Origin of the sequence: Thiorhodococcus minor (assembly GCF_010820565.1) — a bacterium.
GTDB classification, from domain to species: domain Bacteria; phylum Pseudomonadota; class Gammaproteobacteria; order Chromatiales; family Chromatiaceae; genus Thiorhodococcus; species Thiorhodococcus minor.
This window is the reverse complement of the sequence record NZ_JAAIJQ010000050.1, coordinates 1-41,458: the sequence shown is the minus strand read 5'-3', so window position 1 is coordinate 41,458 and position 41,458 is coordinate 1. Positions and strand designations below refer to the sequence as shown.

Sequence of the window (41,458 nt, the reverse complement as noted above, 5' to 3'; positions counted from 1 at the left end):
CCACGCCTCAATCCCGGCAAGCTCAAGCCCGGATTCCACCCGGCGTACTGCCGGGCGGCTTAAGTCCATGGCATTGGGCGCTGCGATCAGTCAGCGCGTGAATGGTCCCAGTGACCCAAACCGTATCGAAGAGACCACCCTGGTAGGGCTCGCCCGCAGGCATGACGACATAGACGGTCTGGCTCGCCGGTGGCGGCGGCGTATGGATGCAGGCGCCAAAATAGGGCACCAGGAGAAAGCCTGGCATCTCCTGCTCGCCCCATTCGACGGGCACCACGAAGCCAGGCAGCCGCACCCTGCGGCCGTCGATCCCATCGACCAGGGGCGCCTTAGCCCACTCGGCTTTGAGCTGGTCCAGCAGGGCGATGGCGCGCGGGTCCTCGTCGCCCAGCGCGTCGATGCCTTCGGCCTCGAGCTGCTTCAGATAGGACTCAGGGCTCCAGTCCGGCGGCATGAGGACGTCCCAGTTGATGACCTCCGCGTCCGTGAAGGGCTCGGTCGGCTGCCGCGCATCACAGCCGGCCAGCAGGAGCACGACCATGCTCCAAAGCCACAGAGGATGCAGCCGCCGACGCGCGCAGATCTCAGACATCCCGAAGCCGCTCAAAGGGGAACGAAGCTGACGACGGGATTACCCGGGGTCAGCTCGGCGGCGCCTCGCCCAGCCGGCATCACATAGTGGACCAGCACCCGCTGCAGCGCCGGGAAGCCGATGAAAAGTCCGAGCGCGGCGGTGTCGAGCGCCTCGGGGCGTGCGCACGCGAACCCATACTCGGCCGAGATCTCCACACGAGCGGGCGCTTCGGACCCAGCCTTTCCGGGCCTAGCCGAATCCGGCAGATCGGCGTCGACCGACGCCTCGACCAAGCGGCAGGCGGCCTTGGTGTTGAAGCGAACCATGCCGTCGCCCGCCTCCAGGTTCTCGCGCGCCAGCGTCAAGGTCTCGGACTCCAGCCGCGTGCTTGGGGAATGCTCGAATCCGACCAGGGTCGCTGCCGGGGCAAAGAGCCGGACGAGGACCTGCTGCCCTTGGATCTCGAAATCGAGATTCGCGACGCCCTGCACATAGGGCCGCCCCCGGCCTTCGGCGTGGGCACCAAGGGCCGCAACAAGGAGCAGCGGCGCCAAGACGCCGATCGCCCGAAGGATCTTCACACGCATAAGGTGACTCCAATGTCGACGGTTTTGAGCCTAAAGGAGCCACCAGCAGCCAGCTCTAGGCTATGACGGTGCTCCGCTGGCGGCTGGTAGCTGACTGCTCCATTCCGAACGCATTGACAACCGTTGCGCCCTTCGCGCGCTTTGCGGTTCAACAGCTCTCTTCAGGCTCAAGGCTTGGTTCAAGTCAGTGGCGCTTGCGCACGCAGTCCGCGCAGGTCCCGATCAGCTCCACCACGGGACGCTCCGCCCGGAAGCCGCTCGCCGCGGCGACCGACGCGAGACTCTCGGCGACGGCCGCATCCTCCACCTCGGTGACCAGTCCACAATCGGCGCAAATGAGGAACTGACAGGAATGCGGATGCTCCGGGTGCGTGCAGCCGACAAAGGCATGCCGGCTCTCCAACTTGTGCACCAGCCCCTGCTCCAGCAGAAAATCCAGAGCGCGATAGACCGTTGGGGGCGCCAGCGACCGGTTGCCCACACGCATGGCGTCGAGGATCTCATAGGCGCCAAGCGGCCGCTCCGCCGCGCAGAGGATCTCGAGCACCCGTCGCCGCTGCGGGGTCAGGCGCACGCCGCGCTCGTGGCACAAGGCATCCGCACGGCGCAGGGCGAGGTCGATGGGCTTGGCGTCCATTGGCATGACCTCCAGCTAGGCCGCCTTGGCCCGACGGCGGGCCCGATGGCGGACGATCATCTGGCTCGAGAACGCCGAGCAAACATAGACGCCGCCCGCGAGCAGGATCATGGTCGGCCCTGCAGGCAGGTCCGGGCCGAACGACAGCGCCAGACCCAATGAGGTGAAGAGCGCCCCAAGGAGTGTCGCGATCAGCATCATGGCGCCCAGGGAATGGACGTAATGACCGGCGATGGCGGCCGGCAGGGTGAGCAGTGCGATTACCAGGATGAGCCCGACGACCTGGATGAGCAGGACCACGGTGATGGCGACCAGGCACAGCAGGAGCAGGTAGAAGAAGGCGACAGGGACACCGCGCAGCCGCGCCAGCTCCTCGTCGAAGCTGATCGCCAAGAACTGCCGATAGAAGAGCGTAACCGCCGCGACCAGCAAGAGGTCGAGACCGGCCATGAGCCAAAGCTCCTCGGTCGGCACCAGGAGGATGTTGCCGAACAGAAAGCTCATGAGATCCGAGGCATAGCCTGGGGTCTTGGCGATGAAAAGCACGCCGACCGCCATGCCGATGGCCCAGAGCGCGCCGATCATGGTGTCCTCTTGGGTCTTCCAGGCCAGGCGGACCGTACCGATGAGCAGGGCTGAGGCGATGGCGGCCGCCAGGGCACCCGCGAAGGGGTCGAGGCCGAAATAGAGCGCCGCCCCCATGCCGCCCAGCACCGAGTGGGCGATGCCGCCCGCCATGAAGGCGATGCGCTTGACGACGACGAAGGTCCCGATGACACCACAGCCGACGCTCGCCAAGAGCCCCGCGATCAAGGCCGACTGAAGGAAGCCGTATTCGCCGAGGGCTGCAAGGAATTCGCTCATGCCGCTGCTCCGCGCGACAACCGCTGACTCAACAACGACCGAATCCCCGACCCGACGGCAATCACTGAGCCTTGGCAAGCCATGTCAGTGCCCATGCGCAACCTGACGGACATGGCCGCCGTAGAGCTGCTGCACGGTATCGCCGTCGATCTCGAGCGTCCTATGGCAGGCCAGGGTGCGATTGAGGCAAGCCACGCGGCTGACGTACTCCGAGATGAAGGCGATGTCATGAGACACCAGCAGGATGGTCAGGCGCCGGTTGAGCTCGGCCAGCAAGCCGAAGACATCGGTCTCCGCCCGTTGGTCGACATTGGCCGTCGGCTCGTCCAGGATGAGGATCTCGGGCTCGCTCGCCAGCGCCCGGGCCAGCAGCACGCGCTGCAGCTGGCCGCCGGAGAGCGCGCCGATCGGCCGCTTGGCCAGGTCCAGGGCCTCGACTTCCCTCAACGCCCCTGTCGCGGCGGCCCGGTCGGACGTGTCATAGCGCCCCAGCAGCCGCCCCATGCCGAGCCGCCCCATCAAGACCACCTGCTCGACCGAGATCGGAAAGTCGCGCGGAAAGCTCGGAAATTGCGGCACATAGCCGATGCGCCGCACCGCGCGGCGCGGCGACTGCCCCAGGACCCGTATCCGTCCGACCTGCGGCCGCAGCAGCCCCAGCACGAGCTTCAGGAGCGTGCTCTTGCCGCCGGCATTGGGTCCCACCAGCCCGACGAACTCGCCGGACTCGATCGACAGCGTCACCTGCTCGAGCACCAGCGCATCCCCATAAGAGAAGCTGAGGTCCTCGACCTGAATTACGGGCTCAGCCATGCCGCCAATCTAGCCATGTAAGCCTCAGCGCTCATTGTCGTGACGCCCATTCAAAGTTAACCCAACCTCACGCGAGCCGGCCCTCAGCAGCGGCCGAATGCTATATTGTAACGCAAGCCGGAACGACGACCTAGCGGCATCCCCGCAGGCCATCCTCTCGCCCTTCTAGCCCAGCCGGGTCAGGCGGTCGGTGTGAGCGACCGTCCGCAACCAGAAACGCTTAGAATCCAGCCGCAGGAAAGGCCGAGAAGATGGCCGCTTCGCGGGGAGCACTGGTGCCAGGATCGCAACCAACAAGGGAGGCAGGCTGGCGCCGCGCCGGCCGGATACTGCTCCACATCCTGCTCATCGTCTTCGGCTACTCCGGTGATCGCATTCCTCGGCGGCGATTTCGCGGGCGTCGTGCTCGGCGTGCCCGCAATCCCGATGCTCCGCGAGCTCGTCTCCAGACCCAAGAAGCGGGGCACCCTCAGCCTGAGCTGGCCGGATGCCCTGCGCAGGGCCCTCCACGTCGCCGGAGGCGCATCGACCGCGCCCTTCGCCGCCTGGCTGCCGGCCAAGCCGCAGGTTCAGACGCAGATCATGGCGCTCCTCATGTTTCTCCCCATGGTGCTCGCCGGATTGACACAGGGCGCGCGGATCGCGCCGATTTCGCCATGTACTCGGCGAAGACTGGAAGCAAACCGCAGGATTCGAGAGGCAATGCGGCGTCGACCCGATTAGGATGACGGCGATTTCATGACGCGCACGCGAGCCAAGACCTCATGACCTTCACAAGCCAGCTTTACTGGGCCGTCGGCCTGAGCCTCTACGTCCTCTGCATCCTCTTTCTCACCCGGATCCCCTACCAGGCCATGGTCGAGCGCGGCATGGAGCCCATCCGCGCCGTCTACTACAACCGCAAGATCGTCCACATGATGGCCGGGGGCGTGGGATCGCTGATGGTCCCCTTCGTCTTCGCGGACCCCTGGTTCCCGCTGATCTGCGGCCTGCTGCTGACGGCCCTGACCTATCTGGGCCATCTCACTGGCCTGCGCTTCTACTGGTTCCAGACCCCGGAGAACCGCAACGACGTCAAGTTCGCCCTCATGTGGAGCGTCTCGGTGTCCTTCCTCTGGTGGCTGCTGGAGAATCCCTGGCTCGCCATCCTGCCCTCCCTCTACATGGCCTTCGGCGACGGCGTCACCGGCATCGTGCGCAACGCCATCATCCGCAAGCGCTCCAAGAGCCCCATCGGCAACCTCTTCATGCTGCTGCTCTGCGCCCCCATGGGCTGGATCGTCGGCGGCATGGCGACGCCGGCCATCCCTGTCTGGGGGCTCATCTCTGCAGTGGTCGCGACGGTCGTCGAGCGCTACGAATTCGGCCCCATCGACGACAACATCCTCATCACGGTCGCGGCCTCGGGCGTGTTGCTGATTGGGACCTCCTTGGGACCCTTAGGAGTTGTCCATGCATTGTTTCCCGATCCGAGTCTCTGGTGACGCAGCTCCAGCTGCGTCACCCGCGAGACGAAGCTCCGCTTCGCGAGCCTAAAGGTAAGCGCTGCTTTCGACCTGGTGCAGAGGCCGGAAGTGGTCGGCGTCGTGAAGCAGAGCTTCATCGCCGAGGTCACGAAGCAGGAGCTTCATGACCAGAAGAGCGGGAAGCAGTTGATGGACACTTCCTTAGTGTGAGAATTAGGATCCGGGCGGCGGCCCAAGCCTCCATCGGATTCCTCTGTGACATCCATCCGGTGCCTCGAGCCCGGCGGGGGACAGCTCCTTCAAGATGACTCGGCGACTGAGCGAAGTCGTCGAAAGGCCCAAGCCGCATCCGACCCCGAAGGCGGTCAAGCTGATGGCGTATCAATGCAAGGTCGGCAACACCGCAGACGTGTTTTCCACCTTGAGCCCGCCGAGCGATTGCTCCAGCGGCCCGGCCATCGCGCTCAGAGCCGGTCCAGGTGAGAGTGGGTCCGCCATTGAAGCCGAACCAGCCGAACCAGAGGCTGAGCGCGCCCGCCAGCCGCCCAGCCGTTCGATGCCTGGGTGGAGACCCCGTTCCTGCGGCAGGTGCATGGCCTGGCCTCGGGTTGCGGAGGCTAGGTTACCCTGGCTCAACCCGCTTCGAGGCGCCCCGAACGAGGGCAATCACCCGGACCCAAGGGCGCGCTCGGACACGCAGGGATCAAGTGCGCCTGAGCCGACCTCGCAGCAGATCGCGGCGACTGATCGCCGGACTAGCGTCCGGCTGGGGGGCAAGGGGCTTCGGACGGGGCGACTCGGACGGGAGCAGACCCTCCAGGATCTTCGCCGCAGTCGCCACGGCCGTCGCCTGATCGGCGAAAGCACCCATCGGGGAGTAGAGCGAGCACGCCAGGAAGGCCCCCACATCGGCCTCTTCCGAGCCGATCGTCTCCACTTCGGCGCCCGGCAGGGTGAGGGTTTGCTTGATCCCAACGCCACCTGGGCGGTGTGCCGATCCCGGCCCCGGCACCAGGACCAGGTTCATGGTCCAAGGCGTGACCAGAGCCCCGACCCAGTCCCCATCGAAGATCCGGCCTCCGACCACCTCCACCGAGAGACTCGGGTGGAGGATCGGCAGACCCGCCATCCGCTCCCGGTGGATCCGCTCGAAGGCCAGGGTCAGGCGTCGGGCGACGTCCTCGGGGCTCAGATCGGGCGTCGTCACGGGACTGCCGGCGGCGCTCAGCGCACCGCCTCCAGGATCTCGGCCAGGCGATCGGCGCTGTCGTCGATGTCCTCCTGGGCCGCGAGCGCCGCGGAGGGGACGTCGACCACCTCCAGGGTGTTGAGGATGAGCTTGTCGTCGGAGTTGAAGTGCTGCACCCACCAGCAGTTGCGCAGCCCGGTCGCGGAGATGCGGCAGCTGCCGTAGCCGCGCGAGAGGATGGTGACCGGCCCCAGCCCGAGCTTGGCGGTCAAATAGTCGAGGTCGTCGGGCGAATGCGGCAGCAGGGTGAGATTCACCACATGCGCCGGGTCCCCGAAATCCCAGGCCGCGACGCGCTCGTTCAGCTCCGTGAGTATGGATCGGCCGGTGAGGACGCCCTCGGGCAGCTCGCCCTCCGGGCTGACCTCGGTCGCGGCCCCTGTGAAGGCGAGCTCGCGCACGCGGCTCGGGATCTCGGCCACCTCCAGCTCGTCGCTCAGGACCTGCCCGAGCTCGTCGCAGCGCTGAACGCGCCAGATGCCCGCAAGGCGTGTCTCCTGCCCACGCAGGATGGCGTCGCTGGTGAAGAGGATGCTCACCTCGCCCTCGCCCAGGGCCTGCGTCACCAGATGACGGTCGGCATCCGGCAGCTCGAGGAGATCCAGGACGCGCGACGGCTCCAGCACCCGGTAGCTGCGCACCTGCACCAGCAGGCGCTCGAGCAGGCGGATACCCTGGGGGCAGCCCGATACCTCCTCGGGCTCGGGCAGCGACGGCGGCGCATAGGTCTGCATGTCCTTCGGCATGCTCAGATAGCTCAGCTCGGCGCCGTCCTCGTCGACGGGCTGAGAGCCTGGGCCCCTGGTGTGGGCGATCGGCGCGAAAGGCTGCATGCGTGCTCTCCTGAATGATTCGTTTCGTCAACGCGGTGGGAGCCTCGCCCCGGCGCGACCTGCTCCGGCCAGGCTGGAAGCCTCGTCGCGGCGGGGCGCCGCTCCCACAGCGGGCTCAAGGCCCCCGCAGGTGCTCGGGAAGCTGAGGCTCGCGGTCGACGAGATCGGCGAACAGATGGTCGACGGACTCCCCCGCCATGGCCGCCTGCATGGCAGCCAGTGCATCCCGCACGCGCAGGGCTTGGGTCTCGCCCATGACCTCGCGGGCGACGCCGAGGAACACCAGGACCCAGGCGCCCGGCGGCTGCGCGCCGACCAGCTGCATGTCGACGCGCTGGCGCTCGCCGCCGTCGTCGCACCAGGCCCAGACCGGCCCGGACTCGATGACCTGCATGGGCACGCCGATACACATCAGTCCCGCCCTCGCGCCGCCAGCACGCGGGCGTCGCCGATGCGGCAGGCCTCCTCGGCGGAGGGCCGCCCGGACTCGTAGAGGCCCATGCTGAGTGAGGGATGGGGGACATCCTGGACCCGCTGCTCGACAAGATCGCGGACGGGCTGCCACTCCAAGCCGAAGCGGTCGAGGAAGCCTCGCGCGGCCTGGATCGCCGGCACGATCTTGGCCTTGACCTCGGGCCTGAGGCTGCCCCCGAAGTCCTCCAGCTCGAGCGGCTGCACGCCGACGAGCAAGAGGTGATCCGGGTAGTCGCCCATGAGATCGGCCATCGCCAGGACTTCCTGAAAGCCGGTCTGGTGCAGGCTCATCTTCTTGGCACCCATGAACCTGGGCACGGCGTCGCCCTCGACCAGCTTCAGGGTGCCGGGCGCCAGGCCGTAGTCGATGGCATCGAAGACGACCAGGACGTCCGCCCAACGGATGTGATCCACCAGGTAGATCCCCTGGGTGCCGCCATCCAGCACCCGCACATGGGGGCCAAAGTGATAGCGGGCGGCGATCTCCTCGATCACCCGCACGCCGAACCCCTCGTCCGCCCAGAGGACGTTGCCGATGCCCAGGATCAGGACGTTGGGCCCCGCCGTGCTCACGGCTGGGCTCACGGCCGGTCGTCCTTGAACATGCGCCAGCCACTGATCATGGTGCTGATCAGGCTCTGACGCGACATGATGTCCTCGCGGATGGCGGTGTAGACGTGCAGCATGACGAAGACCACGATGACCCACATGCCCCAGTGATGCCACATGCGCACGTCCTGGCTCTGACCCACGAAGGGGATGACCCAGCCGAAGAGATCGTCCTGCCAGCTGCCGAGCCCAGTCTGCTCCGAATAGAGCGCCATCCCGGTGACGATCATCACCAGACCGCCCACGGTGATGATGACCACCATGAACAAGTGCGCGAGCGGGTTGTGGCCGATGTATTTGCGCGGCTCCTTCTCGAGGAAGGCGTACCAGCGCACCTCGTGCACCAGCTCGCTCCAAAAGCGCTTGCGCCAGAACGGCAGGGTGAAGAGCTGGTGAGAGTAGGAGTTCCCGACGATCGCCCAGTAGATGCGGAAGATGAACCCGACCATGAAGAAATAGGCCGCGGCGAAGTGGAAGAACCGGATGTTCCCCATCAGGTAGTGGTCGCTCGCCTCGCCTGGGAGTGTCGGCAAGGGGCTGCCGATCAGGTATCCCGTGATAGCGAGGACGGTGATCGAGAGCGCGTTGACCCAGTGCCAAATCCGCACCGGGGTCTGATAGACATAGACGGCGGTCTGTTTGACCGTTGGCAGATCCGTAAGCATGGGCTCAGCCTCCGGGCTGAAAAATCAAAGGGGAGCTAGCTGCTCGTGGGAGCGGCGCCCTCGCCGCGACGGCATCGGCCTCCAGCGCTGGCGCCAGTCGCGCCGGGGCGGCGCTCCCACACTGATCACTGATCACTGATCACTGATCACTGATCACTGACAACTGACAACTGACGACTTCTACCTGACTTTCACCCGCGTCAGCTCCTCGCCCTCCGGGCTCATGACGTGGGTCGAGCAGGCGAGACAGGGATCGAAGCTGTGCAGGGTGCGCAGGATCTCCAGCGGCTCCTCCGCCTTGGCCACGGGCGTGTTCAGCAGCGCGGCCTCGAAGGCGCCGATGTTGCCGGCCGGATCGCGCGGCGAGCCGTTCCAGGTGGTCGGGACCACGGCCTGGTAGTTGTCGATCTTGCCGTCCTTGACGACCACCCAGTGACCGAGCGCACCGCGCGGCGCCTCCGTGGTGCCCACGCCCTGGGCCTCCTTGGGCCAGGTCTTGGGATCCCACTTCTCGATATTGGCGGTGCTGCTGTCGCCGGCCTTGATGTTGGCCATCAGCTTGTCTTGGAAGTAGCGCATCTTGTGCGCCGCCCAGGAGCCCTCCAGACCGCGCGCGGCGGTGCGGCCCAGCGTGGAAAAGAGCGCCGACACCGGCAGCTGCAGGTCGGTCAGCACCTTCTCGACGGGCTCCTTGAACTCGGGATTGCCTTGGGCGTAGCCGATGACCCAGCGCGCCAGCGGGCCGACCTCCATGGCGTGGCCGCGCCAGCGCGGGGCCTTGATCCAGCTGTACTTGGCGCCCTCGTCGATGGCCTCGATCCGGGTCTTGGTCCCCTTGGTGTTGGGGCCGAGGACGAAATTGGGCTCGGTTACGCCGTCCCAGGGGTGCAGCCCCTTGGACTCGTCCTCGTAGCTGAACCAGGAGTGGGCGACGAACTCCTGAATCTGCTCTGGGTCACGCAGGTCCACGTCGTGGATCTCCGCGAGATTGCCGTTGATGATGGCACCGCGCGGGAGCATCTGATTCGCGGCCGAGTCGTCGTTCGCACGGTCCGGGATGTCGCCGTAGGAGAGGACGGACTGGCTGCTCAAGCCGCCACCATAGGTCCAGTCCTTATAGAAGGAGGCGATGGCCATCAGGTCCGGGATATAGACCTTGTCGATGAACTCGATGGTCCGGTCGATGATGGAGGAGACCAGGTTCAGCCGCTCCATGTTGACCGCACCCACGGCGCCCGTCTCATGCACGTTGATGGCGCAGGGCACGCCGCCCACCAGCCAGTTCGGATGGGGGTTCTTGCCGCCGTAGATCGTATGGATCTTGACGATCTCCTTCTGGAAATCGAGCGCTTCTAGATAGTGCGTGACCGCCATCAGATTGGCCTCCGGCGGCAGCTTGTACGCCGGATTGCCCCAGTAGCCGTTCATGAAGGGGCCGAGCTGACCGGACTCCACGAAGCGCTTGATGCGGTTCTGCACGTCCCGGAAGTAGCCGGGCGAGGACAGCGGCCAGTCCGAGATGGACTGCGCCAGCTCGGAGGTCGCCTTGGGATCCGCCTTGAGCGCGGAGACCACGTCCACCCAGTCCAGCGCGTGCAGGTGATAGAAGTGCACCAGGTGGTCGTGCGCCTGGAGCGTCAGCTGCATGATGTTGCGGATGGCGTTGGCGTTCTCCGGGATCTGGATGCCCAGGGCATCCTCCACGGCGCGCACCGAGGTGAGCGCGTGGGTGCCGGTGCAGACACCGCATATCCTCTCGGTGAAGGCCCAGGCGTCGCGCGGATCGCGCCCACGCAGGATGACCTCCAGGCCGCGCCACATGGTGCCGGTGGAGACGGCATTGCGGATGACGTTGCTCTCGTCGAGGTTGACCTCGCAGCGCATGTGCCCCTCGATGCGGGTCACGGGGTCGACGACAATGCGCTGGCCCGAGGTGTCGAGCGCGAAGCCGTTGGGGGTCTGGACGGTCATGACTTGTCGTTCTCCTCGTGATGCTCACCGGCGCGCTGCTTGATGCGTTGGACGGCGCTCGCGGCGGCGTGCGCGGCCACCGCGGCACCGACCGTGCCTGCAGCCGCGATGCCCACCTTGTCGGCGTTCGCCTCGATCCCGAACACATGTGTGTCGGTGACATGGTCGTAGAAGCTGCCCTTGTCCCAGAATCCGTCCTCGGAGCAGCCGATGCAGCCGTGGCCGGACTGGATGGGGAAGGAGACCCCATTGTTCCAGCGCACGGTCGAGCAGGCGTTGTAGGTCGTCGGCCCCTTGCAGCCCATCTTGTAGAGGCAATAGCCCTTGCGCGCGCCCTCGTCGTCCCAGTCCTCGACGAACTGGCCGGCGTCGAAGTGCGGTCGGCGATAGCATTTGTCGTGGATGCGCTGGCCGTAGAACATCTTCGGCCGGCCCTGACGGTCCAGCTCGGGGATGCGGTCGAAGGTCAGCATGTAGGTAATGACGCCAGTCATGACCTCGGCGATCGGCGGACAGCCCGGCACCTTGATGACCGGCTTGTCGGTGATGACCTCGTGGACAGGCGTCGCCTGGGTCGGATTCGGGTGTGCGGCCTGGACGCAGCCCCAGGAGGCGCAGGAGCCCCAGGAGATGACGGCCTTGCAGTCCGAGGCGACCTCTTTCAGCTGCTCGACGAAGGGCCGGCCGCCGATGATGCAGCTCATGCCGTCCTGATTGAGCGGCGGATTGCCTTCGACCGCCAGGATGTAGTTGCCTTTGTATTTCTCGCGGATCTCGGTGAGGATCGCCTCGGCCTGATGCCCGGCGGAGGCCATGATGACATCGTCGTAATCCAGCGAGATCATCGACAGCACCACGTCCGACACCAGCGGGTGCGCCGAGCGGATGAAGGACTCGGAGCAGCAGGTGCACTCGAGCCCATGGAGCCAAAGCACAGGCGTGCGCGGCTTGGTCTCCATCGCATGGGCGATCTTGCCGGCCAGGGCCGGCTCCAGCCCCAGCGCCGCCGCCGTCAGGCTGCAGAATTTCAGGAAGCTGCGACGGGTGATGCCCTGTCGGCGCATCACCTCGTAGAAGGTCTCTGTCATTGCCATGGTTTATCCCAGTTGGGTGTCTCCCAGTTGAGGATCTAGCCCCGTGATGGATCCAGGTCGGTCATGGACCTAGCCCAGTTGCGGACCTCGCGATCTGACCGGACGCAACGCCGGCGCAATCGAAGCTCAGTGCAGGGGCCTAGCAACGCTCAGGCCAGATTGAATTTCTCACTACAAACAATCGACTAAGCCCAAGGCTGACATCGCAGCGTCATGAAGAGCGCCAAAGGTTCTTCCAGATCGATCACGCAACCGAAAACTTTGTTTGCAGCAGACGAGACTGAAAGGGGGTAGCCAGAGGGTTTCCATGACGGCACAGGGGTTACGTAATCGTACGGATAGCTCTGCTGCCGGGGGTCTACTAGCTTCTCTTCGTAGTCATTTCCTCATTCAGTGGGGACTGACCGATCGCGTCCCGGGCATCCGCTGCCCCTCTCACTGGTGCGCGTTCTGCGTATGCAGTGCGGGGGTGACCAGCAGAAACGGGCCACGCACTCCGGAGTTAGAGCGAGCCTCTGGTAGGAATGCGCCGAGGTGCGCGACGCGCACCCTCGCTGATCCTCGGTCGTAGCAATCCCTATCCACCGTCCGATGTGTCGCCGCGGCAGCGACCGCATCGGCGGTCGGGAGCATGAGAATGACAAAAGGCCTTGGCGAAAGCGTGCTCGACGATCTGCGGATCGAGTGCGAGGCCCTCAGACACCAGCTCATCGAAGCCCATCGGGCCTTGGCCTCCGCCTCCGGGCGCAGCGACATGGTGCTGGGAGATGCCCCTGCCGATCTCCCCGCTCATCCGCGGCCAAGCGCCGAGGACACCACCTACGGGCGGCTGGTCGAGAATATCCTCCAAGGTGTCGCCCTAGTCTCAGCATCCGGCCAAGTCCTACACGCCAATCAGCGTCTCGCCCAACTGATCGGAATCGCCCCCGAGCAGCTGCCTGGGAGCAGCCTACCGGACCATTTGCCGGCCCAGGTCGCCAAGGAGATGTCCACGTGGCTCGATACCGCTGCAGCCGAGCCCGTTCGCGCCAGCCACCGCATCCCGACACGCGATGGCCAGGTCCGGCATCTCCATTTCAGCGTCAACCGAGTGGCACCCGAGACGAATGCCGCGCGCTCCCTGGTCGTCACCGACCTCGATCAGGTGTTCGATCGCCAAGTTACGCAGACCGAGGAGCAGGTCGACGCCACGGCCGATCAGTCGATCGAGCACGCCCGCTCCCACGCCCTCACCCTGCTGAGGAGCGCGTTGGACGCGCACGCCCGCGCCGACGCGATCCAGGATGAGCTGCAGCGTGAGATCCGCGAGCGCGAGCGTGCCCAAGCAGCCTTGGAAGAGGCGGAGCGCCGCCATGAGCGCATCATGGAGACGATCGGCAGCACGCGCTGGCTATCGACCGCGGATTGGGAGACGCTGCTCTTCTTGGATGGCACTCAACCGACGAGCCGCAGAGTCGAGCGGCAGTCACCCAAGACCAGCTTCCTCCCCTTCGGCCTCAACCCCAAGCCCGGCACCTGAGCCACCGCCGGAAACCTCCGCCGCAGTCCAGACCAAGGCCCGCGCCCCGCCAGCTTGAGGTACCATTGCGCACCGCCCGGCGCACGGAGGGATCAGACGGCCAAGCCGCCGCTCCATCGGCCACGGCAAGGTCCGCCCTCCCGCACCAGAGCCCAGATCCAAGGCCGCCCGCCAGCCTCATGACCCAACGCACACGTGCCCCGAGACGCGAGATCTTCGGATGGGCGATGTTCGACTTCGCCAACTCCGCCTACACCACGCTCATCATCACCGTGGTCTTCGGCGATCTCTTCACCCGCGTCATCGTCGGCGACGCGCCGGACTACAAGCTGGGCAATCTGCTGTGGAGCCTCGCCCTGGCGGTCAGCTACCTGATGGTGGTCGTCTGCTCGCCCATCGTCGGCGCCATCATCGACTACAGGGCCGCCAAGAAGCGCTTTCTCTTCGCGAGCTATCTGCTGACGGTCGTCACCACCGCCATGCTCTACTGGGTCGCCCCCGGATACGCCTGGCTCGGCGTGGTGCTGCTGATCCTGTCCAACTTCGCCTTTTCGATCGGCGAATCCTTCATCGCCAGCTTCCTGCCGAGCTTGGGACCGCCGGAGGACCTGGGAAAGATCTCCGGTTTCGGCTGGGCCTTGGGCTACATCGGCGGCATGGCCTCGGCCCTCTTCGTCGTCCTGCTGCTGGGCGAGGTGAGCGCGGAGAACTTCGAGCACATCCGCTGGGTCGGCCCCTGGACCGCCTTCTTCTTCCTGGCCGCCGCCATCCCGACCTTCATCTGGCTGCGCGAGCCCGGCGTGGCGCGCTCCCTGCCGCCAGGAGCCAGCTACGTCCGCTTGGGGCTCGACCGCGTCAGACAGACGCTCACGCATCTCAAGGACCACCGGGATCTCGCCGTGCTGCTGGTCGCCGTCTTCTTCTCCATGAGCGGCATCAGCATCATCATCACCTACGCCTTCATCTATGGGGCACAAGTCATCGGCTGGGACGAGTCCGTGCGCACCCTCATGTTCGTGCTGGTCCAGATCACGGCCGCGGCAGGCGCCTTCGGCTTCGGCTTCGTCCAGGACCGCATCGGCGCGCTGCGCACCTATCTGCTGACGCTCGTGCTCTGGATCCTGGCCATCCTGCTGATCTACCTGACGCCGGCCATCGCCGCGGCCGCACAGACTCGACTTGGACTCGACTGGCAGGCGCAGTACGTCTTCCTGATGGTCGGCTGCGTCGCCGGCACGAGCCTGGGTGCCTGCCAGTCGACCACCCGCACCCTGGTCGGGCTCTTCTCGCCGCTGTCACGCTCGGCGGAGATGTTCGGTTTTTGGGGGCTCTCCATGAAGCTGGCCGGGGTCTTCGGCCTGCTCGCCATCGGGCTGCTCCAGGCGCTCTTCGGACTGCACAAGGCCGTGCTCTTCTGCATCCTGCTCTTCGTTGCGGCGTTCCTGGTCGCGCGCGCCGTGGACGAGACGCGCGGACGCAGGATTGCCGCTGAGCACGACACTGGGGTGAGAGCCTGGTAGGACGGGCCAACTGCCGGGCGACATCCACCAGGCCGCTTCGCAGACACCAACAAAGGGATGCGCGATCAGATTGTTTTCTGAACGACATCTCGGAAGCGAAACCTGGCCATACCGCGAAACCGCCGGCTCGGATAGTATCCACATCACTGCGCAGGCGGTTTCCCCTCATGCCGCCTGGGTTGGCTGAGCGCCCGACGTCGGCATCGCGCCAGTGGTCACATAGCCCCGAATGCGGCTACCTGTCTGCCGACGCCCTTTCCGGGCGAGCCTCGACTCGGCGCTACTGGGTATCGGATTATCCGGCAATCAGGCCAGAAGGCAGGGAGCCGCAGAACCCTCACAAAGGTGCCCAACGATGTCCGCGTCCAAGCATTGGGGAATGATGATTTCCACGGTTGTTCTCTTTGCCGCCACCGCAACGGCGGGGGAGGCCGAGTTCTACCGTTTGCTCGAGATGCTGCTGCAGAACGGCACCCTGACACAGCAGCAGTATGACTCGCTGCGGGGTGCGCTCGATGATGACGGCGTCGCGAGCGAGGCACTGGAAGCCGAGGCTCCGCGGGTCGCGGTTGACACCGCAGGCGGGCTCGAGGTCAGCACGGATGACGGTGCCTTCAGCTTCGGGCTCGGTGGCCGGCTGATGATCGACTCGGCCTTCTATCGCGAGGACACGAACGACCTCGGGGACGGGACCGAGCTGCGCCGCACCAGACTGGAGGCAGAGGGCATGCTCTTCTCCGACTACGCTTACGAGCTCGGGGTCGATTTCGCCGGCAGCGACGCCGACGTCAAGGACGCCTTCATCGAGTATCTCGGCTTGTGGCCGGCAACCATCAGGGTTGGGCAGTTCAAGGAGCCGTTCAGCCTGGAGGAGCTCACCAGCTCCAAGTACATGACGTTCATGGAGCGCGCCCTGCCGAATGCGTTGGCGCCGGGCAGGCATATCGGCATTGGTCTGGGGTCGCGCGGCTCGGGCTGGACGGCGGCTGGCGGAGTCTTCGGCGAGTCGTTCGACGATGATGTGAGCGACGAGGGCGACGAGGGATGGGGCATCACTGGCCGAGTGACCTATGCCCCCTGGCGCGAGGATCGTCGCGCGCTGCATTTCGGGGCGGCGCTCTCGCACCGCGTTCCCGACGAGACCAAGGAAATCGAGCTCGATACGCGCCCGGAGAGCCACATCACCGACGTGCGCTACTTGAACACCGGCCGCATCACGGATGTGAGCCATCTCGATCTGGCCGGCCTGGAAGCCGCATGGGTCGAGGGGCCGTTCTCGCTGCAAGGCGAATACGTCGCCGCGGCCGTCGATCGCGGCGCCGGACAGTCGAATCTAGCCTTCGATGGCTGGTACCTGTACGGCAGTTGGCTTCTCACCGGCGAATCGCGCAACTATAAGCCCAAGGCTGGCAAATTCGGGCGAATCCGCCCCATCGCCCCCGGCGGCGCCTGGGAGTTGGCGCTGCGCTACAGCTCGCTCGATCTCAACGACGACGATGTTGCCGGCGGCCGCGCGGGTCAGATGACCGTCGGCCTCAATTGGTATCTCAACGCCCACACCCGCCTCATGGCGAACTACATCCGTGTCGATAACGATGCCAACGCGGACGATGACGGCGACGTGGCCGGTGATGACGATCCGAGGATCATTCAGCTGCGCGCGCAAATCGATTTCTGAGCGCCACCGGAGAGCTGCCATGCAGGTTCGAAAGCCGCCCCCAACCCTTGGCAGAGACGCCGCGACGCTGCGCGCTCGCGCGCTTCTCGTCCTGCTGGCCGTGATGGCTGCCATGGCCCTCGGCGATGCGTCCGCCGCCGACGAGGCGCGCGATCGCACACTCGTCATCGGCAAAATCAGCACCAACCCGAAGAAGCACTATCTCTACTTGAAGCCGATCGCCGACTACGTTGTAGCGAATATGCACGATCTCGGCATCGACCGGGTCAAGGTGCTGATGGCCCGCGACAACCGACAGATGATTCGATACTTGCGAAGCGGGCGAATCGATTGGGTGACCGAGACGGTGTTTCCAGCGATCGAATTCGAGGAGCAGGCAGGTGCCGAGATCCTGGCACTCAAGTGGAAGAAGGGCGTTCCCACCTATCACAGTGTTTTCTTCACGCGCAAGGAGAGCGGGGTCAAGACCCTGGCGGACCTCGTGGGGCGGGTCATCGCCTTCGAGGATCCGGGGTCGACATCCAGCTTCCTCGTTCCCGCGGCGATCCTGGCGGACGCTGGCCTGCGGCTCGAGCGCTTGGAAACACCGCGAGACGCAGCCTCAGCGGATGCGGTCGGCTATGTGTTCGCGAAGCAGGAGATCAACATGTCCACCTGGGTCCACAAGGGACTGGTCGACGCCGGGGCCTTCGCCAACCAGGATTGGGAGAAGGAAGACCATCTGCCAAGGGCGTTTCGGGCGGCGATGTCGATCTTCCACCGAAGCGAGCCCATCCCGCGCGCCCTTGAAATCGTGCGCAAGGACTTGCGGCCGGATGTCAAGAGACGGCTGAAGCGTCTCCTGCTGACCGCCCACGAGGATCCGGATGCCGCGTCGGCGTTGCAGGCCTATCAGAAGACCACGCGGTTCGAGGAGATCGGGGTCGATGTACGCGCCGGCATCGAAAGGATCCGCAAAATCAAGGAGCGGCTCGAGACGGCGCTCTGATGCCACGGTCACCCCTCCAGGTACGCTACACCCTGACGATTCTGACGCTCGTCACGGTGGCCGTGGTCACCCTAGCCACGGTGCTTTCGGCGCAATCGCGCAACAGCGCGCAGCAGCTGACGGTCTTGACGGCGGTGCAGATGGAGCAACGCTTGATCGCGCAGTTGCAAGATCGCGGCGAGAGCATGGTCAGGCTGCTTGGGGCGAATCTGGTCAATCCGCTCTACGAGTACGACATGCAGAGCATGTACGAGCTCACCAGCACGACCTTGCACTTAGACGAGGTGCTCTATGTCTACATCGTCGGTCCGCGCGGCGAGCTCATCCACGACGGTACCGAAGAGCTCAGGCGTTTCGGAGACCTGCCGGACGACGCCTTGACGACAGCCGCCGTCGCAGCCGAGCGTCTACTGATTCAGCAAGCCTCCGACCATATCGATTTTGCGCTGCCCCTGGCCATCGGCGACGAACGGCTCGGCACCGTGCGCCTCGGGCTGCCGTTGAGCACCATTGCCGGCGACGTCGCCGAGGTACGCGATCGCCTTCGGGCGATCAGTGAAACGGGCGCGCGGCGCAGCCTGATCACGACAGCCTGGACCATGGGCGCGATGCTGATGCTCGCTCTCCTGCTGGCAGTCGTCGTCTCGCGAAACCTGGTCAGACCCATCAAGCAGCTGTCGCAGTGCGCGGAGCGAATCGGTCGGGGCGATGACGTCGAGCCGATGGATATCCGGCGCAACGACGAGCTCGGCGAGCTTAGTCGGGTCTTCAGGCAGATGCACTCGAATCTTCGCGCCAACCGCGAACGCCTGCTCGCGCAGCGGCAGAATCTCGAGGACGAAGTCGCGAAGCGCACCCGCGAGCTGGTTAAATCCAAAGACGCCGCCGAGGAGGCGAGCCGCACGAAGAGCGCCTTCCTGGCGACCATGAGTCACGAGATTCGCACTCCGATGAACGGCGTCCTGGGCATGACGGAACTGCTGCTGGACGCCGATCTCAGTGAGCGTGCCCGGCGCCTGGCGGCAAACGCACATCGCTCCGCGGAGTCGCTCCTCACGGTCATCAACGACATCCTGGACTACTCCAAGATCGAGGCCGGTCGGTTGGAGCTGGTCGAGGAAGACTTCGATCTGCGCGAGCTGCTCGAGGACACGCTGGAGCTGCTGGCCGAGTCCGCCCATCGCAAAGGCTTGGAGCTGATCGCGGACATCCCCCACGACCTGCACGGACAAGTGCGCGGCGATGCGGTGCGCCTACGGCAGGTGCTCGTCAATCTGCTCGGCAATGCCGTCAAGTTCACGGCGCAAGGGGAGGTTCGTCTCGTGGCCTCGGTCAGCGCCGACCCAGCCGGGGGATGCGACGTAAAGCTCAGCGTGATCGATACCGGACCAGGGATCGAGGAGTCGCTGCAAAGCCACATCTTCGATGCGTTCACTCAAGCCGATGCGTCGACGACCCGGCGCCATAGCGGTACCGGACTGGGGCTCGCGATCGTGAAGCAACTGGTGGATCTGATGGGTGGGACGGTCACCCTGCGCAGTGTGATCGGCCAGGGGGCGTGCTTCGATTGTCGAGTCCCGCTGCGCGCTGGCCACGCGCGGGCAACCTCGGACCAGCCCCCCGAGCAGCTCCAGGACCTGCGCGCGCTGATCGTCGACCATCGCGCAGTCAACCGCCGCATCTTCCATGAGCAGCTCCGCGCATGGGGCATGCCCAATGAATGCGTGGGCTCGGCATTCCAGGCGCTGCGGCATCTGCGGCAAGCCGGGGCTTCCGGCGCACCATTTCGGCTGGTCCTGCTGGACCAGGATATGCCGGACGGCGATGGGCTGGAGCTGGTTGCCGCCATCCGCGAGAGCGAAGATGTCCCGCAGCCACGGCTGATCCTGCTCCGTCGCGGGGGAGGGCGGGACCTCGCCGACGTTGCGCCTCGCTACCGCATCGACGGCATCCTTGACAAGCCCGTTCGTCGCGAGCGACTGCGGAGCTGCTTGCTGCGCCTGCGGGGGGAAGCGACGGAAGCCCCGTCGGCCAGCCCCCCGTCGAGCGCTCGGCGCTATCACGCCAGGGTGCTGCTGGCCGAGGACAATCGCGTCAACGAGGAGGTGGCGGTCGGCATGCTCGAAGCCTTGGGGGCAAGCGTTCAGGTGGCGCATACGGGCAAGGAGGCCGTGGAATCCTACGCCGCGGACGCCTGCGACTTGGTTTTCATGGATTGCTACATGCCGGAGATGGATGGCTTCTCGGCAGCGACGGCAATCCGAGGGACCGAGGAGCGCGAGCGGCGCCAACGGGTGCCCATCATTGCCCTCACGGCCGACCGACGGGAAGGGACACCACAGCGCTGCATCGCCGCGGGCATGGACGACTACTTGAGCAAGCCGTTCAAACGCAAGACATTGCGGACGATGCTCCGCAACTGGCTGCCGGCCGCCGAGGACACCCCGGAAGCGACCGAGGCTCTCCAGCATCCTCACGAGCGCGCCGCCGAGCCAGACGCCATGGGCCTGCTCGATGAGAGCCTGATCCGGCAGTTGCGCGATGCCGGCGCGGGCAGCGGAAGAGACATCCTCGGCAACGCGATCGCCGCATATCTGCAGACTGCGCCGGACGATCTCGGCGTGCTGCGGCAGGCCGCGGCGCGGCAAGATTCCGAGACGGTTCGGCGGATCGCACACAGTCTCAAGTCGGCCAGCATGAATCTCGGCGCCACGGCCTTCGCCGAGCTGTGCGCGGCCGCCGAGGCCGCTGCACGGGATGGGCGGCTGGAGGAGGCGCATCGGCGAATCCACGCGATGGGCGATGCCTTGCCGGCGGTGTTGCGTGCGCTGCGCGAGCAACCCACCTTGGTCCTCCCGAAGCCGCTCCCGATTCCCTTTCAGGGTGCGGGCGAAGGGCAGACGATCCTGCTCGTGGACGACGATGCCAGGTTTCGGAGCACGGCCGGCGAGGCGCTCACGGCTGAGAGGTTCGCGATCAAGGAGGCGGCCAACGGCGCGGAAGCCATTGCCGCCTGTCGCGAGAACGCCCCCGAGCTCGTTCTGCTCGATTATCTCATGCCGGACATGGACGGGTTCGAGACCTGCCGCCAACTGCGCTTACTTCCTTCGATGAAGCATGTCCCGATCCTCATGGTCACCGGCACCGACGATCTGTTTGCGGTCCGCTCGGCATTCACGGCCGGGGCCAATGGCTTCGAGATCAAGCCGCTCAACTATCCCGTCACTGCCCAACGCATTGGCTTTCAGCTGCGCGCGGCGGCCGACGCGCGCGCCCTGCGCGAGCTGACACGGCAGCTTGCAGCCACCCAGCACATGGCGAGACTGGGCTACTGGCGCTGGGACGAGCGGCGCGACCTGCTGGTGCTCTCCGAGCAGCTCGCCGAGATCTGCGGCCTGGGCTACAGGCAAACCGAAATCACGCTCGCGCAGTATCTCGAGCATGTGCACCCCGAGGATCGGAACGATCTGCGCCAGCAGATGGAGGCGTTCGACGACGAAACCGCAATTGCGGTTTCGGACTATCGTCTGCTCGATCCCGACGGCAGGGTCACCTTCATCCATCAAGAGATCGGGCGAGCGGAGGATGAGACGGCCATCCTGCTGGGCACGGTTCAGGACGTCACGCGTCAGCGCGAAAGCCAGGAGCGGATCCGCCAGCTCGCCTACGAGGATACCTTGACCGGTCTGGCCAGCCGGGCGTACCTCCAACTGCATCTCGAGAACCGCGTGAAGGCGCATCGGCGGCATGCAGCACCTTTCGCCTTGTTCTACCTCGACCTGGACGCCTTCAAAGACGTCAATGACAGTCTTGGACACGACGCTGGCGATCGACTCCTGCAGATCGTGGCCCAACGGCTCAAGGACGAGCTTCGTGCATCGGACTTCGCCGCCCGGCTCGGTGGAGACGAATTCTGCGTCCTGCTCGATGGTTGGGGTGATGATGTGGTTCTGGGGAGCGCCGCCGAGCGCTACTTGCGCGCGATCAACGAGCCCGTCGATTTGGTGGGGAGGCTGCACCAGCCGCGCGCCAGTCTCGGTATCGCGCGATTCCCCGCCGACGCCTATGCGCCGCAGGCTTTGCTCAAGGCAGCGGACAGTGCCATGTATGTCGCCAAGAGCTCCGGCAAGCATCGCTACGCCTTCTATGCACCGAAGCTCACCGCTCAGGCCGGAAAACGGCTGCAATTGGAGAACGACCTGCGCACTGCGATCGAGGACGGCCAGCTCGAGCTGCTATACCTGCCAAAGGTCGATCTCCAAGACGGCCGCCTGAGCGGCGTCGAGGCCCTTGTCCGTTGGCGGCATCCGGAGCACGGCCTATTGGCAGCCGACGAATTCATCGAGACAGCCGAACGCATTCGCATCATCGAGCGGCTTGATCGATGGGTGCTGACCACCGCTTGCCGGCAGCTTGCGGAATGGCGACGCCAAGGCCTGCCCGATTTCGAGCTTGCGGTCAATATCTCGCCCACCCATTTCCAGAATCCGGAGCTGCTGCCCTTCGTCGTCGCGTCAGCTCGAGACAACGGGCTCTCGCCGACCGATCTCGAGCTCGAGCTGACAGAGCGCTCCTCGCAGGTCGATTTCGATCTTGCGGCACGGTTCCGCGCCTTCGGCGACCGTGGGATCAGGTTGGCGCTGGACGATTTCGGCTCGGGATGCTCATCCATGGCCTCGATCGTGAATCTGCCGATCAATTGCCTCAAGATCGATCGACAGTTCATCGGCACCATGCTGAAGAGCAGGACTGCGGCGAGCATGGTCGGCGCGGTGGTCAGCCTCGCGCGCGCCCTGGGATGCCGGGTCGTGGCCGAGGGCGTCGAGACCAGGGACGAGGCCGGCGCCCTACTGGGAATCGGGTGCGACGAAGCGCAAGGGTATTGCTTCAGCAAGCCGGTACCGCCGACGCGGGTGCCCGCGCTCGTGACGACCGACTTCTTCGCCCCGGCGATGCAGGAGATGCCCGGGGATCCCGCGCCGTCCGTTGAGCCATGATCGAGCGCCCGCAGATAGGTGATCCGCTGTTGACACGCCTCGATGCCAGAGCCGCGCCTGTCTTGGCGCCCGGCGTGCCCTACCTGCTGCAAGCGCTGTCGAGCGACACCAACAGCTTCCAGCAAATCGTCGCCACACTGGAGCGCTTTCCCGGCATCACCTTTCGCCTGATCGCGCTGGCCAACTCCGGCTGGTCCTCGCCCGCCCGCCCGATCGACTCACTGGAGCAGGCGTGCACACGGCTCGGCCTGGACATTGTGCGTACCGTCAGTATCGCCGTGTGCGTGGCCGCGCCCTTCAATCCACAACGTTGTCCGGCTTTCGATCGCGAGCACTACTGGACGCATGCCATGCTCACCGCCGCGGCCGCACGTGAATTCGCAACGCTATCGGCACGGGAACTGAGGCTCGACCCGCCAGCGGCGCATGCCGCCGGCCTGCTGCATCGCATCGGCCTGCTCTGGCTCGCCAGCCAGCTTCCCGCAGAGCTCGATTCCATGCTGCGCTGCAGGCGGACGGGGTCCGGGCACCGCCTCGGCGAGCTGATGCGCTCGCGGATCGGGACCGACTATGCGGCGGCCGGCGTCCACCTTGGGCGGGCCTGGGGGCTTTCCGAGAGCATCCTGGACCCGATGATCGCCGAGAGACGAGGAGCGGAAGAAAGGGTGAGTCCCATGGTGACAGTCGTGCGCTCGGCGCGGGCGGTGTCATCCATCTTGCTGGAAGACGAAGAGGCCATCCGCCAGCCCTACGAACGGCAGCTCGCGCGGGACCATGCAACGGCTCGATTCGCAGGAGTGGTGCGCGAGCAGGTCCGCGACCGGCTCCCAATGATGCGCGCCCTGGCCAAAGAGCTCTTCGCCGCTTGACCGCCATGGCGTGATCTCGTCGGCATGCCAGGCGGGCAGCTGCAACAGACGCCGATGGATCTCTGTATCCACGTGAGGGACGTCATGCCGCATGGCGGCACCTTGACCGTCTCAGCTCGAGCCCAGCGCATCACCGTGAAGCGCTGCCTGGCTCGCGGGACATCCGTAGCAGGGTCGTAGATCCTGGTACGGGTCAGGGAATAACGAGCGAGCAGCTCGATCAGCTGTGTCAGCCTTTCTTCACAACGAAGGAGGTCGGCAAGGGATCCGGAATGGGCCTATCTGCGGTCGCCGGTCTGCTACAGCCATTGGGCGGACACCTGCTCATCGACTCCGAGGTCAGCCAGAGCACTGTTGTCAGCTTACTGCTCCCGCCCGCCGAAGCCGCGCACAGGTCGGCCCCGGCGTCCTCGAATCCCCGCCTGCTTGTCGTGGACGATGACCTCGAGTCTCCTCGAGTATTACCGCGAGACCCTATCCTACGCCGGCGCCGAGATCACCCTGGCCGCAAACGGCCCGGAAACACTGGAGGCCATGGCGAGCCATCCCGAGCGCTTCGATCTCGTCCTGACGGACCTTGGCCTCCCGGGCATGGATGGCCGACAGCTGATCGCGCAGACCCGGGAGATCGACCGCGCGATACCAATCGTTCTCTGCACCGGAAACGACGAGCCCCTGGAGCCCGGCAGTCGGGAGAGGCTGGCTATCGCCGAGGTATTGACCAAGCCCGTCGTGCTGCCTGAGCTGGTGGAGGCGATCGCGCGGGCTCTGGACGACCCGGCCACGCACTGATCGAACGCCCAACGGCTGCTGTCGCTGGGACGGCCAGGCACTGATCTGGAAACGCTGCAGCGACAGCAAGCCGCGTCCTCGCGGCTCCGCCAGATGGACAGTCAGCTCTCGCCGCTTCCCCGCAGCTTCGCTGGCGGCAACAGCAACCGAAAGCGGCTGCCCTCGCCCGGACGCGAGCTGACCAGGATGTGGCCCTCATAGGTCCGCATCAGGCCGGCGATCACGGAGAGCCCCATGCCGGAGCCCTCGCCGACCTCCTTGGTGGTGAAGAATGGCTGGAAGAGCAGATCCAAGTGCTCCTTCGGGATCCCGCAGCCGCTGTCCGCCACGCTCAGCTCGACCCAGTCGCCGCTGACCCGTTCGCGGCAAATCGCGCACGTATCGTCGGCCTCCGTCTTGCCCAAGATCAAGCGGATCTCGCCACCCTTGGGCATGGCGTCGCGGGCGTTCAGCACCAGATTCAACAACATCTGCTGAACATGCAACGGATCGATCTCGACGATCAAGCCCTCGGAAACGCCCTCGAGCCGAACGCGCACATCGGGCGGCAACGCCGGGCGCAGCATCTTCAGGACCTCCTTGACCATGGGCTCCAGTGGCATCGGCTGCGCCCCGAGCGTGCTGTCGCCGCGGCTGAAGACCAGGAGCTGGCGCACCAGGTCGCGCGCCCGACCGCCGGCGATATCGATCTGCTCCAGATAGCCCTCCAGCTTGGCATCGGCGCCCGCGTTATGCAGCCGCGAGAGCTCGGCAAAGCCCAGGATGCTGCCCAGAATGTTGTTGAAGTCGTGGGCGATACCGGCTGTGAGCCGGCCGATGGCCTCCATCTTCTGACTCTGCGCCATGGCCTGGCGCAGCTGCAGTGCCTCCGTGATGTCCCTGGACTGGGAGAGGATCACGAAGCCTGGCGGACTGTCCGCATGGGCAACCCGATGGCTGTTGGTCTCGAGCCAAATCCAGCTGCCGTCCTTGCGGCGCATGCGATACTGCACCCGATAGACCGACTGGCTGCTCAGGACGGTGTCATGCGAGGTGCGAACCGCGTCGAGGTCGTCCTCGTGGAAGAAGTCGTAGGGTGAGCGGCCCAGCAGCTCCTCGGGCTCATAGCCGAGCAGGGTATGACAGGATGGCGAGACATAGAGAAAGCGGCCATCCAGGCGGTGCTTGGCGATGAGGTCCGAAGAATGCTCGGCGAGCATTCGATAGCGTGCCTCGCTCGCCGCGAGCTTTTGCTGTGCCTGAACCCGTGTCGAGACATCGCGCTGAGAGCCCATGTAGCCCACGACCGCACCCTGCTCGTCATGCAAGGGCGAGACCCAGTAGCGGCAGTGGAAGAGGGAGCCATCCTTGCGGCGGTTGAGCACCTCTGCGGCGACTTGCTCGCCTGCCGCCAAGCGCGCGTAGATCTCCTGCTGGTGCGCCCCGGCATCCAGCTCGGCGTTGAGCATATCGGGCGAGCGTCCGCGCAGCTCATCGAGGGTCCAACCGAACAGCGCCTCGAAGGCAGGATTGACGTAGTTGATCCGGAAATCGATATCGGTCAGCAAGACCGCGTCCGCGGACTGCTCGACCACCCGCGAGAGCATGTGCAGACGGGCGGCGTCGGCCTTCTGCGCGGTCAGGTCGCGTACCGTTGCAATCACCTCGTCCGCGCCGGACGGGACCATGCGCGCCTCCCAATCGCGCACCCCACGGCCCGGAATCTCTAGGCCGAACTCGAACGCCTGAAGCTCGCCCGTGCTCAGCGTCTCGGCGATCTTCGCCTCGATGAGATCGGCAAAAGGCGCCGGCGCCAGCTCCCGCACGCTCAGGCCGATGAGACTCTCGACGTGCTGAGCCGCGAGGTCTTCGCGTGCGGCCTTGTAGTCCAGATAGACAGCCTCCCGATCCAGCCGAAACATGAGATCCGGCATCGCCTCCAGCAGGGCACGCGCACGCTGCTCGCTCTCCCGAAGCGCCCGCTCTTGGCGCTTGCGCTCGGAGATGTCGAGCACCGTGAAGGTCGCCCCCGCCTCCGGACGGCTCTGGTCCAGCCAGGCCGACCGCAGCAGCACATCGACGGCGCCACCGTCGCGCCGGCAAAACCGCGTTTCGGCCTCCCCAACGCCGCGCTCGGCAAGCATGGCGTATTTCTCGCGCCCTACGCGCTCGAACTCGGCATCGTCGACATAGAGGAGCCGCGCGCTACGCCCGATCAGCGCCTCCTCCCGATAACCGAGCAGGTCGCAGAATTTGGGGTTGACCCGCTGAAAGACCCGTTCCTTGACGACGCCGATGCCAATGGGCGCGGCACGAAAGACACTCGCCAGGTGCCGCTCGCTGCGGCGCACGGCCGCCTCGGCGAGCGCACGCTCGGTGACATCGCGCAGGTTGGCGAGGACGCCCGCGACCACGCCATCCGCATCGCGTTGCGGCGTATAGGTCACCTCCAGGCAGCGCGGGCGGTCTGGAAAGCCGTCGATCTCCTCGACGACGGGAAGGACCTCGAATTCACCGCGCAGGCAGCTCAAGAGCCTGTCCTTGAGCTTGGCCTCGAAGCGCTCGGCGCCGACGATCTCCTCCACCTTGCGACCGACCAGCGCATCGGAGCTCAGCCCCCAGAGTTTGGAATAGGCGGGATTGACGACCAGGAACCTCAGCTCGGGATCGATCAAGGCAATGGCATCGCGACTGACCGCGACCATGTCCCGGAAACGCCTCAGCTCCCGATCCAGGCGCAAGCGCTCGGTGACGTCCTCGGCCGCCGCAATGTGGAGCCTGGCATCGCCCGGCCCATCGTCCAAGGCGGACAGGGTCACCTTGACGTCCAAGACCTCGCCAGTCTTGCGCCTGGCCTGCATGAGCAGCTGATGCCCCACGGGTGCCTCGAGCAGCGCCTCCGCGCGCTCGTCGCTCGCATCGTCCACATGGAGCTGTCGCGTCGACTCCCCGAGGATCTCGTCGAGCCCATCGCCCACCAGATCCTCCAGGGCATCGCTGACACGCAGGACGCGGCGATCCTCGTCCACCACGGCGAGCGCGACCGGGAGCCGGCGAAAGATGCCTTCCAGGAGATCGGACTGCGCGCGCAGATCCCGCTCCCTGCGCTGGAGATCCGTGACATCCCGCGCCAAGAGGGCGGTCAGAGGCATGGGGCGAGCGAGCCTGCGCAACGCCAGCCGGATCGAGCGCGGCGCGCCCTCCGCAAGGATCACCAGGTCAAAGTCGTCCGCTCCCGCGAATGCAGATGCCAGGTCGCCGGGATCGCTTGCGCAACGCCCCCGAATCCGCGACCAGATCCGCTCCACCTCGGCGTCGGCGCAATCGACCAAGCCGAAGAGGTCATGAAAGCCCTGCGTCATGGCAGCCAGGGTCCCGTCCGCGCCCCAGCACAGCATGGCTCCCGGCCCCCACTCCGCGAGCACCAGCTCGAGCAAGGCATCTGTCATCGCATTCGCCATTGTCTTTCCCGCAAGTCCGCAACCCCCACTGGCCACCCGACGCGCTGGCGCCCGCCGCGAGCGGTCTTCGCCTCACTCGACAGGCACCCGCGCCCTTGGTGGTGACCCATATCAAGACCCAGGCCATCCTAGCCGGTCGATTCTAGCGGGATTCGATAAAAGCGATAGAATCTCGGGTTGAGGGACCCGATCGCCGTTGCCGGCGCATCAATGGATGACGGCTGCTCGGCCGACGCCGAGCGCGGGGCGGCGATGATCTAGAATCAAGCCAGGTCCAAACCCCAAGGTGTTGAGAGCGAGGCCTCTGTCATGACCCCTGCCTTCGGAACGCAGTACGACTTCCAGTGGACGGACCTCGGAGACATCGAGCTCGGACGCCCCAACCTCGGCCAGCAAATGCCTGTCGCGGTCTATCGGCTGGCGCAGTACAGCATGCGGGAGGCCCTGAGCAAGCGCTATGGCGACAGCGTGGCGAGCGACATCCTGCGCGAATCGGGCTGGATCGCCGGACGCGAGCTGTGCGTCAACACCCTCGACACCAGCAAGCCGCTCAGCGCCTTCCTGGCCGATCTTCAGTCCAAGCTCAAGGAGCTGGGGATCGGTGTGATGCGCATCGAGCATGCGGACCTGGAGGGCCAGAGCCTGACGATCACCGTCTCTGAGGACCTGGACTGCTCCGGGCTGCCGGTCTCGGGCACCACAGTGTGCGATTATGACGAAGGCTTCATCGCAGGCATTCTCCATGCCTATAACGGTCGGAGCTTCTCCGTGAAGGAGATCGACTGCTGGGCCACAGGCGACCGCACCTGCCGCTTCGCCATCGCTCCGGAATGAATGAGGCGGATCGCCGCTACCTGACGGCCGCGGCCCGGCAGATCGACGCGCTGCTTTCCGCCAGGGCCGCCACGCCAATCCGGGCGGAGGGGCTGTCGGACGAGCTGCAGTGCCTCGCCGAGCGGCTCGACGCGCTGCTCGAATCCCTCTCCGCTCTGCGGCGCCTGTCCATCGCGCTGGCGAACGGCGACCTCAGCCATGACTCGCCTCAGGGCATCCACCTGCTCGGACCCCTCAAGCAGCTCCAGTCCAGCCTCCGCCACCTCACCTGGCAGACCCAGCAAGTCGCCCAAGGCGACCTGGAGCAGCACGTCGACTTCCTCGGCGACTTCTCCGACGCCTTCAACCAGATGATCCAGGCGCTGCGCGACAAGCGCATCGCCGAGGAGAAGATCCGCTACCTCAGCGAGCACGACAGCCTGACGGGGCTGCACAACCGCGCCTTCTTCGACGACGAGCTGAGCCGCCTGAGCAAGCAGGGCCGCTATCCCGTCAGTCTCGTCATCGCCGACCTCGACGGCCTCAAGCGCGTCAATGACGAGCTTGGCCACCACGTCGGCGATCTGCTCATCCAAAAGGCCGCGCAAGTCCTCCAATCCTGCCTCGGCGATGACGATGTCCTGGCCCGTCTCGGCGGCGACGAGTTTGCCATCATCCTGGCGGGGGCAGACGCATCGCAGGCGAGCGCCACGCTCGAGAGGCTCCGCGGCGCGGAAGCCAAGGCCAACCGCAAGGACAAAGTCTTCCCGATCCATATCTCGGTCGGCGCGGGCACGGCCTCGGAGCCGGCCGAGCTGCGCGAGGCGCTGCGCCGGGCAGACCAGGCCATGTATCGGGACAAGGCCGAGCGAAAGACCACACTCGGAGGCATCTCTCGACACAGGTGATCATGAAGAGAGCTGCCAGCCTCCAGTCTCCAGCCTCCAGCCTCCAGCCTCCAGCCTCCAGCCTCCAGCCTCCAGCCTCCAGCCTCCAGCCTCCAGCCTCCAGCCTCCAGAAAACGATAATCAGACACTTCCCCTATTTCCTCGCTGATCAGCCGCTCGGCCGTTGGGCAAGTCGCAGCGCACCCAAGAGCGACTCCGAAACCAAGCGTTAAGCTGGCTGCCGGTGACCACTGGCAGCTCTACTCAAGGTGCAGGCCGCGATTTGCGAAGACCTCGGCAAGCCAGCAGCTGGAGGCCGATTGCTGGCGGCTGGCGGCACTCTCTAGATCCATCGCGCTCGGGATCCGCGCGGCTGCGGCCTCCTTTCTCCGATCCCCCCGCCCCCCCCCCCCACGAGCGGCAAACCGAGACCGCTGACTGAATCGATAAAAACGATATACTTAGGCACCAAAAGGCTTTGAGCATGCACTCCTCAGGAGGAACCGACATGGTCACGAAAGACCTCTTGACGCCCAGCCAGGCCGCGCGGCTCCTGGGGGTCTCGCCCGTTACCGTCCGCATCTGGGCGCGCAAGGGCAAGCTGCACGCGCATACCACGCCCGGGGGGCACCGCAGGTTCGACGCCCTGCAGCTGAGGGACTTCGCCAGACGCAACGGGATGGGTCTCGGCGGTGCCCTGCGCGACAGGATGCGCATCCTGGTCGTCGAGGACGACCCTCAGTTCGCGGCCTTCGTGAACGAGGCCTTGAGCACGCTCGAGCCAACGCCCGAGATCGACAACGCCTACGAAGGCTTCGAGGCCGGGCGGCGGCTGCAGCGCTTCCAGCCCGACCTGGTCCTGCTGGACCTGATGCTGCCAGGCGTCGACGGCTTCGCGATCTGCAGGCGCCTGCGCAACGACCCCGAGACCCGACACATCCGCGTCATCGCCATGACCGGCTACAACAGCCCCGAAAATCGCGACCTGATCCTGGAGGCGGGCGCGGAAACCTGCCTCGCGAAGCCGTTTCGCACCGCCGAGCTGCTCGCGGCGGTCAAGCCCGCCATGGCGGCGGATCGCGCCGAGCCCGCGAGCGCAGCGCCCGCCTGCTGATCGCGACAGGCGGCAAGCTCCCGCCGCCTGGGCGCGGGAGCCCATCGGGCGCGCACCGGGAGACGTGGTGCGCGCCTAGAAGCCATCACGCAGGGAAAGGCCAGAACCGAGAATCATCGAACAAGGGCCCCGCCAGTCCCATGAGCGAGCCGAGCACAGACGAAGACCCAAGAGACGCCGTCCTCGAGGCACTCGAGCTGCCGACGGAGCAGGTCAAGGCCCGTGCCCTGGCCGCATTGCGCCAAAAGCGTTTCGACCTCGCCGAGCAGCTCCTGCGGAAGGAGGACATCAGCGCCCGAGCCCTGGTCGAGAACCTGCGCATCTACCAGGCGGAGCTGGAGATCCAGAATGAAGAGCTGATCCGCAGTCACGCCGGCACGCAGGAGGCCCTGATGCGCTTCACCGCGCTCTTCCAGGGGCTGCCCGTCGCCAGTCTCGTGATCGACCGCCAGGGACTGGTCAAGGAGAGCAACGGCGCGGCCCAGAAGCTTTTCAATCTGGAGGCCTCGCATCTGCGCCAGCACTTCTTCTCGCGCATGATCGGTGCGGAGGACCGGGGCAGCGCGATCGATGCTTGGTCCAAGCTGGGCAGCACGCAACGCATCACGCTCGAGGGAATCCGTTTCAACGACGGCACTGAAGCAGGCTTCTTAGGGGATCTGCACATCGCGCCACTGCCGGGCGCCCATGGCGACCTGTCGCAGTTCGTCTGCGCCGTGCTCGATCGCAGCGAGGCGATCCGGCAGCGCTTGGAGCTCATCGAGACCGGCGCGCGCTTGCGCCACAGCGAAGCGGCCTTGGAGGAGCGGCTCAAGGAGCTCGCCGCGCTGCACGACGTCTTGATCGAAACCACGGGGGACGGCCACTCGGAGGACAGCGTCCTCCAGCGCGTCGTTGACCGGCTGCCGCAGGCGTGGCAGTTCCCGGAGCTGGCGGAGGCCGCCATTCGGCTGCCGGACGCGGGCTTTCAGACCCCGGGCTTCGCACCGACCGCCTGGTCGCAAAGCACGCGCTTTCCCGTCGACGGTGATCGCGAGGGCGAGATCTGCGTCGCCTACCGGACCCCGCCCTTCGCTTCCGAGCTCCCGCTCTTTCTCGATGAGGAGCAGGCCCTGCTCGATGCGGTCGGTCGCCACGTCGCCGCCTTCCTCGCCCGGCGCCGGGACGAGGCCCGACTGCGCGACAGCATGGAGAGCTTCCAGGTGCTCGCCGAGCACAATCCGGAATGGGAGTACTGGCTCGAGCCCAGCGGTCGCTACCGCTACGTCTCGCCCGCCTGCAGCGCGGTCAGCGGCTATGACGCCGCGGCCTTTCTCGCCGACCCGGACTTGTTCCGAAGCCTCGTTCACCCCGAGGATCTCGCGGACTGGGACCGGCACATCGCGCACACCCAGACGCGGGAGGCGATTTCCTCCGAAGGAAGCCTGATGCAGCTACGCATCGTCGACCGCCATGGCCAGATCCGCTGGATCGAGCATGTCTGCAAGGCGGTGATCGCAGCGGACGGGCGCTACCTCGGACGCCGTGGAGTCAATCGCGATATCACCGAGCGCAAGGCGGCCGAGCGGCTAGCCGCGCGCATGACGAGCCTCTACGACGCCTTGAGTCGATGCAGTCAAGCCATCGTGCGCTGTTGCGACGAGGCCAGCCTCTTGGGCGCGGTCTGCAAGATCGCCGTCGAGCTCGAGGGCGTGCGCGCCTGCGCCATCATGCTGGCAACGGAAGAGGGCCAGGGGCCGCACGTGACCGCCGTGCAGGGCATCAGCGCAGAGCTCGCCGAGCAACTCGGGCGCAGGGTCACAAGAGACAGGCGCCAGGCGCGGAACGGCCTGGTGGAGCATGCCAGCGTGCGCGACGTCCTTGACCAAGCCGCCGATGACGAAGGCTTGGCGTCATTGGCCGAGCAAGGGCTCCGCACGGCGGGCATCTATCCGCTCAGGCGTGACGGCCGCCCGCTGGGGGCCATGCACCTCTACGCGGAGGAGGAGGACTTCTTCGCCCCGGACATCACGGGCCTGCTCGAAGAAATGGCCGCCGACGTGTCGCTCGCCCTCGATGGCTTCGCGCAGGAGCGGGCCAGGCGCGCGGCGGAGGCGCGGGTCATGGAGCGCGAGCGCCATCTCTCGGCGATCTTCCGCGCCGCCCGGGTCGGCATCGGGGTCTCGCAGGACAGGGTGATTCGCGAGGCCAACCAATCGCTCTGCGACATGCTCGGCTATCCGGGGGACGCGCTGATCGGTGTGGATGCGCGCGCCCTCTATTGCAGCGATGCCGCCTATCGCGAGGTCGGCGCGGAGCCCCCGTACGCCGAGACCAGCCCGGCCGTCCGCGCCGTCGAGACGCAATGGTGCAGACGCGACGGCAGGCCGCTGGACGTCCTCATCTCGGCCTGCCCGCTCGACACGGACAACCCCGAGCGCGGCCTAGTGGTCACGGCCCTGGATATCACCGAGCGCAAGGAATTCCAAGACGCCCTGGAGCGCAGCGAGGAGCTGCTGAATGCGACCGGACGTCTTGCGAAAGTGGGCGGCTGGGAGCTCTACCCCATCAGCCAGCGCTTGAACCTGACCGAGGTGGCGCGCGAGATCCTCGAGGTCGAGCCCGCGCGGGTCGCGAGGCTAACGGATCTCGCTCCGCTCGTGGATCCCAGAGACCGGCCGAAGCTGCAAGCCGCGAACCGGGATGCGATCGCCCAGGGGCACCCCTATGATCTTCAAGTGCGCCTCGCGGGGCGTGACGACCGCCAAACCTGGCTCCAGCTGACTTGTCAGCCCGTGCTGAGCGACGGCCGCATCGACAGACTCGTCGGTGCCGTGCAGGACATCACCGCCCGCGTGGAGGCGGAGAAGTCGCTGCGGCAAGCGGCGCGCGTCTTCGAAAGCACGGCGGACGGCGTCGTGATCACGGATCCGGACGAGCGCATCCTGGCCGTCAACAAGGCCTTCACCGAGATCACCGGCTACGCCGAGGAGGAGGTGCTGGGCGAGACGCCGCGCATCCTCAAATCGGGCCGGCACCCCGCCGCCTTCTACCAGGCCATGTGGAGATCGCTCGAAGAGACAGGCTTTTGGCGCGGCGAGATCTGGAACCTTCACAAGAACGAAGAGGTCTATCCGGAGCTCATGACCATCAGCGCCGTGCTCGACGGCGCCGACGAGATCACCCACTACGTCGGCGTCTTTCGCGACATCAGCCACATCAAACGCTCGGAAGAGCAGCTCGCCTACCTGGCGCATCACGACGCGCTCACCGGCCTACCCAACCGCAGTCTCTTTCAGCTCCGGCTGGAGCATTGCATCCAGCGCTCCAGCCGCAACCGGCGCAAGGCGGCGCTCCTCTTCATCGACCTCGACCGCTTCAAGGTCATCAACGACACCCTGGGGCATCTCTTCGGTGACGCCGTGCTCAAGCGCGCGGCGGAATCGCTCGCCCTCGAGGTCAGGGCCGAGGACACCATCGCCCGCCTGGGCGGCGACGAGTTCGTGATCGTGCTGGAGGAGATCGCGCGCCCGGATGACGCGGCCGTCTTCGCCGAGCGCATCCTGCAGATCTTCAGCCAGCCCTTCCACGTCCACGGCCGCGACCTCTTCGTCACCGCGAGCATCGGCGTCAGCATCTACCCGGACGACGGGCACGACATCGACACCCTGCTGCGTCACGCGGACATCTCGATGTATCGGGCCAAGGACAAGGGGCGCAACGCCTTCGCGCTGTTCGAGCCGAGCATGGCCGAGGGCGCCGAGGACCGCTTCCGGCTGGAGACCGACCTGCGCAGGGCCATCGAGCGCGAGGAGCTGGCGGTGCACTACCAGCCTCAGATCAGGCTCGCGGACGGCCAGCTCATCGGCGTCGAGGCCCTGTGCCGCTGGCAGCACCCGGAGCTCGGGCCGATTGCCCCGGCGCGCTTCATCCCCCTCGCGGAGGACATCGGCATGATCGATCAGCTCGGTACCTGGGTGCTGGGCGAGAGCTGCCGGCAGCTGGCGGCTTGGGACGGGCAAGGCTTCCGGATACCCAGGCTCGCGGTCAATCTCTCCGTCCACCAGCTCGAAGGCCGGCGGCTGGTCGACCGCGTGCGCGCCGTTCTGGTCGCCTCGGGCGTGAGCGCCGAGCGCCTGGAGCTGGAGGTCACCGAATCCACCATCATGCGCCACCCGGAGCGTGCGGTAGAGGCCCTGCGCGACCTGAGGGCGCTCGGCATCACCCTGGCCATCGACGATTTCGGCACCGGCTATTCGTCACTGGACTATCTCAAACGGCTGCCGCTGCATCGGCTCAAGATCAACCGCTCCTTCGTCGAGCATCTCACGCAAGACGACAATGACGACGCCATCGTGCGTGCCGTCATCGCGCTCGGCGACAGCCTGGGACTCGAAACCCTGGCGGAAGGCGTCGAGACCGAGGAGCAAGCCGGCTTCCTGCGCCAGGAAGGCTGTCTGGAGTCGCAGGGCTACCTGTTCGGCCGCCCCTTGCCGCCGGAGGCGCTTGCGGCGGCCTGGGCCTGAGGATGCCGAGCCGTCAACGCATGCCCCGCGCGGCCGGGAATCGCACCCAGGTGCCGCCCCTGGACCTGGGACCTGAAAATTACTACTTTAGTAGGGTATCTGCTTCAGGCGACCTCACCTCGGACCACTGCCCGATGCCCCACGACAAGGCCTCGATCAGGCCCCCACCGAAGGCCCCTCCCATGATCCTAGATCCGGCAGTTGACCGCTTGGCACTCCATGCAACACATGGATCATGATCGAGATCCTGGCTTTCTGCTGCTCACCCGCCGGGTGAAGGTCGCTACGGCCCCCAGTGCACGCCCCGCGCGGCGTCTGGCTGCGTTGCAACGCGTTGTCGTAGAACAACTACGACGCCTCGTTGCGCCTTGCCAGACACCACGCTGGACGCACCCTGGAGGCCGTCCAACCGCCGGATCTAGGATGATCCGGCTGCGCTCCGCCACAGCGGCTGGAGCGCATGGCGCCTTCCCGCAGGGGCGGACTCCGCTTCCAGGGAATCGGCATCCGGAAAGGCCGCAGGGAGGCGCATCGACGGTGACGAACGGCTGAGATGCGCAAGCGCCCGCGGCTATCGCGCCTTCAGCTCGAAATCTGGCTCGCGACCGGGGTCGCGGTGCTGGCGGGCTTCCTGGCCGTGCAGGTCGACCACTACCGCTCCTCGCGGCAGGACATCGTCGAGGCCGTGCTCATCGAGGCGCACACCCTGCGTGCCGTGCTCGCGGCAACCAAAGAGGTCTACAGCCAGCTCTTCCTGGCCAGCGACCAGCCGATCACCGACCAGACCGTCAGCCTGCTGCCGATTCACGCCATGGCACGCATGACCGATGAGATGCGCGCTCGGGACGCCAGCCAGCTGCGAATCAAGATCGCGAGTGTCGAGAGCCCCAATCCCGGCAACCGCCCGGACGCGGTCGAGTCCGAGGCGCTTGCCTACTTTGCGGCGAATGCCGATGCGGACGAGCTGCTGACGCCCTTCGAGGCGCCGGATGGCAGGCATTTCTACTATTACACGCAGCCGATTCGCACCCAGTCCTACTGCCTCGCCTGCCATGGCGGCCCCGCAGATCGCGCCGAGTCCGAACCCGGACAGCTCAGCCCGGCATCCGGCTACACGGAAGGGTCGATCCGGGGCATCACCAGCATCAGACTCGCGGTCGACGACCTGGAGGCACGCGCCAACGCCTTCTTCCTCACCAGCCTGCGCGACCACGCCCTGGTCTTCCTCATCCTCTTCGTGGTCGGCGGCGCATTGCTGCAGCACTTCGTCATCGGCCGATTGCGGCGAATCCAAGCGGGCACCGCGGCACTCGAGCGGGGCGACTACGCGGCACGCATCCCCGCTCCAGGTCACGACGAGCTGGCCGAGCTGGCCCGCTCCTTCAACCGCATGGCCGACGCCATCGCGCTGCGCGATCAGCAGCTTCGCGACGCCCAGGCCAGTGCCCAGCTCGGGTTTTGGTCCCTGGATGCCGACAGCCGCTCGGGACATTGGTCGGCGGAGGTCTATCGGATCATGGGGCTGGATCCGACGACACCCGCCACTCAGGAGGCACTGAGGCCCCTGATCAGGCCACAGGACGCCGATCACCTCTACACATCGCTGGATGACAGCGTCGCGAGCGCCCGCGAGAAGGATATCGACTACCGCATCCGACGGCCGAGCGGCGAGGAGCGCTGGGTGCACTGCCGCGCCCGCCCCATCACGGATCGCGAGGGCCGGGTCCTGCGCCTCGAGGGCTATCTCCAGGACATCACCGAGCGCAAGGCGGCCGAGCGGCGCCTAGCCGAGAGCGAGGAGCAGCTGCGCGCCGCGCTCGAGAGCATCCGCGAGGCCTTCATCATCACGGACGCCGCGTCCGACCGGATCACCACCTGGAACCCGGCCGCCGAGCAGATCTTCGGCTATCGCGCGGAGCAGGCCATCGGGCAGCGGCTCGACGCACTCCTGGCACCCGAGCACTATCAGGAATCAGCAGGCCACGGGATCGCACACTTCGCCAGAACCGGCAAGGGCCCGGCCGTTGGCACGACACTGGAGCTGGAGGCCAGGCACAAGGACGGTAGCCTGGTCCCCATCGAGCTTTCGCTGTCCGCGATGCAGCTCGGCGAGCGCTGGATGGGGCTCGGCGTGGCCCGCGACATCAGCGAGCGCAAGCGAGCGGAGCATGCGCTGCGCGCGCGCGAGCAGACCCTGAGCAGCATCTTCCGCGCCGCCCCCATCGGGATCGGCCTCATGCGCCAGCGCGTCTTCGAGGAGGTCAACGCGACCTTCTGCACCATGGTGGGCTATTCGCGCGAGGAACTGTTGGGCCAAAGCGCGCGCCTGGTCTATCCGAGCGACTGCGAGCTCGACCATGTCGACCAGACGACCTGGGCACAGATAGAGCGGACCGGAACCTGGTGTCTCGACACGCACCTCCAACGCAAGACGGGCGACCACATCGACGTCCTCGTCAGCGCGACCCCGATCGATAAGGACGAGCCGACGGCGGGCACGACCTTCACCGCGCTCGACATGACAGAGGAGCGGCGCGCCAAGCAGGCCCTGGAGGCCGAGCGGGCCTTCCTGCAGAACGTCATCGACGGCATCGACGACCCCATCATGGTGATCGGGACCGATTATCGGATCCTGCGGATGAACCGCGTCGCGAGTCAGACGGCCGCGGCGGCTCAGCTAGGCCCCACCGCACTGACCTGTCACCAGATCTCTCATGGCAGCGAGCAGCCCTGCTCGGGCGAGGACCATCCCTGTCCGCTGCTGGAAGTCCTGGCCACCGGCCGCCCCTGCAAGGTCATCCACAACCACTGCGGACGCAACGGCGAGCCGAGGACCTTCGAGGTGGTCGCCACCCCGTTGCGCGACGAGGATCATGCGCTCATCGGCATCATCGAGTCCTCGCGCGACATCACCGAGCAGCTCGCGCTCATGGAGGAGCTGCGCGAGAAGGACCTGAGCTACGCGCACTTGGTCCAGCACGACGCTCTGACCGGGCTGCCGAACCGGCTCCTGTTCGCGGACCGGCTCAGCCAGGGGATCCGCCGCGCCCACAGACGCGGCACCAAGCTCGCCGTGCTCTTCGTCGACCTCGACCGTTTCAAGCACATCAACGACAGCTTCGATCACAACTATGGCGACGAGGTGCTGCGCGCCGTCGCCGAGCGGCTCCGTACCCTCTTCCGCGAGGACGATACCGTGGCCCGCATGGGCGGCGACGAGTTCGCCGTCATCCTCACCGAGATCAAGCGGGACTCTGACGCCGCCCTGGTCGCGCGCAAGATCCTCGGCCTCTTCGCCGAGGCCTTCCAGGTTCGCGGCCACGGCCTCTTTCTCGGCGCCTGCATCGGCCTCAGCCTCTACCCCGAGCACGGCACCAGCGTCGACGAGCTGGTCCGCAATGCGGACGCGGCCATGCACAGGGCCAAGGAGGACGGACGCAATACCTATCAGTATTACGCCCAGGAGCTGACCTCCAAGGCCTTCGAGCGCGTGCTGCTGGAGGCCAGCCTGCATCAGGCGGTGCTGCGCAATGAGCTGGTCCTGCACTACCAGCCGCAGCTCGATCTGGCCACGGGCGCGGTGCGCGGGGTGGAGGCCCTGGTGCGCTGGCAGCACCCGGAGATGGGTCTGGTCTCGCCGGCCCGTTTCATCCCGCTCGCGGAGGAGTCCGGGACCATCCTGGGGATCGGCGAATGGGTGCTGCGCGAGGCGACGCGCCAGATGAGGCAGTGGCAGGAGACGGCCGTGGTGCCCACGACCGCACTCATGAGCGTGAATCTGTCGGTCAAGCAATTCGACCAGGAGGACATGGTCGAGATGGTCCACATCGCCCTGGAGGACAGCGGCCTGGATTCGGAATCGCTCGAGCTGGAGATCACCGAGTCCATCATGATGCAGGCCCCCAAGCTCTCGGCCAAGCGGCTCGCGCGCCTGCGCAAGCTCGGGGTCCGGATCGCCGTGGACGACTTCGGCACCGGCTATTCGTCCCTCGGCTATCTGCGCTCCCTGCCGCTGACCAAGCTCAAGATCGACCAATCCTTCGTCGCCGACCTCCCGGCCGACCAGAACGACACAGCCATCGCGCGGGCCGTCATCGGGCTCGCACACAGCCTCTCGCTCGAGGTCCTCGCCGAGGGCATCGAGACCAAGGAGCAGCTCGACTTCCTGGTCCGCGAAGGCTGCCGGATCGGCCAGGGCTACCTCTTCTCCAGGCCGCTGGATGCGGAGACTTTGGAGCAATACCTGCGGGCGCACAGAGAGAGCGAATGGGCGTCCTCCGCGGATGAAGCCTCGCGCGCTTGAGCGTCGAAAGAACCGGCAGGCTATTCGCATTTTTTTGCCGGCTTGAAGTCGCCCGCAAGCGGACGCCGGCGTCGATCATCGATTGGCCCGACCTCTCGCTGTAGGGTGGGCAAACGCAGCGCAGTCCACCAGCGCGGGCGCGGGATTCGGTGGACTTCGCTCTCGCTCGTCCACCCTACCGGCCCGACTGGCGATCAAGGCGCGGGCTCCTAAGCGCCCGTCTCCGTAGGAGCCCGCTTGCGGGCGATGCTTGGGCTGGAGCAGCGGCCTCGCTTAGGCCGAGATCTCCAGCAGCACCTCGTCCGGATTCACCGCATCCCCCTTGCTGACATAGACGCCTGTCACGGTGCCGTCGATCGGCGCCTGGATCTCGGTCTCCATCTTCATGGCCTCGGTGACGAGGACGGACTGCCCGGCCGTGACGGTATCGCCCTCCTCGACCAGCACCTCGACGATGTTCCCCGGCATGGAGGTGGTCACGTGCCCGGGCTGGCTGGGCTTGGGACGCTTGCCGGCGATGGCCTTCTTGACCGCGCCCTCGGTGCCGCCGGTGAGGACCAGCTCGTCCAGGGTCTCGACCACGACCTCTTCGGGGATGTCGTCGATGGTGAAGTAGAAGTGCCGCTCGGCCTGCTCCTTATGCCCAGCGCCAGTGACCTTGATGTGATAGGTCTCGCCATGGACGTTGATCTTGAACTCGGTCGGGGCGGACTTGACCTCGCTGGTCGCAGTCTTGGGCGCCTCCAAAGGCTCCGGCTGCAAAGTGCCGGCGGCACGCTGCTCCAAGAAGGCGCGGCCGATCTCCGGGAACATGGCGAAGGTCAGCACGTCCTCGTCCGAGCCCGCGAGCGGGCCGATGTCCTTGGTCAGCCGATCGAGCTCGGGCTTGAGCAGGTCGGCCGGACGGCAGTCGATCAGCTCTTCCTTGCCGATGGCCTGCTGCTGCAGCGTCGGGTTGACGGGCGCAGGCGCGGAACCATAGCGCCCCTGGAGATAGAGCTTCACCTCGTTGGTGATGGTCTGGTAGCGCTTCTCGGTCAAGACATTCAGGACCGCCTGGGTGCCGACGATCTGCGAGGTCGGCGTGACCAGCGGCGGATAGCCGAGGTCCTTGCGCACGCGCGGGATCTCCTCAAGCACGGCGCTCATGCGGTCGATCGCATTCTGCTCCTTCAGCTGGTTGGCCAGGTTGGAGATCATGCCGCCGGGCACCTGGTTGACCTGCACCCGGGTATCGACCCCGGTGAACTCGCTCTCGAACTGGTGGTACTTCTTGCGGACCTGATAGAAGTACATGCCGATCTCCTGGATGGCCTCCAGGTCCAGCCCAGTGTCGTGCTCCGTCCCGCGCAGGGCCGCGACCATGCTCTCGGTCGGCGGGTGCGAGGTGCCGCCGGCCATGGAGGAGATGGCGGTATCGATGGTGTCACAGCCGTTCTCGACCGCCTTGAGATGGCACATGTCGGCGAGACCCGAGGTAGCGTGCGAGTGCAGGTGCAGCGGCAGATCGACACTATCCTTGAGCGCCTTGACCAGCTCCGCCGTGACATAGGGCGTCAGCAGGCCGGCCATATCCTTGATGGCGATGGAGTCGCACCCCATGGCCGCCAGCTCCTTGCCCATCCGGACAAAGCCGGGCACATCGTGGACCGGGCTCACCGTGTAGCAGATGGTCCCCTGGGCATGCTTCTCGGCCGCCTTGGTCGCCTCGATGGCGGTCTTGAGGTTCCGCAGATCGTTCAGCGCGTCGAAGATGCGGAAGACATCCATGCCGTTGTCCGCCGCCCGATGCACGAAGGCGCGGACCACGTCGTCCGAGTAGTGCCGGTAGCCCAGCAGGTTCTGACCGCGCAGCAGCATCTGCAGCCGCGTATTCGGCAGCGCCTCGCGCAGCTTGCGCAACCGCTCCCAGGGATCTTCCTTCAGGAAGCGCACACAGGCATCGAAGGTCGCACCGCCCCAGCACTCCAGCGACCAGTACCCGATCGCATCCAGCTTGGGACAGATCGGCAGCATGTCCTCGGTCCGCATGCGCGTCGCGAGCAAGGATTGATGGGCGTCGCGAAGGATGACGTCGGTGATGTTGATCTTGGGCATGGGGGGCTCGCGGGAATCGGTGGTCGGTGGTCGGTGGTCGGTGGTCAGGGGTCAGTGGTCAGATTTAAGTGTTCCAGGGGACAAGGGCCAAGATCCTATG

At 66.1% G+C, this 41,458-nt stretch carries 28 protein-coding genes and 1 pseudogene; 15 read left to right on the top strand and 14 right to left on the bottom strand.

Annotated features, from left to right (window positions below):
* Positions 1-22: 22 nt before the first annotated feature.
* The 5 genes from G3446_RS16255 to G3446_RS16235 all read right to left on the bottom strand — a co-directional run bounded on the left by G3446_RS16255 (position 23) and on the right by G3446_RS16235 (position 3,475).
* Positions 23-592 (bottom strand): DUF3299 domain-containing protein, encoded by a 570-nt coding sequence (locus tag G3446_RS16255; protein WP_164453882.1) that lies wholly within the window; start codon positions 590-592, stop codon positions 23-25.
* A gap of 11 nt (positions 593-603) precedes the next feature.
* On the bottom strand, positions 604-1,161 hold the full coding sequence (locus G3446_RS16250) for a ZrgA family zinc uptake protein (RefSeq protein WP_164453881.1): 558 nt from the start codon (positions 1,159-1,161) through the stop codon (positions 604-606).
* 184 nt (positions 1,162-1,345) lie between these two features.
* Positions 1,346-1,798: a Fur family transcriptional regulator gene (locus tag G3446_RS16245; RefSeq protein WP_164453880.1), complete on the bottom strand. Its 453-nt coding sequence runs from the start codon at positions 1,796-1,798 to the stop codon at positions 1,346-1,348.
* Between the two features lie 15 nt (positions 1,799-1,813).
* Positions 1,814-2,662: a metal ABC transporter permease gene (locus G3446_RS16240; protein ID WP_164453879.1), complete on the bottom strand. Its 849-nt coding sequence runs from the start codon at positions 2,660-2,662 to the stop codon at positions 1,814-1,816.
* Between the two features lie 84 nt (positions 2,663-2,746).
* Positions 2,747-3,475 (bottom strand): metal ABC transporter ATP-binding protein, encoded by a 729-nt coding sequence (locus tag G3446_RS16235; protein WP_164453878.1) that lies wholly within the window; start codon positions 3,473-3,475, stop codon positions 2,747-2,749.
* A 366-nt stretch (positions 3,476-3,841) separates the two neighbouring features.
* Between G3446_RS16235 and G3446_RS16230 the strand changes: the two genes are divergently transcribed.
* On the top strand, positions 3,842-4,198 hold the full coding sequence (locus G3446_RS16230) for a hypothetical protein (RefSeq protein ID WP_164453877.1): 357 nt from the start codon (positions 3,842-3,844) through the stop codon (positions 4,196-4,198).
* A 41-nt stretch (positions 4,199-4,239) separates the two neighbouring features.
* The gene (locus G3446_RS16225; RefSeq protein ID WP_164453876.1) at positions 4,240-4,959 is read left to right on the top strand and encodes a hypothetical protein; all 720 of its coding nucleotides are present in this window, start codon (positions 4,240-4,242) and stop codon (positions 4,957-4,959) included.
* A 685-nt stretch (positions 4,960-5,644) separates the two neighbouring features.
* Here the strand turns inward: G3446_RS16225 and hybE are convergent.
* From hybE to G3446_RS16190, 7 genes are all read right to left on the bottom strand, one after another.
* A complete protein-coding gene (gene hybE, locus G3446_RS16220) occupies positions 5,645-6,148 on the bottom strand; it encodes a [NiFe]-hydrogenase assembly chaperone HybE (protein ID WP_164453875.1) in 504 nt (167 codons plus the stop codon).
* A gap of 17 nt (positions 6,149-6,165) precedes the next feature.
* A complete protein-coding gene (locus G3446_RS16215) occupies positions 6,166-7,023 on the bottom strand; it encodes a hydrogenase expression/formation protein (RefSeq protein WP_164453874.1) in 858 nt (285 codons plus the stop codon).
* Between the two features lie 115 nt (positions 7,024-7,138).
* Positions 7,139-7,435, bottom strand: coding sequence for a HypC/HybG/HupF family hydrogenase formation chaperone (locus tag G3446_RS16210; RefSeq protein WP_164453873.1), 297 nt, complete (start codon positions 7,433-7,435; stop codon positions 7,139-7,141).
* Positions 7,435-8,082 carry a HyaD/HybD family hydrogenase maturation endopeptidase gene (locus G3446_RS16205; RefSeq protein WP_342450138.1) on the bottom strand — a complete coding sequence of 216 codons (648 nt, stop codon included), beginning with the start codon at positions 8,080-8,082 and terminating at the stop codon, positions 7,435-7,437. The genes G3446_RS16210 and G3446_RS16205 overlap by 1 nt, the downstream gene beginning before the upstream one ends.
* Entirely contained in the window at positions 8,079-8,771 is a 693-nt protein-coding gene (gene cybH / locus G3446_RS16200; protein WP_164453872.1) for a Ni/Fe-hydrogenase, b-type cytochrome subunit, read from the bottom strand. The genes G3446_RS16205 and cybH overlap by 4 nt, the downstream gene beginning before the upstream one ends.
* 180 nt (positions 8,772-8,951) lie before the next feature.
* The gene (locus G3446_RS16195) at positions 8,952-10,742 is read right to left on the bottom strand and encodes a nickel-dependent hydrogenase large subunit (RefSeq protein ID WP_164453871.1); all 1,791 of its coding nucleotides are present in this window, start codon (positions 10,740-10,742) and stop codon (positions 8,952-8,954) included.
* The gene (locus G3446_RS16190; protein ID WP_164453870.1) at positions 10,739-11,836 is read right to left on the bottom strand and encodes a hydrogenase small subunit; all 1,098 of its coding nucleotides are present in this window, start codon (positions 11,834-11,836) and stop codon (positions 10,739-10,741) included. Before G3446_RS16190 ends, G3446_RS16195 begins: the two co-directional genes overlap by 4 nt.
* A gap of 637 nt (positions 11,837-12,473) precedes the next feature.
* Here G3446_RS16190 and G3446_RS16185 point away from each other — a divergent pair.
* From G3446_RS16185 to G3446_RS16150, 8 genes and pseudogenes are all read left to right on the top strand, one after another.
* On the top strand, positions 12,474-13,355 hold the full coding sequence (locus tag G3446_RS16185; protein ID WP_164453869.1) for a PAS domain-containing protein: 882 nt from the start codon (positions 12,474-12,476) through the stop codon (positions 13,353-13,355).
* Positions 13,241-14,875 carry an MFS transporter gene (locus G3446_RS16180; protein ID WP_342450137.1) on the top strand — a complete coding sequence of 545 codons (1,635 nt, stop codon included), beginning with the start codon at positions 13,241-13,243 and terminating at the stop codon, positions 14,873-14,875. The genes G3446_RS16185 and G3446_RS16180 overlap by 115 nt, the downstream gene beginning before the upstream one ends.
* A gap of 379 nt (positions 14,876-15,254) precedes the next feature.
* A complete protein-coding gene (locus G3446_RS16175) occupies positions 15,255-16,553 on the top strand; it encodes an OprO/OprP family phosphate-selective porin (RefSeq protein WP_164453867.1) in 1,299 nt (432 codons plus the stop codon).
* A 19-nt stretch (positions 16,554-16,572) separates the two neighbouring features.
* Entirely contained in the window at positions 16,573-17,541 is a 969-nt protein-coding gene (locus G3446_RS16170) for a phosphate/phosphite/phosphonate ABC transporter substrate-binding protein (protein WP_209262468.1), read from the top strand.
* Positions 17,541-22,538 (top strand): EAL domain-containing protein, encoded by a 4,998-nt coding sequence (locus G3446_RS16165; protein ID WP_164453866.1) that lies wholly within the window; start codon positions 17,541-17,543, stop codon positions 22,536-22,538. The genes G3446_RS16170 and G3446_RS16165 overlap by 1 nt, the downstream gene beginning before the upstream one ends.
* Before the next feature lie 29 nt (positions 22,539-22,567).
* Entirely contained in the window at positions 22,568-23,407 is an 840-nt protein-coding gene (locus tag G3446_RS16160) for an HDOD domain-containing protein (protein ID WP_164453865.1), read from the top strand.
* 62 nt (positions 23,408-23,469) lie between these two features.
* Positions 23,470-23,772: pseudogene (locus tag G3446_RS29190) on the top strand (ATP-binding protein); the annotation flags it as partial.
* A 73-nt stretch (positions 23,773-23,845) separates the two neighbouring features.
* The gene (locus tag G3446_RS16150) at positions 23,846-24,199 is read left to right on the top strand and encodes a response regulator (RefSeq protein WP_164453864.1); all 354 of its coding nucleotides are present in this window, start codon (positions 23,846-23,848) and stop codon (positions 24,197-24,199) included.
* Positions 24,200-24,300: 101 nt separating this feature from the next.
* Here G3446_RS16150 and G3446_RS16145 read toward each other — a convergent pair whose 3' ends face one another.
* Complete coding sequence (locus tag G3446_RS16145) at positions 24,301-27,627, bottom strand: PAS domain-containing sensor histidine kinase (RefSeq protein ID WP_164453863.1); 3,327 nt, start codon at positions 27,625-27,627, stop codon at positions 24,301-24,303.
* Between the two features lie 321 nt (positions 27,628-27,948).
* On the opposite strand from G3446_RS16145, the gene G3446_RS16140 reads away from it, so the two are divergent.
* The 5 genes from G3446_RS16140 to G3446_RS16120 all read left to right on the top strand — a co-directional run bounded on the left by G3446_RS16140 (position 27,949) and on the right by G3446_RS16120 (position 39,261).
* The gene (locus G3446_RS16140) at positions 27,949-28,473 is read left to right on the top strand and encodes a V4R domain-containing protein (protein ID WP_164453862.1); all 525 of its coding nucleotides are present in this window, start codon (positions 27,949-27,951) and stop codon (positions 28,471-28,473) included.
* Positions 28,470-29,360, top strand: a complete 891-nt coding sequence (locus G3446_RS16135) for a GGDEF domain-containing protein (RefSeq protein ID WP_164453861.1) — start codon at positions 28,470-28,472, stop codon at positions 29,358-29,360. Before G3446_RS16140 ends, G3446_RS16135 begins: the two co-directional genes overlap by 4 nt.
* A 487-nt stretch (positions 29,361-29,847) precedes the next feature.
* Positions 29,848-30,453, top strand: coding sequence for a response regulator (locus G3446_RS16130; RefSeq protein WP_164453860.1), 606 nt, complete (start codon positions 29,848-29,850; stop codon positions 30,451-30,453).
* 140 nt (positions 30,454-30,593) lie between these two features.
* Positions 30,594-34,958, top strand: coding sequence for an EAL domain-containing protein (locus G3446_RS16125; RefSeq protein ID WP_164453859.1), 4,365 nt, complete (start codon positions 30,594-30,596; stop codon positions 34,956-34,958).
* A 553-nt stretch (positions 34,959-35,511) separates the two neighbouring features.
* On the top strand, positions 35,512-39,261 hold the full coding sequence (locus G3446_RS16120) for an EAL domain-containing protein (RefSeq protein WP_164453858.1): 3,750 nt from the start codon (positions 35,512-35,514) through the stop codon (positions 39,259-39,261).
* A gap of 273 nt (positions 39,262-39,534) precedes the next feature.
* Here the strand turns inward: G3446_RS16120 and oadA are convergent, their stop codons facing one another.
* Positions 39,535-41,358, bottom strand: a complete 1,824-nt coding sequence (gene oadA / locus G3446_RS16115) for a sodium-extruding oxaloacetate decarboxylase subunit alpha (protein ID WP_164453857.1) — start codon at positions 41,356-41,358, stop codon at positions 39,535-39,537.
* Positions 41,359-41,458 lie beyond the last annotated feature (100 nt).

Coding starts and splice junctions, on each gene's coding strand:
- G3446_RS16250 (WP_164453881.1), bottom strand. CDS start 1,161: ATGCGTGTGAAGATCCTTCGGGCGATCGGCGTCTTGGCGCCGCTGCTC.
- G3446_RS16245 (WP_164453880.1), bottom strand. CDS start 1,798: ATGGACGCCAAGCCCATCGACCTCGCCCTGCGCCGTGCGGATGCCTTG.
- G3446_RS16120 (WP_164453858.1), top strand. CDS start 35,512: ATGCGCAAGCGCCCGCGGCTATCGCGCCTTCAGCTCGAAATCTGGCTC.
- cybH (WP_164453872.1), bottom strand. CDS start 8,771: ATGCTTACGGATCTGCCAACGGTCAAACAGACCGCCGTCTATGTCTAT.
- G3446_RS16170 (WP_209262468.1), top strand. CDS start 16,573: ATGCAGGTTCGAAAGCCGCCCCCAACCCTTGGCAGAGACGCCGCGACG.
- G3446_RS16125 (WP_164453859.1), top strand. CDS start 30,594: ATGAGCGAGCCGAGCACAGACGAAGACCCAAGAGACGCCGTCCTCGAG.
- G3446_RS16185 (WP_164453869.1), top strand. CDS start 12,474: ATGACAAAAGGCCTTGGCGAAAGCGTGCTCGACGATCTGCGGATCGAG.
- G3446_RS16135 (WP_164453861.1), top strand. CDS start 28,470: ATGAATGAGGCGGATCGCCGCTACCTGACGGCCGCGGCCCGGCAGATC.
- G3446_RS16190 (WP_164453870.1), bottom strand. CDS start 11,836: ATGGCAATGACAGAGACCTTCTACGAGGTGATGCGCCGACAGGGCATC.
- G3446_RS16215 (WP_164453874.1), bottom strand. CDS start 7,023: ATGCAGCCTTTCGCGCCGATCGCCCACACCAGGGGCCCAGGCTCTCAG.
- G3446_RS16140 (WP_164453862.1), top strand. CDS start 27,949: ATGACCCCTGCCTTCGGAACGCAGTACGACTTCCAGTGGACGGACCTC.
- G3446_RS16210 (WP_164453873.1), bottom strand. CDS start 7,435: ATGTGTATCGGCGTGCCCATGCAGGTCATCGAGTCCGGGCCGGTCTGG.
- G3446_RS16130 (WP_164453860.1), top strand. CDS start 29,848: ATGGTCACGAAAGACCTCTTGACGCCCAGCCAGGCCGCGCGGCTCCTG.
- G3446_RS16240 (WP_164453879.1), bottom strand. CDS start 2,662: ATGAGCGAATTCCTTGCAGCCCTCGGCGAATACGGCTTCCTTCAGTCG.
- G3446_RS16145 (WP_164453863.1), bottom strand. CDS start 27,627: ATGACAGATGCCTTGCTCGAGCTGGTGCTCGCGGAGTGGGGGCCGGGA.
- oadA (WP_164453857.1), bottom strand. CDS start 41,358: ATGCCCAAGATCAACATCACCGACGTCATCCTTCGCGACGCCCATCAA.
- G3446_RS16195 (WP_164453871.1), bottom strand. CDS start 10,742: ATGACCGTCCAGACCCCCAACGGCTTCGCGCTCGACACCTCGGGCCAG.
- G3446_RS16255 (WP_164453882.1), bottom strand. CDS start 592: ATGTCTGAGATCTGCGCGCGTCGGCGGCTGCATCCTCTGTGGCTTTGG.
- G3446_RS16225 (WP_164453876.1), top strand. CDS start 4,240: ATGACCTTCACAAGCCAGCTTTACTGGGCCGTCGGCCTGAGCCTCTAC.
- G3446_RS16150 (WP_164453864.1), top strand. CDS start 23,846: ATGACCTCGAGTCTCCTCGAGTATTACCGCGAGACCCTATCCTACGCC.
- G3446_RS16165 (WP_164453866.1), top strand. CDS start 17,541: ATGCCACGGTCACCCCTCCAGGTACGCTACACCCTGACGATTCTGACG.
- G3446_RS16175 (WP_164453867.1), top strand. CDS start 15,255: ATGATGATTTCCACGGTTGTTCTCTTTGCCGCCACCGCAACGGCGGGG.
- G3446_RS16235 (WP_164453878.1), bottom strand. CDS start 3,475: ATGGCTGAGCCCGTAATTCAGGTCGAGGACCTCAGCTTCTCTTATGGG.